This window comes from Thiomicrospira sp. (genome assembly GCF_036568485.1).
Taxonomy (GTDB): Bacteria; Pseudomonadota; Gammaproteobacteria; order Thiomicrospirales; family Thiomicrospiraceae; genus Thiomicrospira.
The window spans coordinates 1-41,802 of record NZ_DATCSL010000059.1 but is presented as its reverse complement, the minus strand read 5'-3'; the positions used below and the strand labels follow the sequence as shown (position 1 = coordinate 41,802).

Annotated in this window: 38 protein-coding genes; 22 read left to right on the top strand and 16 right to left on the bottom strand. The window is 41.5% G+C overall.

What is annotated here, in order from left to right; genetic code table 11:
* The first annotated feature begins 162 nt into the window (after positions 1 to 162).
* From VIM91_RS06415 to VIM91_RS06375, 9 genes are all read left to right on the top strand, one after another.
* Positions 163 to 1,122 carry a MoxR family ATPase gene (locus VIM91_RS06415; RefSeq protein ID WP_331863989.1) on the top strand — a complete coding sequence of 320 codons (960 nt, stop codon included), beginning with the start codon at positions 163 to 165 and terminating at the stop codon, positions 1,120 to 1,122.
* Complete coding sequence (locus VIM91_RS06410) at positions 1,119 to 2,036, top strand: DUF58 domain-containing protein (protein WP_331863988.1); 918 nt, start codon at positions 1,119 to 1,121, stop codon at positions 2,034 to 2,036. The genes VIM91_RS06415 and VIM91_RS06410 overlap by 4 nt, the downstream gene beginning before the upstream one ends.
* Positions 2,033 to 2,497 carry a DUF4381 domain-containing protein gene (locus tag VIM91_RS06405; RefSeq protein WP_331863987.1) on the top strand — a complete coding sequence of 155 codons (465 nt, stop codon included), beginning with the start codon at positions 2,033 to 2,035 and terminating at the stop codon, positions 2,495 to 2,497. The genes VIM91_RS06410 and VIM91_RS06405 overlap by 4 nt, the downstream gene beginning before the upstream one ends.
* On the top strand, positions 2,494 to 3,513 hold the full coding sequence (locus VIM91_RS06400; RefSeq protein ID WP_331863986.1) for a VWA domain-containing protein: 1,020 nt from the start codon (positions 2,494 to 2,496) through the stop codon (positions 3,511 to 3,513). Before VIM91_RS06405 ends, VIM91_RS06400 begins: the two co-directional genes overlap by 4 nt.
* Positions 3,510 to 5,453: a VWA domain-containing protein gene (locus VIM91_RS06395; protein ID WP_331863985.1), complete on the top strand. Its 1,944-nt coding sequence runs from the start codon at positions 3,510 to 3,512 to the stop codon at positions 5,451 to 5,453. Before VIM91_RS06400 ends, VIM91_RS06395 begins: the two co-directional genes overlap by 4 nt.
* Entirely contained in the window at positions 5,447 to 7,099 is a 1,653-nt protein-coding gene (locus VIM91_RS06390; RefSeq protein WP_331863984.1) for a BatD family protein, read from the top strand. Before VIM91_RS06395 ends, VIM91_RS06390 begins: the two co-directional genes overlap by 7 nt.
* Positions 7,100 to 7,208: 109 nt before the next feature.
* On the top strand, positions 7,209 to 7,886 hold the full coding sequence (locus VIM91_RS06385; RefSeq protein WP_331863983.1) for an ABC transporter ATP-binding protein: 678 nt from the start codon (positions 7,209 to 7,211) through the stop codon (positions 7,884 to 7,886).
* Positions 7,887 to 7,980: 94 nt separating this feature from the next.
* Complete coding sequence (locus tag VIM91_RS06380; protein ID WP_331863982.1) at positions 7,981 to 9,009, top strand: extracellular solute-binding protein; 1,029 nt, start codon at positions 7,981 to 7,983, stop codon at positions 9,007 to 9,009.
* Positions 9,010 to 9,061: 52 nt separating this feature from the next.
* Entirely contained in the window at positions 9,062 to 10,657 is a 1,596-nt protein-coding gene (locus VIM91_RS06375) for an iron ABC transporter permease (protein ID WP_331863981.1), read from the top strand.
* Between the two features lie 18 nt (positions 10,658 to 10,675).
* Here VIM91_RS06375 and VIM91_RS06370 read toward each other — a convergent pair whose 3' ends face one another.
* The 3 genes from VIM91_RS06370 to VIM91_RS06360 all read right to left on the bottom strand — a co-directional run bounded on the left by VIM91_RS06370 (position 10,676) and on the right by VIM91_RS06360 (position 13,823).
* Positions 10,676 to 11,239: a Sua5/YciO/YrdC/YwlC family protein gene (locus tag VIM91_RS06370; protein WP_331863980.1), complete on the bottom strand. Its 564-nt coding sequence runs from the start codon at positions 11,237 to 11,239 to the stop codon at positions 10,676 to 10,678.
* Positions 11,240 to 11,256: 17 nt separating this feature from the next.
* Entirely contained in the window at positions 11,257 to 11,640 is a 384-nt protein-coding gene (locus VIM91_RS06365; RefSeq protein ID WP_331863979.1) for a YkgJ family cysteine cluster protein, read from the bottom strand.
* A gap of 110 nt (positions 11,641 to 11,750) precedes the next feature.
* Positions 11,751 to 13,823, bottom strand: a complete 2,073-nt coding sequence (locus VIM91_RS06360) for a BCCT family transporter (RefSeq protein ID WP_331863978.1) — start codon at positions 13,821 to 13,823, stop codon at positions 11,751 to 11,753.
* A gap of 170 nt (positions 13,824 to 13,993) precedes the next feature.
* Between VIM91_RS06360 and VIM91_RS06355 the strand changes: the two genes are divergently transcribed.
* Positions 13,994 to 14,794 (top strand): HAD family hydrolase, encoded by an 801-nt coding sequence (locus tag VIM91_RS06355; protein WP_331863977.1) that lies wholly within the window; start codon positions 13,994 to 13,996, stop codon positions 14,792 to 14,794.
* Positions 14,795 to 14,809: 15 nt separating this feature from the next.
* Here the strand turns inward: VIM91_RS06355 and mnmE are convergent, their stop codons facing one another.
* Genes mnmE through VIM91_RS06340 form a run of 3 tightly spaced genes read right to left on the bottom strand, consistent with a single transcriptional unit; the run spans position 14,810 to position 17,825 of the window.
* Positions 14,810 to 16,165, bottom strand: coding sequence for a tRNA uridine-5-carboxymethylaminomethyl(34) synthesis GTPase MnmE (gene mnmE / locus VIM91_RS06350; RefSeq protein ID WP_331863976.1), 1,356 nt, complete (start codon positions 16,163 to 16,165; stop codon positions 14,810 to 14,812).
* A gap of 3 nt (positions 16,166 to 16,168) precedes the next feature.
* Positions 16,169 to 16,891, bottom strand: coding sequence for a VacJ family lipoprotein (locus VIM91_RS06345; RefSeq protein ID WP_331863975.1), 723 nt, complete (start codon positions 16,889 to 16,891; stop codon positions 16,169 to 16,171).
* Between the two features lie 13 nt (positions 16,892 to 16,904).
* Entirely contained in the window at positions 16,905 to 17,825 is a 921-nt protein-coding gene (locus tag VIM91_RS06340) for a hydrogen peroxide-inducible genes activator (protein WP_331863974.1), read from the bottom strand.
* Positions 17,826 to 18,126: 301 nt separating this feature from the next.
* Here VIM91_RS06340 and VIM91_RS06335 point away from each other — a divergent pair, with 301 nt between their 5' ends.
* A complete protein-coding gene (locus tag VIM91_RS06335) occupies positions 18,127 to 18,690 on the top strand; it encodes a nitroreductase (RefSeq protein ID WP_331863973.1) in 564 nt (187 codons plus the stop codon).
* Here the strand turns inward: VIM91_RS06335 and VIM91_RS06330 are convergent.
* The 4 genes from VIM91_RS06330 to VIM91_RS06315 form a co-directional block, all read right to left on the bottom strand.
* Complete coding sequence (locus tag VIM91_RS06330) at positions 18,687 to 20,330, bottom strand: acetolactate synthase large subunit (protein WP_331863972.1); 1,644 nt, start codon at positions 20,328 to 20,330, stop codon at positions 18,687 to 18,689. The genes VIM91_RS06335 and VIM91_RS06330 overlap by 4 nt on opposite strands.
* Before the next feature lie 69 nt (positions 20,331 to 20,399).
* Positions 20,400 to 21,020: a thiol:disulfide interchange protein DsbA/DsbL gene (locus VIM91_RS06325; protein ID WP_331863971.1), complete on the bottom strand. Its 621-nt coding sequence runs from the start codon at positions 21,018 to 21,020 to the stop codon at positions 20,400 to 20,402.
* A gap of 14 nt (positions 21,021 to 21,034) precedes the next feature.
* On the bottom strand, positions 21,035 to 22,198 hold the full coding sequence (gene ccsB / locus VIM91_RS06320; protein WP_331863970.1) for a c-type cytochrome biogenesis protein CcsB: 1,164 nt from the start codon (positions 22,196 to 22,198) through the stop codon (positions 21,035 to 21,037).
* An 11-nt stretch (positions 22,199 to 22,209) separates the two neighbouring features.
* Positions 22,210 to 24,204, bottom strand: a complete 1,995-nt coding sequence (locus tag VIM91_RS06315) for a cytochrome c biogenesis protein ResB (RefSeq protein WP_331863969.1) — start codon at positions 24,202 to 24,204, stop codon at positions 22,210 to 22,212.
* 92 nt (positions 24,205 to 24,296) lie between these two features.
* Between VIM91_RS06315 and yihA the strand changes: the two genes are divergently transcribed.
* From yihA to VIM91_RS06300, 3 genes are read left to right on the top strand one after another with little or no spacing between them, the layout of a single operon-like run.
* Positions 24,297 to 24,926, top strand: coding sequence for a ribosome biogenesis GTP-binding protein YihA/YsxC (yihA, locus tag VIM91_RS06310; RefSeq protein ID WP_331863990.1), 630 nt, complete (start codon positions 24,297 to 24,299; stop codon positions 24,924 to 24,926).
* A 36-nt stretch (positions 24,927 to 24,962) separates the two neighbouring features.
* Positions 24,963 to 25,901 (top strand): oxygen-dependent coproporphyrinogen oxidase, encoded by a 939-nt coding sequence (hemF, locus tag VIM91_RS06305; RefSeq protein ID WP_331863968.1) that lies wholly within the window; start codon positions 24,963 to 24,965, stop codon positions 25,899 to 25,901.
* A gap of 33 nt (positions 25,902 to 25,934) precedes the next feature.
* Positions 25,935 to 26,318, top strand: a complete 384-nt coding sequence (locus tag VIM91_RS06300) for an RNA-binding S4 domain-containing protein (RefSeq protein WP_331863967.1) — start codon at positions 25,935 to 25,937, stop codon at positions 26,316 to 26,318.
* Positions 26,319 to 26,328: 10 nt separating this feature from the next.
* On the opposite strand, the gene VIM91_RS06295 is transcribed toward VIM91_RS06300, so the two are convergent.
* From VIM91_RS06295 to recF, 6 genes are all read right to left on the bottom strand, one after another.
* Positions 26,329 to 26,706: a response regulator gene (locus VIM91_RS06295; protein WP_331863966.1), complete on the bottom strand. Its 378-nt coding sequence runs from the start codon at positions 26,704 to 26,706 to the stop codon at positions 26,329 to 26,331.
* Positions 26,703 to 28,391, bottom strand: coding sequence for a PAS domain-containing sensor histidine kinase (locus VIM91_RS06290; protein WP_331863965.1), 1,689 nt, complete (start codon positions 28,389 to 28,391; stop codon positions 26,703 to 26,705). Before VIM91_RS06290 ends, VIM91_RS06295 begins: the two co-directional genes overlap by 4 nt.
* A complete protein-coding gene (locus VIM91_RS06285; RefSeq protein ID WP_331863964.1) occupies positions 28,384 to 28,863 on the bottom strand; it encodes a YfiR/HmsC family protein in 480 nt (159 codons plus the stop codon). The genes VIM91_RS06290 and VIM91_RS06285 overlap by 8 nt, the downstream gene beginning before the upstream one ends.
* 177 nt (positions 28,864 to 29,040) lie before the next feature.
* Entirely contained in the window at positions 29,041 to 29,979 is a 939-nt protein-coding gene (locus VIM91_RS06280; protein WP_331863963.1) for a phosphoribulokinase, read from the bottom strand.
* Between the two features lie 105 nt (positions 29,980 to 30,084).
* Positions 30,085 to 32,508 (bottom strand): DNA topoisomerase (ATP-hydrolyzing) subunit B, encoded by a 2,424-nt coding sequence (gene gyrB, locus VIM91_RS06275; RefSeq protein ID WP_331863962.1) that lies wholly within the window; start codon positions 32,506 to 32,508, stop codon positions 30,085 to 30,087.
* An 86-nt stretch (positions 32,509 to 32,594) separates the two neighbouring features.
* Entirely contained in the window at positions 32,595 to 33,680 is a 1,086-nt protein-coding gene (recF, locus tag VIM91_RS06270) for a DNA replication/repair protein RecF (protein WP_331863961.1), read from the bottom strand.
* Positions 33,681 to 33,853: 173 nt separating this feature from the next.
* Here recF and rpmH point away from each other — a divergent pair, with 173 nt between their 5' ends.
* The 8 genes from rpmH to VIM91_RS06230 all read left to right on the top strand — a co-directional run bounded on the left by rpmH (position 33,854) and on the right by VIM91_RS06230 (position 41,563).
* Positions 33,854 to 33,988, top strand: coding sequence for a 50S ribosomal protein L34 (gene rpmH / locus VIM91_RS06265; RefSeq protein WP_029933481.1), 135 nt, complete (start codon positions 33,854 to 33,856; stop codon positions 33,986 to 33,988).
* A 6-nt stretch (positions 33,989 to 33,994) separates the two neighbouring features.
* The gene (rnpA, locus tag VIM91_RS06260; protein ID WP_331863960.1) at positions 33,995 to 34,420 is read left to right on the top strand and encodes a ribonuclease P protein component; all 426 of its coding nucleotides are present in this window, start codon (positions 33,995 to 33,997) and stop codon (positions 34,418 to 34,420) included.
* Between the two features lie 9 nt (positions 34,421 to 34,429).
* Positions 34,430 to 36,118, top strand: a complete 1,689-nt coding sequence (gene yidC / locus VIM91_RS06255; protein WP_331863959.1) for a membrane protein insertase YidC — start codon at positions 34,430 to 34,432, stop codon at positions 36,116 to 36,118.
* A gap of 55 nt (positions 36,119 to 36,173) precedes the next feature.
* Positions 36,174 to 36,968 carry a sulfite exporter TauE/SafE family protein gene (locus VIM91_RS06250; RefSeq protein ID WP_331863958.1) on the top strand — a complete coding sequence of 265 codons (795 nt, stop codon included), beginning with the start codon at positions 36,174 to 36,176 and terminating at the stop codon, positions 36,966 to 36,968.
* 232 nt (positions 36,969 to 37,200) lie between these two features.
* A complete protein-coding gene (gene dnaA / locus VIM91_RS06245) occupies positions 37,201 to 38,565 on the top strand; it encodes a chromosomal replication initiator protein DnaA (RefSeq protein WP_331863957.1) in 1,365 nt (454 codons plus the stop codon).
* Between the two features lie 10 nt (positions 38,566 to 38,575).
* On the top strand, positions 38,576 to 39,685 hold the full coding sequence (dnaN, locus tag VIM91_RS06240) for a DNA polymerase III subunit beta (RefSeq protein WP_331863956.1): 1,110 nt from the start codon (positions 38,576 to 38,578) through the stop codon (positions 39,683 to 39,685).
* 263 nt (positions 39,686 to 39,948) lie between these two features.
* Entirely contained in the window at positions 39,949 to 40,251 is a 303-nt protein-coding gene (locus tag VIM91_RS06235) for a c-type cytochrome (RefSeq protein ID WP_331863955.1), read from the top strand.
* Positions 40,252 to 40,261: 10 nt separating this feature from the next.
* Complete coding sequence (locus VIM91_RS06230; RefSeq protein WP_331863954.1) at positions 40,262 to 41,563, top strand: FCSD flavin-binding domain-containing protein; 1,302 nt, start codon at positions 40,262 to 40,264, stop codon at positions 41,561 to 41,563.
* Positions 41,564 to 41,802 lie beyond the last annotated feature (239 nt).

Genomic DNA, 41,802 nt, shown 5'->3' with positions numbered 1-41,802 from the left:
ATGATTGTAGCGGATGCTTTATTGAGCCCGTTCAATGCCTATCGCACCGCCTTACGTAACTTTGATGTACCAAGCTAAAGCTTTACTAACTCAAACTCAAACGGATTGCATTTACGCTTGAGTTTGCCATAATGATGGGCTCATTATGTTGAGAGGATCACAATGAGCCTAGTCACCGAATTTCAAGCCTTACAGCAAGCGTTAAATCAAACCATTGTGGGGCAACCTCACTTAATTGAACGCATGCTAATTGCCCTGTTATCAGATGGTCATTTATTAGTTGAAGGCCCACCAGGCCTGGCGAAAACCAAAGCCATCAAAACTTTGGCACAACAACTTGAAGGTCGTTTTCATCGCATTCAATTTACCCCCGATTTGCTCCCCGCTGACATTACAGGAACTGAGATTTATCGCCCTGAAACCGCCAGTTTTGAATTTCAGGCTGGGCCTATTTTTCATAACTTGATTTTGGCTGATGAAATTAACCGTGCGCCCGCTAAAGTGCAGTCGGCTTTATTGGAAGCCATGGGGGAAGGTCAGGTCAGTGTTGGCAAACAATCGATTTCGATGGAAAAGTTGTTTATGGTGATGGCGACCCAAAACCCAATTGAACAGGAAGGCACTTATCCATTACCCGAAGCCCAGCTTGACCGATTTATGTTGCATGTCAATATTGATTATCCAGATCGTGACAGCGAGCGCTTAATTTTAGACCTGGTAGAAAATGAAGCACGTGATATTCAACAAGCACCGCTTAATAAAATTGATCAACTTACCTTGTTTAGCGCTCGTGATGAGATTCTCAATATTCACATGGCGGATGCGGTTAAAACCTATATTGTCGAATTGGTGATGATTACTCGCCAACCACAAAACTATAGTGCCGAACTAGCTCAACAAATTGCTTATGGAGTGAGTCCGCGTGCAACCTTAGCCTTGTCACGCGGGGCTCGTGCGCATGCATGGTTACATGGGCAAGATTTTGTAAGTCCGGACAACGTGCAAGCCGTGATTCATGATGTATTTAGACATCGCCTTTTGCTGAGTTTTGAAGCCGAGGCCATGGGTAAGACCGTTGACAATCTTGTGGATGAGATTCTAAATTGGGTCACTTTGGTATGAATGAAACGCCCGCCGTTTACAGTGATTTAACACGCTTAAACGCTTGGCGGTTTCACGTGAAACATTTAAAACTCGGGCACCAACAAAAAATTATGGCGCAAACCGGCGGCGCAAATCATACCCTACGAAAAGGGCGTGGCATGGAATTTAACGAAGTGCGGCCTTATCAAGCCGGCGATGATGTGCGTCATATTGATTGGCGTGTCACCGCACGCACACAAACACCGCATACTAAACTCTTTAGTGAAGAACATGAACGCCCAATTGTGTTTTTGGTGGAACAAACTCCAAGCTTGTTTTTTGGCAGCCAGCGTTGTTTTAAATCCGTGTTAGCTTTAGATTGTTTGGCCATTTTAGGCTGGGCGAGTTTAAATCAAGCCGACCGAGTCGGTGGATTGATTATGGGATTAACGGCCAGTAGTTGGATCGAGCCCAAACGGCAACAAAAAACCTTACAGCAATTGTTTCAAGAGGCGATAGATCAAAATAATCAACTGACTCAGCCGGGGTTGGCTCACCACCAGGCCTGGTCGCAAACATTAAAAAAAGTCCAACCATTGATTCATCCAGCAAGTCGATTAATTTTAATTGGCGATGGCTTTAACTTAGACGAAGAAGCATTCAAAATCTTAAAAACGCTGGCGCGCCATAACAGCATCGATTTTTTACAGATCGAAGATAAGCTGGATAAGGCCATACCCGCGCTTAGTCAATTGTCGGTAACGGATGGGGAACAACGTATTAAGTTAGACACTCGCCAACCTGAAGTTCAGCAAGCCTATGCAAACCAATACCACCAGGCCTGGTACTCGCTAAAGCAACGTTTGCAAGCGATTAAAATACCCTTAATAGCGATTAACTCAACGCAACCTACAATTGATAGCTTAATCAGACATAAATTATTGCGCCCATGAACCCAGAAGCCTTGCAACAATTAGAAGATATTATTATTCCACCGGCGATTGGTTGGTGGCCACTGGCAAGCAGCGTTTGGATCAGTTTGATTTCATTATTAGGTTTGGTGGTTGCTTTGGTTTGGTATTTTCGTCAACGCCACAAACAACGTTTGTACCGCCGTTTAGCCAAGCAAGAATTGCAGCAAATTAATCAATTCGATGATCAAACCTTTTTAATCCAAATCAACCAGTTGCTTAAACAAGTGGCCATCACCACTTATGGCCGACAAACATGCGCACATTTAGACCAGCAGGCCTGGTTAGACTTTTTGCAATCCAAAGCCCAATTTATAAAAATGCCCAAGGCGTTTGAACTCATAAACCAACGCTATCAAATGCAAAGACCCGCTTTATCTAAACAAGATAAAGCCCAGATTCAACGCTACGCGCAACGTTGGATTTCGGGGCATCATTTATGACTAGTTTATTCGCACAGTTAGAAAACTTCGATTTTATTTGGCCTTGGCTCGCCTTGTTAGCGCTCATTCCTTGGTTTGTTATGCGTTTATTAAAACCCGCCAGCCAACCACAAAAACCTTTATTAGCCCCGCAATTAATGGCGCGCCTAAACCAAATTAAGCCCAGTAAAATCAATGTCACACTCAACGTGGGATCAACTCGGCTTCCTTTTTTATGGTTGGTTATGTGGTTATTGATCGTGTTAGCTGCAATGCGCCCAGTTTGGTTTTTAACCCCAACACCATTTGAATCCAGCGGACGCGACATGATGTTATCGGTCGATTTGTCCGGCAGTATGGAAAAACCAGATATGTTGGTAGAGGGTCGTGAAGTCGATCGGCTGACCGCACTAAAAAGTGTGGTGGATGAATTTATTGGCCAACGCCAAGGCGACCGAATGGGTTTGATTGTATTTGGCACACAAGCTTTTATAGTGAGCCCTTTAACCTATGATTTAAATGCGATCCGGCGCTTATTAAGCGAAACCGCGATCAGCATGGCCGGCAACAATACCGCGTTAGGCGATTCCATTGGCTTAGCGATCAAACATCTAAAACAAGCCAACAATCAAAAAGCCGTATTAGTGTTATTAACCGACGGTTCTAACAACGCTGGCGCCGTTGACCCGATTGAAGCGGCTAAAAAAGCCGCCGAAGCAGGCCTGGTGATTCATACCATTGCATTTGGTCAGGTTAACAACCAAGTGAGCCAACGAGATATTGATACTGATACACTCCAAACCATCGCTGAGTTAACTGGAGGCGAAGCCTTTATGGCGAGTCAAACCGACCAACTTGCACGCATTTATCAACGGATTAATGAAATTGAATCCAGCGAATTTACGCTTAATCAATACCGTGCACGATCTGAACTCTATATTTGGCCGTTGTCTGGTGCGTTATTGCTCAGTTTCTATTTAGCTTGGCGGCATACACGCAACAGCTCTAAACCTCAGCAGAGCGGAGAGCTGGTATGACCGAACTGGTGTTTTTAAGACCCTATTGGTTATTGGCTTTAATTCCAGCGACTTATTTTTGGTGGCGAATTAAACGCTATCAAGCTCAGCAGTCTGACTGGAAAAACTGGATTGAACCGGCCTTTCAACCTTATTTATTGGCGCAAAGAACCAGCCAATCCAGTGGATCAAATTGGGCATTGACCGGCTTAGCCGCAGTTTGGTTAGCCGCCATTTTAGCCTTAAGCGGGCCAAGTTGGCAGACTGTGCAATTGCCCGCTCAAAAAACCAACAGCGCAAGTGTCATTGTTTTAGACTTATCGCTCTCAATGTACGCCGATGATTTAGAACCAAATCGATTAACTCGGGTGCAATTTAAGTTAAACGATTTACTCGAAAAAAACCCAGACTTACGCACTGGGTTGGTCGCTTATTCGGGTTCCGCTCATATCATTACCCCTATATCGGATGACAACACCACTTTATTAAACCTGTTGCCCTACCTCAATCCATTAATTATGCCGTCTTATGGTTCAGATGCCGCCGCCGGATTTGAGTTAGCCAATGATTTACTCAAAAGCGCACAGATTAATCAGGGACATATTATTTGGATCACCGATGACATTGAACCCAACCAACATGACAGGATTAAAAAACTAATTAAACAAAATAATCTGAGTTTGAGCATCCTAGCCGTTGGCGAACAAAATGGCGGGGCGGTGAAAATACCTGAATACGGGTTATTAAAAGACCCGCAAGACCGCCTGGTACAAGCGCCCTTGCCTTTGGCTGAATTACAAAAATTTAGCCAACAAGTTGATGCAAAACTGGTGCGTTTACAACTGAATAACCGAGACTTAGAACAACTTAAACCCGCCTATTTAGCTGAACAAACCAAGCCTGAGAATTCAAAACCCATCAGCCAACCACTCGATTATGGCGTGTATTTACTGGGATTCATTTTAATTTTGGCCGCCTTTTCAGCAAGACGCGGCTGGTTATTGTCTATCGGCTTTATTGCTTTACTACCAGGCCTGGTCATGTCACCACCCAGTTTTGCTGAAACACAACACATCCATCAAGAACCAGAACACTCAACACAAAAACCCGAAATTAAACTCTCCGATCGCTGGCGCGAGGTATATTTAAATGGTAATCAACGTGGTTACCAGGCCTGGTTAAACCACAACTATGTGGCCGCGGAACGCGAGTTTGATGATCCGGCTTGGCAAGGCAGTGCGTTATACCGCCAAGCAAAATACGCTGAAGCCGCCGAAGCCTTTAAAAAAGTGAATACCGCCGAAGGACACTATAACCTAGGCAATGCCTTGGCCAAGTCCGGAGATTTGGAAGCGGCAAAACAAGCCTATCAACAAGCATTAGAAAAACAGCCTGACTTAAAACAAGCCCAGCACAATTTAGAACTGGTTAAAAACCTACTCAAACAACAAACACAACAGAACCAAACGAACAAAAGTGATTCGGATCAAAATAAATCAGAATCCAATCAAGCCGAATCGAACCAAACCGATTCTGCTCAACCCCAACCTGATCCATCAAAAAATAACGAGGAATCAGACCAAGCCAATCCTAACTCAGATCAGGTACAGTCCAATCAGGCCGAATCACAAACGTCGCAAAAAAACGCGGCCGCTAGCCAACAAGCGTCTGAGGCTAACACTCCGCAACCAACAAACGACGCCCGTGACACCTCAGAATCAAAGCCAACCGAAGCTGAGCAAGCATCAGAAAATTCTGCAGGTCAGCAACCGAGTTTAGAAACACCTGATGATAATGAAACCACACAACAGGCCAACCAACGTGAACAAAAACAAGCCAACCAGGCCTGGTTGAATCAAATTCCAGATCAGCCCGGTTTGTTTTTAAAACGTAAATTTGACTATCAATACCAACAAAATCCACCGGATGATCCCCAGCAAAACGAGCGCAAAATATGGTAAATCACAAAAAAATTCGCCCTTTGATGTTTCTGCTGTTGGTTTTAAGCCTAATACCAGGCCTGGTATGGGCCGAAAAAACCCTGCAAGCCAGCGTAGATCGAAACTTAGTCGAACAAGGCGATATTATTCAACTCAATATAAGCGCTAACTTTCAAACCACCAGCCGTGGCCCAGACTTAGAACCCCTTAAAAAAGATTTTGAAATATTAGGTTCACAAGCTTCAAACCAATTACAAATGGTGAACGGGCAGTTCAGCGCGGTCACCAATTGGGATGTGCAAATTTTAGCCAAACGCATTGGTGAACTTGAAATTCCACCTTTTGAAGTCGAGGGGCTTAAAACCCAACCTATTCAAATTAGCGTGTCAGCCGCTTCAAAAAAACGAGCCGACTATCGTGTAAGTTTTTTAGAGGCTCAGGTGGATAACGCCAATCCTTATGTGCAAAGCGAAGTGCTTTTCACCCTGCGTTATTATCATTTAGGTTCTTTAGTGCGCGGCAATATTGATGCGCCCGAGTTTGATGGTTTCATGGTTGAGCGTTTACAAAACCAGCGCAGTTTTGAGCGCCAAATAAACGGTCGTACCTACCGGGTTTATGAATGGGTATATGCACTTTATCCGCAAGCCAGTGGCAAGATCAGAATTCCAGCGCAGCACTTTGACGGCACCTTATTGCATCAACGCCAATTGCGCCAAGTAGAAGAGGTCTCACAAAGCATCGAACTAAATGTCAAACCGATTCCAGCTCAGTTTCCGGCTGATGCCAACTGGTTACCAGCAAAATCGTTACAACTTTCCGATGAGTGGACTCAGCCTGAAACATTAAAAGCCGGCGAAACCCTAGGACGACGCATCAGCCTGCAAGCGCGCGGCTTAAAAGCCAGTCAATTACCTAACTTTAAATGGCAAGAAAACGAAGACTATCGGCGTTATCATGATCCAGCCAGCCAAAATGATCATATTCAATCCGGCGGTTTAAGCAGTCATAAAACTCAGGACTTTATGATGGTACTACTTAAGCCTGGTGATCTTATTTTTGAAGCTATTGAAATTCCTTGGTGGAATACCCAAACTGACCAATTAGAAATCGCACGACTGGAGGCAAAAACATTTAAGGTCGAAGCCAATCCAGCCCTAGAACAAAGTGTGGATATCGCCGAAACCACGATTGAAACGGCTATGAACCAACCACAATCAACTTCCATTTTGTGGCCAGTTATAAGCTTGGTATTAGCGATATTGTGGTTAATCACCTTAGTGCTGTTACTGAAACGTCGTGGTAATAATCAAACACCTAACCCATCCGAAAAACCAGAACTAACGCAACTCCAACTCGACGACGCCAGTATTGCACAATTAAGCCAATTGTCAGATACACAACTGGATTTTGCGCTCAAACAGTGGTTAAAAACCCATTATCAAATCAAACATTGGAGCGAATTAGAGCATAAACACCCAACATTATTTGCACTCATGCAAGCATTACAAACTCAGCTTTATCATCCTCAGGCTGCAAAAAATGCGTTTGATCGACAAGCCTTATTACATGAATTAAATGGCCTAACAACACAAGAACATCGCCAATCCAATTCTCCCTTGGCAGAGCTGTACCCAGATCAAAAATCTACCCCAAATAACCTCTAGTCACAGAAATTTTGAATTCTAAAAGAGTTTTAATTCTAATTGCTATTGCAAATTAATATCATTTAGCTTACATTTGCACTTAACAAATGACTTATCAAATGGCAGCATCATGTTAAAGATCAGCGACATACAAGTGGTTTACAATCAAACGCCGGTACTTGACCAGTTTAATCTGGACATTGCGGCGGGTGAAATTGTCGGCATCCTTGGCCCAAGTGGCTGTGGGAAAAGCACGTTATTGCGTGCAATCGCAGGTTTTGTTGAAATTGCCAAAGGTGAAATTTGCCTAAACAACGATTGTTTAGCCAGCTGCCAATGCACGATACCGCCCGAAAAACGCGGTGTAGGCATGGTGTTTCAAGACAATGCGTTATTTCCACATTTGACGGTGGAAGAAAACATTGCCTTTGGTCTAAACAAAATGTCTAAAGCTGAACGTAAAGCACGCGTAATTGAACTGATTGAGTTAATTCAATTACAAGGTTTAGAACAGCGTTATCCGCATGAGTTATCGGGTGGCCAACAGCAGCGTGTTGCTTTAGCCCGTGCATTAGCACCACGCCCAAGTTTAATCTTGTTTGATGAACCCTTCTCAAACCTAGACACCACTTTGAGCGAGCATTTGGCAATTGAAATTCGCCAGCTTCTTAAACAGCAAAATACGTCTGCCATACTCGTCACACACACCTTTCGTGAAGCCGAATTAATGTGTGATCGCTATGGGACACTTGAAAGTTGCTTATTGGGCCCATGCCGAATGGCAACATACCAATGCCGCTTAATCTAAGCTAAAACACAAAACGCCCTATTAGGCGTTTTTTTTGAAATCTAAATATTAATAATTCTCTTTTACAAAAACGTTAATTTAACATGGGGGTCTCATGAAAAAAATACTCGCCGCATTCTTCGCTTTAAGTACTTTATTGATTGTAGGTTGTTCACAAGATACCGATTCCGAACAAACTCAAGCCCAGTCAAATAGCGTGGTGGTTTACAGCGCTCGTGCCGAACATTTGATTAAGCCTTTATTTGATGAATTTACCAAACAAACCGGCATTGAGGTGCAGTTTCAAACCGGTAAAGCGAACGCTTTAGTCGAACGTTTAAAAGCAGAAGGCAGCAACACACCCGCCGACGTTTTAATGACCACCGATGTGGGTAATCTTTGGTATGCAGCCGATCAAGGTTTATTTCAACCCATGGAAAGCGAAGTAATTGAACGTAATATTCCAGCACATTTACAAGACCCTGAACAACTTTGGACAGGTTTGTCAGTGAGAGCTCGAACTTTGGTTTACCATTCAGATCGGTTATCGGCGGATCAATTAATCGGTTATGAAGATTTGGCTGATCCGAAATGGAAAGGCCGTTTATGTTTACGTACTTCAAATTCAGTCTATAACAAATCGTTAGTCGCGTCTTTAATCGAGCATCACGGTGAAGAACAAACACAGCAAATTTTAACTGGCTGGGTCAATAATTTAGCCGCCAAACCTCAAGCCAAAGATTCGCATGTGATGGACGCGATTTTGGCTGGTCAGTGTGATGTTGGTTTAGTGAATACTTATTACTATGGTCGTTTGCAAGCCGAAAATCCAGACACACCATTACGTTTAAGTTGGGCAAACCAATCTAGCACTGGAACACACATCAATGTTTCAGGCGCCGGTTTATTAAAGCACGCAAAGCATACCGATAATGCTCTAAAACTGATTGAATGGTTGTCTGAAAAACCTGCTCAACAAATATTTGGCGCATTAAACCGTGAATATCCCGCCAATCCAAATGTAACGGTTGACCCACAAGTTGAGTCTTGGGGTGTGTTTAAACAAGACGAAATCAATCTAAAACGCCTAGGGGAATTACAGCAAACTGCCACTATGCTGATTAATCGCGCAAATTATGAGTAAAAAAGTCAACGACAGACACAATGTCTGCTGGGTTTCGCACTAAAATAAGCGCATGAATTCTAAAACCCTATGGCATATCGCTTTGTGGGGGTTGATCATTTTGATCAGCCTACCACTACTTCGCATATTAAGCGCTTGGCTTGAACCCAGTTCGGCCATTTGGCAGCATCTATCCGACACCCTATTATGGGACATGATCGGCAATACCTTATGGTTATTGCTGGGTGTGGGAATCGGTGTGACTCTGCTCGGCGTCAGTTTGGCTTGGTTTGTAACTATGTGCGAGTTTCCAGGGCGAAAATTATTAGAATGGATGTTGTTTTTACCCTTTGCTATCCCAGCTTATGTGCTGGGTTTTGTCTATTTAGGTTTATTTGATTTCCCGGGGCCGGTTCAAACTTTTTTACGTGAATCATTCGGCTGGAGTGGATTGGATATTCGAGATGGCAAGCTCAGCATCATGATTGTGATGTCCTTAGTGCTTTATCCCTATGTTTACATGTTGGCGCGTAATGCCTTCTATAGTCAAAATAACACCCTAGTCGAAAGTGCCCGCCTATTAGGTATGTCAGGCTTTGGTATCTTTTGGCGAATCTCAGTGCCTATGGCGCGTCCGGCGATTGCAGCGGGTGTGATGTTGGCTTTAATGGAAACATTGGCCGATTTTGGTACGGTCGCTATCTTTAATTATTCCACTCTCACCAGCGGCATATTTAGTGTTTGGGAAAACTTCCGCTCATTACAAGCGGCTGCTCAACTTTCTACCTTATTACTTGGTATCGCCATATTGCTGATATTTATCGAACGCTGGAGTCGCGGGCGTGCCAGATACGATTCAAATAAACGCATGACCTTGCGGCCTTATAAACTTAAAGGCCACCAGGCCTGGTTGGTAACAACTTTAGTCTCTTCGGTGGTTGTATTCGCCTTTATTTTGCCGGTATTACAATTGCTATTCTGGTCACTTGCTAGCCTAAACCTAGAATGGGATACGCGTTATTTAGACTGGATAAGCAATAGCTTTGTACTAGCAGTTGGTTCAGCATTATTAACGGTTGGACTTGCTGTGATTGTAAACAGTGTGCGTCAACAAACAAACTTATCTTGGCCGTTAAAAACTGGGATTCGGTTTGCTAACTTAGGTTATGCCTTACCCGGCTCAGTGTTAGCCGTTGGTATTATGTTATTGATTATTGATATAGGTGAGTTTGTTTCACCCGGCCAAGGTATTTGGCTAAGCAGCGGCATTTTTGCCTTATTATTAGCTTATATGGTGCGGTTTTTAGCCGTGGCTTATGGCCCAGTCGAAAGCAGTTTTGATAGTATTACACCCTCTATGACCGAAGCGGCTCGCAGTTTAGGTGCTAATACACCGCGTTTGGTCTCACAAGTTTATTTTCCATTATTAAAACCAGGCCTGGTGGTCGCGGGTTTTATGGTGGCAGTAGATGTAATGAAAGAATTACCCGCCACTTATTTATTGCGGCCATACGGTTGGGATACCTTAGCAATAAGAGTCTACGAGTTGAGTTCGGAAGGCTTATATGAACGCGCAGCCATTCCATCTTTAATGCTACTGGGATTGGGTTTGTTAGGACTTTATATGGTACATCGAATCAATAAACGCTATAAAATTCGCGCCAAATAACATGAAGGCTTGAATTAATTAACGCAGACGTTGATCGGTTTGCGCATCCCAAATTTGAGAAGGATTAGCTAAACCACCTAAAGCGGCCTCCAAACACCAAACTTGCTGATTAAAATATTCCGCTACTTGTTGGCAGTTTTTTGCCGGTGATAAACTCGCTGGGTTGGCAGAAGTTGACACCAACACACCGTCTCCACATAAAGCTTGCACAATCGGGTGATGACTCAATCGAACGGCCACGCTGTCATGTTCACCACTAATCCAATTTGGGCAAATATCAGTTTTAGGTATTAACCAAGTAATGGCTTGATCTGTTTTTTTCCATGAGTCTAAAACTTTGTCTGACCAGGCCTGGTTGTGTAATTTGCAAAATCGGTTTAAAGCATTCACTTCGGCCGCAATTAAAATCAAACCTTTTGATTGCGGACGTTGTTTCAAACCTAACAAATGCTCAACCGCCTGTTGATTTAACGGATCACACCCCAAACCAAAAACCGCTTCTGTAGGATAGGCAATCACTTCACCTTGCTTAACTTTTAAACGAGCTTCACTGATTTGTTCTAGTAAGCGTTTATCAAACATATTTGACCTCTTGTCAATCAAGCCACCTGAGGGAAGTTAGGTGGAATATGAGTGGGATTATGCGGCGGATCAACTGGGCCTAAACCATGCAAAGCACGAATACGTTGACACTCTGGATTGATTGAACCATCTTCTAACCACAAAGGAAAATCGCGACAAGGTGTGGGTCGTTTATCATAAATAGAACACGACACCTCAACCCCAACTTCACCTTTTAAAGCTACGCAACGTGGGGTTTTACAATTTGTACCTTGCATACAAATATAATGCGGGTTGATATTTTCCGTCAACTCAATCGGCACCTGACCGCCTAAGAAAGGATCCGCTTCTGCCCAGTAAAACGATACGCGGAAATGACTGCAACACACGCCACAAGACAAGCATGGATTAAACGTATCCATACATAAGACTCCAAAGAAATATGAGTTAATCGAACAGCCTAGCAAAATCCGATTAAATTCGGATGGCTTATTCTACTCAGAGTCGGCCAAAAAAATAGTCGGTTACTAAACTATTTTTGTTGGTCTTGCGCGCTATCACTTAACATTTGAGGTGGTAATTCATCTTCCTCTAAATGTTGGTTATTCCAAGGCAAAATACCGGGTGAAGTATGTAAAAATTGCAAATAACGTTCAAAATGATCAAGAATGTCCGAAATTAAATCAGCTTGTTCATAACCATAGACATCGTATGACTGACTGCCGCGACGCAGAAACACTTCGGCTCGATAATAATGCGTTTCCTCGGCCTCATCCGCGCGGTTAATTTCTGGGTAAGCATAGCCTGGCAAGGTGTAATTACGCAGCCGAACTTCATATATAAACTCTATTTGATCTGCTTTAAAGACTTCGATACGAACCCTATGTTGCTCCTCATCAACAAATACCTGAGCAGGCCAATCTTGTGACTGTAATTCTTTTTCGACCTGCTTCATGCTGGGCAAAACCGTGGCCATAATAAATTTTTCAACTTGATCACGACTTGGGAAATCCACCAAATTGGCTAAACGCTGTTTCCAAACTTTGGTTGATTGATGAGCTCGGCCCCCTTGCATGGCATTTTGTAAACTCATATCACGATGGGTTTCAATATTTAAGGCACGCCACATCCCAAAAGCCGCAATTAACATAATCACCGCAAAGGGTAAGGCACTTACAATCGAAGCCGTTTGTAAAGCACTTAAACCACCTGCAATTAAAAGCACAGAAGCCACCACACCTAATAAAGCCGCCCAGAAAACCCGCTGCCAAACAGGTGTATTAAGAGCACCACCAGAAGCTAATGAATCAATCACTAACGCGCCGGAATCGGCTGAGGTGATAAAGAAGGTAATAATTAGAAATACCGCTAAAAATGAAACAATACTACTAAATGGCAATAGCTCAAATAATTGGAACAAAGCAATCGCATGATCAGCTTGAACTTGATCAATTAAATTTGTGTAACCTTCTACCATAATTAAATGCAATGCCGTATCACCAAACACCGAGAACCATAAAAAGGTAAAAATAGTTGGTACCAACATGACACCTAATACAAACTGGCGAATCGTGCGACCACGGCTAATTTTGGCAATAAATAAACCCACAAACGGTGCCCAGGCAATCGTCCAACCGAAGATAAATAACGTCCAATTTCCGATCCAATCACTTGAGGTATAAGCCTGTAAACTAAAAGTTCGTTCAACTATGCCACTTAAGTAGCTGCCGGTGTTTTCAAGGAAGGTTTCTAGAATAAAAATGGTCGGACCCACAATAAACACAAACGCCATAATCGAAATCGCTAATGCAATATTAATTAAAGATAAACGTTTGATGCCTTTATCCATACCGGCCACCACCGACATAATCGCTAAAGCCGTAATCACCGCAATCGTGATAACTTGCGTGCTTGTGCTCACTGGAATACTTGGCCACAAATAATTCATACCGGCATTAATTTGTGAAACAGATAAACCTAAAGTCGTTGCAATCCCAAAAGTCGTGCCTAATATGGCAAAAGTATCGACGGTATGGCCCATTGGACCATGAATTTTTTCACCTATTAATGGGTAAAGGGTTGAGCGCATTGAAAGTGGTAAACCATGACGAAATGCAAAATAGGCAAGTGTTAAACCGACCAAACCGTAAATTGCCCAGATATGAAAACCCCAGTGGAAAAATGCAATTTGCATGGCTTGTTTGGCCGCATCCACTGTTTCAGCGGCACCTTCTGGTGGGGAGGCATAATGCAATACCGGTTCAGCAACGCCAAAAAACAATAACGCAATCCCATAACCGGCTGAAAATAACATCGCAAACCAAGCCGGAAAACTGTATTCCGGTACGGCATGATCCGGCCCAAGTTTAATATTTCCCCAACTGGTAAAGGCGATCGAAACAATAAAGACTAAAAAAATCGCCACCGACAGCATATAAAACCAACCAAAACTGACGGTGATATAGGATAAGGTTTGTGAAAAAACTTGACCCGCTAATTCAGGATTACTGAGTGTGCCAACGATCATTAAAAAAATAACCACCACAGCAGGAATAAATACTGGGACTAAGACGGTGGACGGCCAAGTAATTTTTAATGAACGCATAACGGCTTCTCCAAAATTTTTGATGTTAATAACCTTAACAAAAACCCCTTATAAATGAAATCAACAATCTAAGTATTTGTTGGTTTAAGTACATATATTTAAAGGCTTAAGGATAGGAAATAACACGAATTTTTGATAAAGTGGCGGCCACTGTAATTTGAGTCTTCAATATGATAAAACTGGTTGTAATTGATTTAGACGGTACCTTATTAAACCAAGATCACTCTATTTCTGAAGTTTCCAAACACACCTTACAACAGTTATATCAGCAAGGAATTGAAGTGATGTTGGCTACAGGTCGACATTATCAAGATGTGTATTTACTGGCAAAACAATTAGACATCCCAACTCGTTTAATTACTTCAAATGGCGCTCGTGTTCATAACGAAAAAGCCGAACTCATCTATGAAAATCATATTCCTGAAAATTTAGTTCAACAAATTCTAAATTTATCTGCGGGTTACGAAGTGCATCGAAATCTCTACCAGCAAGATTTATGGTTGGTAGAAGAACCTAATAAAGCCTTGTTGGATATACATCACAGCTCAGGATTTCAATACCAAATTACCGATTTTAATAGCATTAACTATCAGAAAATTGATAAATTTTACTTTAACGCGCCTCATCAAAAACTAGTACCACTTCAACATCAACTCATCAACAAGCTAGGGGATCAGCTTTATATTACTTTTACCACTGAAACTTATTTAGAGGTCATGAATAAAGGCGTGTCAAAGGGTAAAGCCCTAGAAAAAGTATTGATGCAAAAAAATATTAAGGCATCAGAAGTGATGGCATTTGGTGATGGTTTAAACGATGTAGATTTATTGAAGTTAGTCGGTTATCCAGTGGTTATGCAAAATGCCCATCCGGATTTGAAAGCTCAATTACCGCAGGCGGCACAAACTAGATCAAATGCTGATGATGGCGTTGCTCATTATTTACAAACCCAACTCATCAAAGCACTTTAATAAATGCCGTTTTGGTTATTTACCGATACAAAACGAGCTAAATATACGCCCTAATAAATCATCTGAACTAAACCGACCAGTGATTTCAGATAATGCATCTTGCGCCAACCTTAAATCCTCAGCAACTAATTCACCTGCTGCAAAATGTTCAAGTTGGTGTTGTGCATTATGTACTGAATCTAACGCTTGTTGGATCGCATCTAAATGGCGCTTTCGTGCCATAAAAACCCCTTCGGATGTTTGTTGAAAACCCATCACATTTTTTAAATGCGAAGTTAGCAGATCTAAACCTATTTTATGTTTAGCGGACAACCATATTTCAGTGTGATCGTTAGTTTCTACCAGGCCTGGTTGTGCATCTACCAAATCAATTTTATTGCGAATTAAACTAACTGGTAAATTCGCTGGGAGTTTATTTAAAATAGCTTGATCTTCAGGGTGAATTGCTTCACCGGCTTGTAATACAACTAACACTCGATCTGCATTTTCAAGTGCTTTCCATGCGCGTTCAATGCCAATTTTTTCAACTTGATCAGTCGAATCCCTTAAGCCCGCCGTATCTAAGATATGTAAGGGCATACCATCAATATGGATTTCTTCTTTTAATACATCACGCGTTGTACCGGCAATATCAGTCACAATCGCACTTTCTCGACCTGATAATGCATTCAGCAAACTGGATTTTCCAGCATTGGGTCGACCCAAAATCACCACCGACATGCCTTCGCGTAATAAAACCCCTTGCTGTGCCGATTTTTGAATCGCAATTAAACGCTGTAATAAATGTTCAATTTGTCCAGCGACATGACCATCTGACAAGAAATCAATTTCTTCTTCTGGAAAATCTATAGCGGCTTCTACATATAACCGAAGTTGAATTAAGGCTTCGACCATCTCATCAATTTGATGGGAAAAATCACCTTGCAAAGATTTTAAAGCACTACGAGCGGCTTGATCCGATGAAGCTTCAATAATATCGGCAATGGCTTCGGCTTGGGCTAAATCTAATTTGTCATTTAAAAAAGCTTGTTTAGAAAACTCACCCGGCTGGGCTAAACGAGCTCCTAATTCAATTACACGATTAAGTATCCATTGCAAAATAATGGGTCCACCATGTGCTTGCAGTTCTAAAACATCTTCGCCAGTAAATGAATTGGGAGCTTGAAAATATAACGCTATGCCTTGATCTAGAACTTGCTTATCTGAGCCATAGAAAGCACCGTAATGCGCTTTTCTAATTGATGGTAGTGAACCTAACATGTTTTTTGTTATATCACTGACAAGTGGACCTGATACACGCACAATACCAACCCCACCACGGCCAGGTGGAGTCGCAATTGAAGCTATGGTATCGGTTTGGTTAAATTTCATAGATTAATTGAAATCAAAATCATCTAGATCGGGTTTGGGTGGATTGCCGTCATAAATTAAGTTATTTCGATATTGTAAATAACTTTCACGATAAAAAATATACGGATCATAGGAATCCTTAACCGTTTCAATCAAGTCCATTACCTGCACATAATTATCAAACTGATCTGCTATTAAGATTTTAGTGCGGCCTTGCATATCGGTTTGAATAATATAGTTATAAGTAGGGTTATAGCTACCATCAACTCCCGCTCCTATCAACTCCCGGAAAGTGTACCCACCTACCACGGGTAAAACGACAAAAGAGGATTCTTTCCATAATCCCCATTTATACAGGGTTTGACCAAAATCTTCTTTTTGATAGGGCAAACCGGCAGGTGTTGCAATATCTAATAAGCCACCTAAACCAAAAACGGTGTTAATTGTAAAACGCATAAAATCGCCTAAGGCTTGTTCAACTTCGCCTTGAAGCAAATTGTTGGTCATGTTTAATGGCATTTTTAGGTTAATAAAAAAGTTGTGGACACCTGTTCTAGCTGGTTGTGGCACATATTTTTTATAAGACTTACCTATCGGTTCACCCACTAAATCATGAAACGCGATGTTGAACTCAAACATAGAACGATTAAAAGATTCGTAAGGATCTTCGGCATTCATTTGTGTAAATGCCGGCGTAGAGAATAAAAAGCATAAAAGTGCTATTAATTGATATTTAAGATTTTTCATAAAATTCGTACAATTAGTGTTGCTGTATTGTACAAGGAATTTGCACCTGTTTTAGCGCCTTTTTTAAGGTATTTAAGACTTGTTTTCTTGGAAAGCTTTTTCGCCAAGCCAATGCAACCGCACGAGATAAGTTTGCTGAATCTATTTTTTTTACGGTAAATAAATCGGCATCATGTGTATTGAGTGAACTGCAAGGTAAGATGGTTATACCCGCTCCTGAGGCAACCATAAATCGTATGGTTTCTAAAGAACTGCCTTCTAAGGTACGTTGTAATTGAGTATGTTGCAGGTTTAATTGATTTAAGTTAGGAAATGCATCTACCACCTGCTCTCTAAAGCAATGTCCTGAGCCAAGTAGTAATAATGTTTCTTTTTCTATATCGTTCAAAGTAAGTGAATCTTTGCTGGTTAATGGATGATCATTTGGTAAGGCCACTACAAAAGGTTCTTGGTAAAGTTCAAGGGTTTCAATATGTGGGTCACTAAAGGGTAAAGACAGAATAACCACATCTAAGTCACCATTCTTAAGTTTCTCTATTAAGTTAACGGTATAGTTTTCTTGCAAAATAAAGGGGATTTTTGGTTCGAGATTGTGGAACTCAGGTATGAGTTTAGGCAGTAAATAAGGCGCAATAGTATAAATAGCACCTACTTTTAATTCTCCACTATGATCACCTTGTTCTTCTTGCGCTATTTGCTTGATCAAATGGCTTTTATGCAAAATTTCTTCTGCTAATTTAATAATTTCTCCACCAACTGGGGTGATGATAATTTCGGATTTATGGCGTTCAAATAAGGTTACACCTAATTCTTCTTCAAATTTCTTGATTGCAATACTTAAGGTAGGCTGACTTACAAAGCAAATTTCAGAAGCCTTGCGAAAATGGCGTTCTTTTCCTACTGCGACTATGTATTTGAGCTCATTAAGCGTCATGAAGTTATCCCTATAAAGTATTTAGTTTTTCTTTTTTTTCTTTTCTTTGTTTCTATTGTCTAGCTGTTAAATTGGTATAACTCAAATTTATTATAATAAATCAATAAGTTAGATTGTTATCAACCTGTCTAAGAACTGGGGTTGTTTTGTTTGTATGGAGTGTGAGTGAATTGTGGATAACATTTGAGTTTTACAATAAACTTAATTTTATCCCCATTTATACACACCTTGTTAGTCGAGTTGTTGGCTTGCGCTTTAAATCTATCTGTTAGACAATCTTTAGCAAATTAATGAGGTTGTTATGTTTTTAAAACTTGCGCAGCAAAGACGGACGGTTTATCAGTTTATTGATCAAAAGGTCGAATCTAACAAGCTTAATCAGTGTTTAGAAGCGGCTATTTGGGCACCAAATCATGGTTTAACTCAACCCTGGCGATTTTATCTGATAGGTGATCAGACCCAACAAGCCTTAACTCAATTGTATGCGAAGCTTCGAGCGGATAAACGAGCTATTGCAGGTTCGGAAGAACACAATGCAATTTATCTAAAAGCTTGTGAACGTTTTATGGCGAATCCTCAAATCGTTATTGTAGGTCAAGTTTGTAGTTTGGATTCGGTAAAATCTAAGGAAGATTATGCAGCCTGTGCATGCGCAATTCAGAATTTTCAATTGGCGGCATGGGAACAAGGTCTTGGTGTTCAATGGAGTACAGGACCCATTATTAATCATGAAAAAACCTATCAAATACTAGGTTTAGATCCGGCAGAAATTGAATTGATTGGGATTTTATATATGGGTTATCCGCAATGCGTTCCAGAATCTCAACGTTTACCTGTATCTCAGGTGCTATCCATTTATCCTTAAGATTGCATTTCTGAGATGACATTGCCTAATAATTCAGTTAAACGATCATTTTCTGAATAATTTACCGGACAATCAATTACTGTTACGGTAGGCGTTTTTAAAGCCTGTTCCAAGGTGGGTAATAGTTGATCGGCTTGCTCAATTCGGTGAGCTTTAGCACCAAAAGATTGAGCATACTGTACAAAGTCTGGGTTTTTAAAATCTATAAATGCCGAACGACCGTATTTTCTTTTTTGTTTCCATTCAATTAAGCCGTACTGACTGTCATTCCAAATTAAGATAACGATCGGTGCATTACAACGCATAGCGGTTTCAATTTCTTGCGAATTCATCATAAATCCAGCATCACCTGTTACGGCGACGACCGCACGTTCAGGGAAAGCTAATTTTGCAGCAATCGCGCCAGGCACAGCGATACCCATACCGGCAAAACCATTTGAAATAATACAGGTATTAGGTTTTTCGGCTCGGAACATTCGCGCCATCCACATTTTGTGTGCGCCTACATCACATATTGCAATATCATCTGATTTCATGGCAGTACGAAGATCCCAAATGATTTTTTGCGGTAATAATGGCCAGTCTTGACTTTGGGCACAGCGATTCATTTCCTGCATAGTGGCATCACGTAATGGATGATCTATGGGTTGGGGTTGGCTTAAGTTTATTAAACTGCGTAAATTTTGCAGGTTGTGAGCAATGTCGCCAACTAATTCAATTTCTGGCATATAACTGGAATCAACTTCAGCCGCCAAGGTATCAATATGAATAATTTTGTGATTTCGATTTGGATTCCACAAATGTGGATGGTATTCCACCATATCAAACCCAATACAAATGACGATATCGGCTTTTGAAAAACCGCCATTTTCATAATCGCCTTTTTGCAAGCCAGCAGTACCCATGGCCATTTTATTTTTGAAAAACGGCACCACACCCTTAGCCATAAACGTATTAACGACGGGGATATTAAGTTGTTTACTAAATGCGTAAACTTCGCCACCCGCTTTGGCGCGAACCGCGCCATTACCCACCAAGATTAAAGGATTTTTAGCTTGTTGAATTGCAATAGCAGCTTGTTTGATTAGGGCTTCGGAAGCGCTAGTTAATCGATTTTGAAAAACCGTTAATGGACGTTCATTTGTGTCCATTTCAGCAATGTTTTCAGGGAAATCAATAAAGCTCGCCCCCGGCTTTTCGCTTTGAGCTAATTTGAATGCTTTCCGAATGACTTCTGGAATCGTACCGGGTTCTAAAATTTGTGTCGCATATTTGGTGATAGGTTTAAACATGCTAACTAAATCCACTACCTGATGAGATTCTTTGTGCATGCGAGTGGTAGCGGCTTGTCCTGCGATTGCGACTAGGGGTGCATTGTCCATATTCGCATCTGCAACCCCAGTAACAAGGTTGGTAGCGCCTGGCCCTAAGGTGGAGACACATACGCCGGCTTTACCGGTTAAGCGGCCATAAACATCGGCCATAAATGCGGCACCTTGTTCGTGGCGAGTGGTAATAAATTGAATATTTGAATCCAATAAAGCGTCCATCATGTCGAGGTTTTCCTCACCTGGAATACCGAAAATATATTCCACGCCTTCGTTTTCTAAACACTCAACAAATAATTTAGCCGCTTGCATATGCATTCTTCCAATGTAAAAAACCACCAGGCCTGGTGGTTTCATGTTGAAGGTTAATTCAATACCATATTATTGGGTTAATAATTGGTTTACCGTTAACCAGAGTGGTTCATGTCCACCGCTCATGGTTAAGTCAGTGAGATATTGACCATTTACAATTAAACTTGGTACACCTTCAATGCCATAGGCTTGCGTTAGGCGCTGTGCTCGACGCATCGCTTGATCGATTTTAAACGATTCAAACATCGCGATAAAATCTTGTTTAGATGTACCAAACTGACTGTGAAACTGGGCAATATCTTCCAGATTAAAAAGTGGTAATTTGTCACGGTGTAAAGCGTGAAAAAATGGCACATGTGATTTTTCAACAATACCCAATTCTTGGGCAGTTAAAAACACCTTGGCCATAAACACCCAGTTTGGGTTGTTTAATACAGCTGGAACGCGTTCGAAATGAACCTCGTTTGGCTTTGTTTTTAACCAATCATGCAAACTAGGTTCTAAGTTATAGCAGTGTGAACAGCCGTAATAAAAGATCTCCACCACTTGTTTTTTATATGGTTCAATCGATTGAGGTTTGGGTACTTTTTTATAATCTTTCCCCAAACTTAAGGTATTAGCCAAACTGAATGAACTAAATCCTGTTAATAAACCTAAACCGGTAAGTTGTAATAATCGACGTCTAAACATAACGGACTCCTATTTTATAACTCACCGTAAGAATGAAGGCCGGATAGGAAGATATTTACACCTAAGAATGCAAAGGTTGTAATAAATAAACCGATTACCGCCCACCATGCCATAGGTGCACCATGCCAACCTTTGGTCATTCGAATATGTAACCAAGCGGCGTAGTTAAGCCAAACAATTAATGCCCATGTTTCTTTTGGATCCCAAGACCAATAACCGCCCCAAGCTTCGGCCGCCCACATAGCGCCTAAGACTGTTGCGACCGTAAAGAAAGCAAAACCTATCGCAATTGAGCGGTACATAATATCGTCCATAATGCGTTGAGTCGGAAGTCCGCTCAATAAACGGCTTTGAGGGTTATGTTTTTCCAATCGCAAACGAATTAACATCGCAACCCCAACCATAGCGGCAATCGAAAAACCGCCGTAACCAACAAAGTTAGCTGGTACGTGTATTTTCATCCACCAACTTTGCAGGGCAGGAATAAGCGGTTGAATTTCATGTGATTGGCGATCAAATACATACCATAGAACGAATAAAACCGATGCACTCATTACTAACATTACAAAACCACCCATAGCACGGGTTTTGAATTTTTGTTCGTAATAGAGGTACATAAGAATCGTCATAACGATAAATAAAATAAATACTTCATATAGGCTACTAACAGGGATGTGACCGTAATCAGAGCTGATTAGATAAGATTCATACCAACGCACCATGATACCTACAAAACCTAAAGTAGCGGCTGTCCAGGTAATAAAAGTAGAAACTTTATAAATAAAGTCGGATTGTCTAAATAGGCCAAAGAAGTAGGTGACCGTGCCTAATAACACCAAGAAACTCATCCACATAATGGCGGCTTGGCTTGAAATCAGATATTTGAGAAAAAATACGGTTTCATTGGCTTGATAGAGATTTCCATTCATTTGGTAAAACCAAATGGAGACCAAACTTATCGAGGCTACAAAATAAGCATGGGTTTGGAAACTTTTCCAATACCAACCAAGCCATATTGTGGCTAATGAGACGCCAAATAATATGGCGACTTCATAACGATCCATATTGTCAGCATAAATTTGCCAAGCAACAAGACTTCCAATTAAAACCACTAACGGCCAAATCCAGTCACGCAGTGAAAAGCTTTGCCAAATTGTATTTTTATTTGTGTTTTCCATAAGAGCCCGACCTATGATTTAAGTTGTGTAACAAATTTTTGAAATTCTTCTTCTGTTTCCGGTAGTTTTTTGTTGTCTTTTCCGGCAATCGTTACTTCTGTTTTATCGCCCGCCGATTTTAAATGTATCCAAACACGACGTTGGCGAACATAAAACATAAAGAAGACCCCCATTATAAGCATGGCGCTACCAAAATAAACCACATCTTTACCAGGAGATTTAGTGATCTGTAATCCAGTGGATTGGATCTGCTCAAAACTGGTTAGTTCAAAAAATAACGGTGGACCATATCGATGTAGGCTGGCAATCGCGGTTAACGCGTCTTCAAACCACAGTTGATGCTCTTGGTTAATATTATCTGCGTCATCTCTAATAATGCCTTCTTCATCCAGGATATGCAGATAAAGTGTTTGTAATGAGCTGGCTAATTGATCGTAATAAAAGGCCATAACCTGCTCTTGTTGATCTTGCGGCACATTGGTTTCTACAAAACGAGCGATACCATCAAAACCGGTTTGGCGGAACAGGTTAATGAGTTGACCAAATAAACGAAGTTGAGTTTGATAGGTCGATTCTTCCATGTTCTCAGGTTTTGGCACCATGTTACTGAGCACGGTTTCTCGTGCTTGTGGGTTATTTAACAAAGCTAAAAACTTAAAGAAACGATCTTTACTACGATTGGCATCGGCTGGAATAAATAAATAACGGAAAGGTTCGGCCACCGAAGTTCTAACTCCGCTCATGAAAAACCAACGGTCTTCTTGTTTATTTGGAATCATGAAGTTTTCATATTCCCAAGCTTTACCTTGTTCATTGCGGACTTTAAATAATACACTTGGGCCATTATTCTGCATTTTTCGGCCGGTTAGTTCGGCTTCTTCTTTGTCTCTAGGCACGATGTTATAAAGTTTGAAATCTGTAAATTCAATGCGGAATTGGCCAACCGGTGTAGTTAAAGATTCATTCTTATTTATGGCTGATTCAACAACCGAGTTGCTGATGTTGGGTGAGGCTAAAGCATGCACGTTAAAGTTAACTTTTGATCCACCGTCGCCATAGGATGACTGATAAATCGCGTAATCTTTGTAATAAAGCGGGTGATTTACTTCAATTGTTTTAGCTAAGGGTTCTTCTAAATCATCGGCATAAAGCAGTATGTCACTTTCATATGATTTAGGCATGCCGTTGTCGTAATAATCTAACCGGAAATCGGTTACTTCAATTCTAAAAGGTAATTGTTGAACCAAATAACCATCACCATAGGGCAAAAACAATACATCAGCATCCCGTCCTTCAGTGATATTTACATTACCGCGATAGGAGTAGTTATCAGCTGACAACCAAGCTTTTGGATCAACATCATTTAAGGAAACGTTACGTGTTTCTGGAGCTAAATTTCCTGTCCACTCACTAAATTTTAAGTATAAGTTGCCATCCATTAAGGCTCCGATACAAATAATGATGATTGAGATATGACTGAAAAAATAGCCTAATCGGTTCCAATGACCTTTTAAACCCGCAAGGGTAATGCTGCCATCCTCTTTTTGATGTGTACGGTATCGAAAACCATGGCTTTTAAGTGTTTTAATTGCGTGTTGTTGAAGGTTTTCAGTTGTTTGATCTAGGGTAAAACTAACGTGATTTGGTTGGTGCTTTAAAGCATTTAATGAAAGTTTTTCACTAAATTGTTTCATGTCCTTAATAAATACTGGTGTATTGCGACTTACACAGACGCCAGTAGAAACTAGTAAAAACAATAAAACCAGCATAAACCATGAAGCGCCATAGACACTATAAAGATCTAATTGACTGTAAACCTCATGCCAGAAAGGGCCAAATTTAATAATATAATCCTGAATAACCTGATTCTGTTGTAAAACCGTACCAATTACTGAAGCAATCGAAAGCATTACCAATAAAGTAATGGCTAAATTCATGGAACCTAAAAACTCTAACCAGATGGGGGTTTTGCGATTAGGCTTGGACATATTTTTGTTTTCAGACATAAGAGTTTTCTTCAATTTTGCGGATTTAAAAGAATCGGTTGGCGTATGAGTATATACTTCTCACTGTTAATGTTAAAGGTAAAAAAACCGTGATTACTCAACACCCTCTGTACCAAAAGGCGGCTTATTTAAAAAGCGCGCCTAACTTATCACACTGTCCACAAGATGAAGGTTACGAAGTCGCATTTGCAGGTCGTTCGAATGCTGGAAAGTCGAGTGCGCTTAATGTTATCACGTCACAAAAGAGTTTAGCGCGCACCAGTAAAACGCCTGGCCGAACCCAAATGATTAACTTTTTTACCTTAGATGAAACACGCTACTTGGTAGATTTACCCGGTTACGGTTTTGCGAAGGTAAATGTAAATGTGAAAAAATTATGGGAAGCCGGTTTGGCTGAGTATGTTGAAAAGCGTCAAGCCTTAAAAGGTTTGATTTTAATGATGGATGTGCGCCATCCATTACAACCCTTAGACCTAATGATGTTGGACTGGACAAAAGAACTGAATTTGCCGGTTCATATTTTGTTGACCAAATCAGATAAGTTTAAACGCGGCCCAGCTAACAGTGCGTTACTTGGAGTAAAAAAGGTTTTAAATGATGACTATCCGCATGCATCCGCTCAGCTTTTTTCATCGTTAAACCGAGATGGTTTGCACCAGGCCTGGTCGAAACTGGATGAGTGGTTTGAGTATCAAGCTCAACAAGATAAACCCGACGCATAGTCAATAACGCTTAAGAACAAGATTTAAGGAAACCTCATGACACAATTTGACGATAAAATCCTAGCCGTAAAAAATTACCTAATTGGCTTACAAGACGACATTTGCGCACAGTTAGCCTCAGAAGACGGCACCAAAGACTTTATCGTAGATAATTGGGAGCGTGAGGGTGAAGAAGGCGCGATGGGGTTAACCGGTGGCGGACGGTCGCGTGTATTAGAGGCCGGTGGCGTGATTGAAAAAGGTGGCGTTAATTTCTCACATGTGCGAGGTAAAACCTTGCCAGCCTCGGCCACAGCACATCGTCCTGAGTTGGCGGGTCGTTCGTTTCAAGCTTTAGGGGTATCTTTGGTAATTCACCCAAAAAATCCTTATATTCCAACCTCTCATGCCAATGTACGTTTGTTTATCGCCGAAAAACCAGGTGAAGAGCCAGTTTGGTGGTTTGGTGGCGGTTTTGATTTAACTCCCTATTATCCGTTTGATGAAGATGTGAAGCATTGGCATCAAATGTCAAAACAGGCTTGTGATCCATTTGGTGAGGCGATTTATCCAAAATATAAGCAGTGGTGTGATGAGTATTTTTATCTAAAACATCGTAATGAAACCCGCGGTGTAGGCGGCTTATTTTATGATGACCTTAATGAATGGGATTTCGATACCTGTTTTGCATTTATGCGTTCGGTGGGTGATCACTTTATTCAAGCCTATCGCCCGATTGTTGCCAAGCGTAAAACCATGCAATATGGTGAGCGTGAACGTGATTTTCAGCTTTATCGTCGTGGGCGTTATGCCGAATTTAATTTGGTATTTGATCGCGGCACTTTGTTTGGACTGCAAACGGGTGGGCGCACTGAATCTATTTTGATGTCAATGCCGCCGCTTGCGAGCTGGAAATACGATTATCACCCAGAGCCAGGCACAGCTGAAGCTAAATTATATGACTATTTAAAGCCTAGAGAATGGCTAAGCGAATAACAGCAGGCCTGGTGATTGTTTGTAGGAAAAAATATGCCAATAGACGAACTAAAAATTCGCATTGATAAATGGCTATGGGCCGCGCGTTTTTTCAAAACGCGCGCGTTGGCGTCTGAGGCTGTCAAAGGTGGCAAAGTTGAAATTAATGGCCAAAAACCCAAACCCAGTAAAACCGTTCAATTAGGCGATAAATTACGCGTTACTCAACCACATCGTAAAGTTGAAATCAAAGTGCTTGTCTTGTCTGATCGGCGTGGCTCGGCTGATCAAGCCGCTAGTTTATATGAACTCATTTTGGAAGAAAGACTTCAACGAAAACCGACCGCTGATATGGCCTTAGTAGGTTATCGTGAAAAAGGCGCAGGTCGTCCCACTAAACGCGATAGGCGTAAAATCGATTCATTCGATTATTCTTAACCGCTTAACTTTAAGCTGGTGAAGTCGATTCATGATCGAGATTTTGATTGATGAGAGTTTCGAGCTCGTCGAACTTAATTGGTTTATGAATATAGCCGCAAGCGCCCACTTGTTGGGCTTGGTTATTCATGTCTATATCACCATGTCCACTCATGATTAAACAGGGAATGTTCGACAAGATGGCTTTTATTTTGGTAATTAAAGTAAAGCCATCCATACTCGGCATGCGCACATCTGTAATCACAAAGTCGACCGGCGTTTGTTGGATGACTTTTAATGCTTCTAAGCCAGAGATTGCACTGATCACCTTGTAGCCAGTTGTTTCTAAACGCCACTTTAGCATTTTGATAATCGCTGGTTCGTCATCCACTAGTAATATTGTGCTCATGATGGAATCTCAGATAGTTTATGGGGAATTTGCATTATAAAACGCGTACCTTTTCCTAGTTCTGATTGTATCATGAGATTAATATTAAATTCTTGCAGAATATTATGTACGATGGATAACCCAAGTCCTGTGCCTTCTCCGGCCTCTTTGGTTGTAAAAAAGGGGTCAAGGCAATGCTGGCGTGTCATTTCATCCATCCCGATGCCATTATCTTCAATCACCAGCGTGACGAATTGATGATCGCAGTGGAGTTTGATTTCAATTTTTTTAGCTCGAGTATCTTTAAGCGCACCTAAAGCGTGACGTGCATTGGTAATTAAATTGACGATTACTTGTTCAAATTTTTGGGTTTCGATCAATATTTGAGGACAGCTGGTATCAATATATTCAACCAGTTCGATTGAATTAATACGAAGCTGTTCTTTAAAAAACGATAAGGCCGAGTTAAGCGGATGTTGAGGTTCCACCCAACGTTTTGGTGAGGGTTGTAAGCGTGCAAACGAACGCATGTTATTGATGATTTGAGTGGCACGATCTACCTGATCAATTACATCTTGTGCTATTTCGACTTCAAAGGCTTGCGGGTTTTGATCTTGTAATGAATGTTTAATGCCTTCTGCACCTAAACGTATGACGGCCAAAGGTTGGTTAATTTCATGTGCTATACCTGTCGCCATTTCACCTAATGACTTCAAACGACTGGCGTGCGCCATTTGAGCTTGATAGGCTAATTTAGCTTCAGCCGTTTTTAATGCATCAATATCTTTAATGACTAATAAATAGCGCGCGGTATCTTCTGAACCTTCTATTTCAAGATGAGTATCGAACTTTGAGGCAGATAATAAACCGAAATGCTTACCATGGCTGTTGAGTTGAAAATTAACTTCTAAACTTTTTTGGCCTAGGGTTTTGAGCTGGCTTAATAATCTTTGGTTTTTCTGGCTGGTTTGAAAATATTCTTGGATAAAGTGACTTTGCAAGGTTTCCAAACTGACTTCTAGTTGTTGTTGGGCGGATAAGTTGGCATCTAGGATACGCCCTTGGTGGTCAATTAAGAACAGCATATCTTGCATAGTGTTGAGAATTTGTTGGTTGTATCGATTCGAGTTATAGAGTTTTTGTTGGGACTCTACCATGGCTTTCCATAGTTTTTGAGTTGCCGACCAAATCACAAATAGCAGCATGGCTAAAATGCTTAAAATGAAAAAGAACTTACGCGAGATTTCATCTAATAAAGTATCGTAGTTTTCTGGATTTACAAAATAAGTGACGCTGGCTAAAAGCTCTAGCGAATGTTGATCATAAAGGGGTGTAACCACTTTAAAACAATCTTGGCAGTTACTTTTTCCACGCTGCAATGAGCGATTATGATTCGGAAAAAATTCGGGGTTGAATTCAATTTTTATACCTTTTACAAAGGGTTTTTGATGTTGCTCATCGTTATAAAGCAGAATTTTCCCTACTTCACGTTGCAATAAAAACGCATCATCCAATACGGTTTTGTGCATAAGTTCACGGCTTAAGGATTGGGTAAGTAAATTGGCCTGTGATTGTGCTTCTTCATGCAGTCTGGGTTGTAGCACATAATAAAAATAAATAAATACCAAAAGAATGATGCCCATAGATAAGGCGATAAAAATTAAGCCTAAGTTCCCGGTTAAACGGTGAGTGCTTTGGTTATTCATAATGTTCGGCCACTCTGACAAAAAAGGGTTTTAAGACAATATTTTTATGTTTTAGTTGTTTTGTATTAATTTGAGGACGCACTTGTTCTTTTACTGAAATGCCGGTGTCAGCTCCCATTGATACCGCTTGATAAAAGGGCGAAAAACTTAATATTTGATGTTGTGTAGTAAATTCAAACAGTCGAGATGTTTGTAAATCTGGATGGCTAATAAAAAGAATTTGGATATCGTCAGAATTTAGCGTTTTTTCTAGTGTGCGGATGCTGATGGGTTGATTAAGCGTTTTTTTGAGTTGTTGAGCGACTATTTCAGCTTGATGTCGATTTTGTTGATACACAATCACAATCGACTGCTTGGTTTCGTTCGGCGTTGTCACAATGGACTTAACCAGTGTTGGAAAAACCTCAGTTCCCACCCACAAATAAGCCTCATCGCGCTGATTAAGGGCAAGGCTTAGATTGCTGTATAACATAAATATCAGCAAAAATAGGGGGCGCATCATCCGTTTAATAAAGCTAACTCTGTCTGAGGATAAGTAAAATGAATTATAACAAAGCTGAGGATCAACAGGTGACAGGATTTGATGTAAAAAAGCCTTGCTTTAATCGATGGATCAAAGCAAGGCTTTATGAAAAACGCGACGTGAGATTTAAGCGTTAGCTAAAGCGGCGCGTTTTTTCTCAACTAGGTTATGGATAATTGGCGACATAAGTAAATCCATCGCTAAAACCATATGTTCTGAGTTGTATACCAAGGTTTCTGGAGTTTGTAACCAAGCACCTGGAATTTTATCGGCGATCTTCTGTAGATCAATGTCTTGATGGCGAACATGCGTCACCATTAAAGAGTTTTTGGGTTCTGGAACCAAAGCCGCTTCGTCTTCTAGTGTTGAGAAGGGATCAGAAGTATCGACTAATGGCACACGGTGGAAGTTGATATGAGTGCGGTGGAACTGAGGCACCACATATTCAATATAGTCTTCCATGCGCTCTAAAATAATATCGCGTACTTGACCTACGCTATATGGGCGCTCAGATGTATCGCGGTAAATTTTCTGCATCCATTCAATGTTGACGACTGGACATACACCAATGCCAAGATCAACATGTTGTGCCACATCATAAAATTCAGCGTCTTCTTTTTCATTTTTCACGCGACGAACCATGCCGTGAAGACCTTCATAGAACAGGATGTCTGTGCCTTCAGGGATGTCTTCCCAAGGTGTAAATTCGCCAGGACTTAAGTTGGTACCCAAACGCGCATTTAATTCAGCCGCTTCTTCATCACTGTGAATATAGTAACGACGCTTACCACGACCGGTAGAGCGGTATTCACTGAACAACTGTTCTAGTTTTTTAAACTCGTTTGCATACTCAGAAAAATGCGTAAGCACACGGCCGCCACTTTCCTTGCTTGCCGCTACTTTTTGTTTCATAGTCGCACGGTCATACTTGTGAAAACTATCGCCTTCGATAATTGCCGCATTTAGATTTTCACGCTTGAAGATTTCCTCTACCGCACGTTTTACAAATGATGTACCAGCACCAGATGAACCGGTGACAGTAACAATAGGATGAACTACAGACATAAACAGCCTCCATAATAAAAAATGAATGGTTTCATTCATTCGACCAGGCCTGGTCAGGATTTAAATTAAAAACTTTAAATCACACCTGTGAACAGGCGTGATTATTTAAACATCAATATTTTCGGCTTTAAGCGCATTGGATTCGATAAAATCACGACGCGGTTCAACATGCTCACCCATGAGCGTGGTAAAGATCTGATCGGCTTCAATTGCATCTTGGATTCGAACCTGCAATAAACGTCGAGTTTCCGGATTCATGGTGGTTTCCCATAGCTGATCCGGATTCATTTCACCTAGACCTTTATAGCGCTGGATACCTTGACCTCGTTTGGCTTCGTTCAGCAACCAATCTAATGCTTCTTTGAAAGAGTTAATCGGTTGTTGCTTTTCGCCACGTTGTACATAAGCCGTTTCCGTTAATAAGCCATGTAACGTATCACTTAGTTTGCTAAACAAACTGTACTCTGGCGAGAGGAAAAATTCCTCACTGTAGATTTGTGAACTTAAAGTTCCGTGTTCACGTTGTTGCAGGCGAACTTGGAATTTTGATTCGCCTTCTAGCGCAGGCTCAACCTGAAGCTGGTAGGTCACTTTTTGCAACTCACCAATCGCTTGAAGGCGAGGCTCAATTTGTTTAACCCAGTCGGTTAAAGCATCAAAGTCATTTAACATCACCGGTGTAACATTCTTAACGTCTGTGAGTAATTCTAAGAAAGTTTGATTGTAACGGCGTGCTAAACGACGAATGGTACGGTTAACTTGTAAGAACTGCTTTGCTAATTGCTCAAGCGCCACTTCTTTAATGCTAGGACCTTGTTCAGAAACCCATAAGGCAGCTTCATCTAATGCGCTATTCAGTAAATAACTTTCAAGCTCGGTATCGTCTTTTAAGTAAGCTTCTTGCTTGCCTTTCTTAACCTTATAGAGCGGAGGTTGAGCAATGTAAATATAGCCGTTCTCAATCAATTCAGGTGTTTGACGGTAAAAGAAGGTCAAAAGTAGGGTACGAATATGTGAGCCATCGACGTCCGCATCTGTCATGATAATAATGCGGTGATAGCGTAGTTTCTCTATATTGTATTCTTCTGGACCAATGCCACAACCCAAAGCGGTAATCAGTGTGCCGACTTCAGCCGAAGCAATCATCTTGTCAAAACGAGCACGTTCAACGTTTAAGATCTTACCTTTTAATGGCAAAATCGCTTGAGTACGACGATCTCGGCCTTGTTTGGCTGAACCACCAGCTGAGTCACCCTCCACCAAGTAAAGTTCGCTTAGAGCGGGGTCTTTTTCTTGACAGTCGGCTAATTTGCCAGGCAGCCCGGCGATGTCGAGTGCCCCCTTGCGGCGTGTCATTTCACGTGCTTTACGGGCGGCTTCTCTGGCACGTGCCGCATCGACAATTTTAGCGAACACAGCTTTGGCTTCATTTGGGTTTTCGAGTAAAAACTCGGCCAATTTTTCGTTCATCGCGGTTTCAACCGCGGTTTTAACTTCAGATGAAACCAGTTTATCTTTAGTTTGTGATGAGAATTTTGGGTCCGGTACTTTTACCGATATAACCGCAGCCAAACCTTCTCGCGCATCATCACCAGAAATATTGATTTTGAATTTCTTGTTCAGACCTTCTTTTTCAATATAGCTATTCAGGGTACGAGTCAGCGCGGCTCGGAAACCTGATAAATGGGTACCGCCATCACGCTGTGGAATGTTATTGGTGAAACAAAAAATCGATTCTTGATAAGACTCCGACCACTGGAGAGCAACCTCAACCGTAATATCATCACGCATAGTGCTGAAGTGAAATATTTTTGAGTTAATGGGAGTCTTATTGGTATTGATAAAATCAACAAAGGCATGAATCCCGCCTTCATATTGGAATACTTGTGAGCGGTTATCACGTTTGTCGATGAGCTCAATGTGCACGCCAGAGTTTAGGAAAGAAAGCTCACGCAGACGTTTTAAGAGGTATTCAAAGTTAAATTCGGTAATGGCAAAAATATCAGGGCTTGGTTTAAAGCGAATTTCCGTGCCGGTTTTATCCGAGTCACCTACGGCAGTCATGGGGGTTTGTGGTACACCTAAATGATAGGTTTGTTTCCATACCTTACCGCTACGATGAATGGTTAATTGAAGCTCTTCCGATAAAGCATTCACCACGGAAACACCCACACCATGTAAGCCACCCGATACCTTATAAGAGTTATCGTCAAACTTACCACCCGCATGCAATACCGTCATAATGACTTCGGCGGCAGACACGCCTTCTTCTTTATGGATATCGACTGGAATACCGCGGCCATTATCGGACACCGAAACCGAATTATCGGTGTGAATAATCACTTTGATCGTGTCGCAATGGCCTGCCAGCGCTTCATCTATCGCGTTGTCGACCACCTCAAACACCATGTGGTGTAAACCGGAACCATCATCAGTGTCACCAATATACATACCCGGTCTTTTACGAACCGCATCTAGTCCTTTAAGGACTTTTATCGAAGAAGAATCGTATTGCGTTTGTTCAGTCATAGTTAGCTACTTTTTACAGGCCATTAAGTCATCGGATTCTACCACAAAATTTCCCTATTTGTTGAGTTGGCAAAGTTTGCACAGGCTTAGATGGATTGGATTTTGCCCTGCTGAATTTGAAAGCGAGCGGTATTATCTGGGTTCAGGATCGGAATTAAGTCGGCCGCCGTAGTGGTAACGAGATGTTGAATATTTAGGCTTTGTAATAATGACATTAAAGTACAGCGGTGTGGGCTGTCGAGTTCAGCTGGCAAGTCGTCAATTAACATGATGACAGAGTTTTGAGTTTGGGTTTGCAAATATTGAGCTTGTGCCAGTAATAGAGCGCAAACAAATAACTTTTGCTGTCCACGCGACAAACTGACCAAGGGCTCTTGTTGCTGAATGCGAAATTTTATATCGGCTCGGTGGCAACCGTACTGGGTGTGCCCGAGTTGAACATCACGCATATAGTGTTCATCCAAACAAGTCGCATAACTGGCTTGATTCGCGGGCCATCCAGGATAAAACCGCACATCAATTTGGCTATCTAGTTCCGGCATCAGATGCTGAATAAAATCTGTTAAATAGGGAGTTAAAGCGGTTAAATAGTCTGCTCTTAAATGGTTAATTTGCTCTGATGTTTCAATTAGCTGCGCATCCCACAAGCGAGTTTGGACACTAGGTAACTGTTTTTTTAAACTATGGTTACGCTGTTTTAGGGCACGCTGGTAGTTTCGCCAAGCCTGAATAAAATTGGGGTGGTGATAAAAACAGCCCCAGTCTAAAAATTGACGGCGGGCTTTCGGGCCTTCTTCTAAAAGACGGTGGCTTTCAGGTGTTAAAAGCTGAATGGGTAAATGGCGCGCGAGTTCTGACTGGTTTTTTAAATTTTGGCCGTCAAGACGTAGCTCGAGTCCCTGTGCGCTGCGTTGTAAGCCGAGTTTATGAACGTGATCACCCTGTTCAACTTCACAATAAAGCGTCATATCGGTGTGATTCAATTCAATCAATTGTTGGGGTTTGGTGGTGCGAAATGATCGACCGGAAGCCATCACCCATAATGCCTCGATTATCGAAGTTTTGCCGGCCGCATTATCGCCTATAATGATATTTAAACCGGGTGAAAAAGATAACCAGGCCTGGTGTAAGTTGCGAAATTGGGTGAGTTGCAGTGTTTTAAGGCGAGCCATGCATTTTCAATCAATAAAAAAACTCATTCTACCATGATCTCGATACACTAAGATTTGCAAGGCTAGGTGATTGATTTGAGTGTTTGTCGTTAATTTACTTGCAATTTTTGCTGGGCTTCTTTAAAATTCGCTGTTCTCTTTTTTCGATCGAAATTTTGTAATAGGTAACTGACATGAAACGTACATTTCAACCAAGCGTAATCAAGCGCAAGCGCAATCATGGTTTCCGTGCTCGTATGGCAACTAAAAATGGCCGTAAAATTCTTGCGGCGCGTCGTGCAAAAGGTCGTGCACGTTTAACTGTATAGAGTTAAATGAGCACCCCTTGCGTAAGCATGGATGCCTTATCTGGTGAGCAACAAGTCGACTTGTTGCGTCACCAAGATTTCCCAAAATCCCTCCGCCTACTTTCCCCAGCCCAGTTTCAATTTGTTTTTGCTGATGCGCAAAAATTCGCTAATCGACATTGGACACTCATTGTCCGCCCAAATAATTTGCCCATTCCGCGTTTAGGTTTAGCCGTCTCTAAGAAACAATTACCGCGTGCTGTGTGGCGCAACCGTGTCAAAAGAATCGCGCGTGAAGCATTTCGTCAACATAAGCTTGAGCTATGCGGGTATGATATTGTGGTGTTGGGGCGCAAGGGTATGCAGGATATGGATCGTTTGACGCTGGCCAACAGTTTTCAGCATTTAATTCAAAAGATTCAGGCAAGTAATCTAAAAAATAAACAGAGTTAAGGAATAAGCATGAATATGAGAGCATTTTGGTGGATCGCACTCGCCTTCACCGCCATGTGGATTTGGTTTGAGTGGATGAAGTTTAGTGCGCCAGAGCCGGTAAATTCAACAGCAGCAGAGATTCACGCTGAACGTCCATCTGACGTACCGGCTGCTAATATGCCTTCAACCAATACCGCGCCAAGTGCTCAGTCTGGAGATCAGTCGGTGCCACAGGCCACGACCCAAATAGAACAAGGCCAGCGTATTCGTGTGACGACTGACACCTTAGCTTTGGAAATTGATACGCTTGGTGGTGACATTCGCGATGCCAAAATGCTGCAACATGGTATGCCAAATGATCACGATACCCCTTTTCACCTAATGGCCGATCAAGGTCCGCTTATTTACTTTGCACAAAATGGTATTGCGGTACCACGAAGTGCCAATTTGCCTGCGCCTACGCATCGTGCTGTTTACCAAGTTGAACAGCGTGATTATCAGTTAAACGGCGATCAATTACGGGTACCAATGGTGTGGAGTGAAGGCGGCATTGAGGTCACAAAAACTTATGTGTTTACCAAGGGTTCGTATTTAATTGATGTTGAATATGATGTGCGCAACACCTCCGACCAGGCCTGGTCAGGAAGTTTGTACTCGCAGTTCGTGCGTACCGCGCATGACCCTTATTCGTCTCGTATGATGTATACCTATACTGGGCCAGTTTATTACGATGATCATAGTGAAGATAATAAATATAATAAAATCTCATTTAGTGACATCACTGAACAGCCGCTAGAAAACCGTCAGATTCAAGGTGGTTGGGCCGCGATGATTCAGCATTATTTCTTAACCGCCGCGGTACCAAATCAAGAAGCAACCAATACTTATTACGCCAAAACTCTGGATCAAGGTCGTTATGCGATTGGTGTGGTTGAGCCCAGTGTGAAAATTGAAGCGGGCCAGTCTGATGTGCTGCGCAGCCAGATTTATATTGGCCCAACTGAGCAAAACGTGCTTAAAAAGATAGCACCAGGCCTGGAAAAAACCATTGATTACGGTATGTTCACTATTTTAGCGGAACCGTTATTTTGGTTGCTTAATCATATTAACAACCTAATCGGTAACTGGGGTTGGTCAATTATTGCGCTGACCATTTTAATTAAGTTGGCCTTCTACAAGCTTTCGGAAACCAGTTACCGTTCTATGGCACGTTTGCGTAAATTTCAGCCCAAGTTAAAGCAGCTGAAAGAAAACTATGGCGACGACAAAGCTTTATTCCAACAAAAAATGATGAAGCTTTATAAAGAAGAAAAAATCAATCCGCTGGGTGGTTGTTTGCCAATTTTGGTGCAAATGCCAGTATTTATCGCGCTCTATTGGGTGTTGATTTATTCGGTTGAAATGCGTCAAGCAGAGTGGATGTTGTGGATTACTGACTTATCCGCCAAAGATCCTTACTTCATTTTGCCGGTATTGATGGGTCTAACCATGTGGATTCAGCAAAAACTAAACCCAACCGCGATGATGGACGAAATGCAACAAAAGGTAATGAAGTTGTTACCCTTTATCTTTACCTTCTTCTTTATGTGGTTCCCGGCCGGTCTCGTACTATATTGGTTGATGAACAACATTCTATCGGTTTCTCAACAATGGTATATCACGCGTAAAATTGAAGCGGGTGAAGCCAACGAATCCAATGAAGTTAAAAAGCGCTAATTCGCGATTGTAAAAAGCCACGGTAAAACGTGGCTTTTTTTTAAACGATAAATAAATGATGATTATTGAAATTTTAATTTATGCATTAAGTGGCGTGGTGACCGGGTTATTAGCTGGTTTGTTGGGAATTGGTGGTGGCTTAATTCTTGTACCCGTTCTCAGCTCAGTATTTTTAATATTTCTGCAGACCGAATACATTGTGCATCTCGCGATTGCTACCTCGTTAGCGACGATATTAGTTACTGGCCTGTCTTCTGTTATTAGCCACCATTATGAACGCGCAGTTCAGTGGCAAGTATTTCGTGCGATGTTAATTGGAATACTAGTGGGAGGGTTTGTTGGCGCTTGGAGCTCACAATTCTTTTCAACCTTTTGGTTATCTAAGCTCTTTGGTGTGATGGAAATCATGGCCGGACTTTACATGATTCGGGGTAAACCACCTCATGCAGATCGTTGCTTACCAGGCTTTTTACCTTTAAATACGGTTGGTTTGGGTATAGGTAGTTTATCTGCCTTACTGGGTATCGGCGGTGGATCGATTTCAACGCCCTATTTGCAGTGGCATAACCTTGTCATGCAAAAAGCGATTGCGACTTCCGCCGCGATAGGTTTGCCCATCGCATTGGCTGGTACCTTGGGCTATATGCTAGGGGGTCTACAAGTTGAAAACCTACCCGCCTATACCACCGGTTTTGTGTATTGGCCCGCGTTTATTGCGATAGTGAGTATGAGTGTTTTTACAGCTTATTTGGGTGCTAAGTTGGCTCATCGACTGCCTATCAAAGCCTTAAAGCGCATGTTTGGTTTATTGCTTATTGCTCTAGGCATTAAAATGTTGTTTTTCTCTTAACCTGTTACATTAGTGAAAAACAGCAGAAAATAATTTTTAAAATAAAAGTCTAATAAAAACAATAAAATAATAAGTTTAAAACCAGGTTGTCCACAGGGTTTATGCAACACTTATCCACAGGAAGGCTCTATTTTTAAAAGTTATTCACAGGTATAATCAGCCAAAATAATATTTAGCCTAATTGACTGGTATTTTGGGCTAATGCATAAAGCTAATGTGAGGAGTGTCAGTTTTGAGTCATTTATGGTCGCAAAGTTTAAAGTTCTTAGAGAATGATCTAAATGAACAACAGTTCCACAGCTGGATACGCCCTTTAAAAGTTATCGAAGAAGAATCTGTTATTCGCTTGCTAGCTCCAACGCCTTTTATACTGGATTGGGTTAACCGTAAGCTGATGAGTAATATCCGTGAAGCAGTGCACAAAGTGGTACCTCACAATCCCCCGCAGGTAAGATTGGAAATCGGTGAGTATGATACACACGCACCAGAGCCAGAAGCACGCGTACCTCAACCATTACAGCAACCCACTCAATCTCAAGCTCCAGGTGCAAAAGTTGACACAAATAAAAAAACGATCAAGCATAAATTAAACCCCAACTATACCTTTGATAACTTTGTCGAAGGTAAAGCCAATCAGTTAGCCGCGGCGGCGGCTCGACAAGTAGCAGATAACCCAGGTGGCAGTTATAACCCTTTCTTTATCTATGGTGGCGTTGGTTTAGGTAAAACCCACTTAATGCATGCCATCGGTAATGCCTTAATTGAAAAGAATCCACAAGCTCGAGTTGCTTATTTACACTCAGAAAGCTTTGTTGCCGATATGGTGAATGCATTACGACATAATAAAATAGAAGATTTTAAGCGCTTTTATAGATCATTGGATGCCTTATTAATCGATGATATTCAGTTCTTTGCAAACAAAGAACAATCCCAAGAAGAATTTTTCCATACGTTTAATACCTTGCTAGAAGGTAATAAGCAGGTTATCCTCACTTCTGATCGTTTTCCAAAGGAAGTAGATGGTTTAGAAGACCGTCTCAAGTCCCGATTTGGTTGGGGCTTAACCATTGCTGTTGAGCCGCCAGAGTTTGAAATGCGTGTTGCGATTTTAATGAAAAAAGCCAGCGAAGCCGGTTTTTCATTACCTGAAGATGTGGCCTTTTTTATAGCTAAGCGTTTGCGCGGTAATGTACGTGAACTCGAAGGTGCACTAAAGCGTGTGGTAGCTTTTGCCCAGTTCACTCAGCGAACATTAAGTGTTGAAATGGTGAAAGAGGCGCTTAAAGACTTGTTGGCTTTGCAACAAAAGATGGTCACGTTGGAAAATATTCAAAAAACGGTCGCTGATTATTTTAAGTTACGTGTCGCCGATATGCTTTCTAAACGTCGTACTCGCAATGTTGCCAGACCAAGACAAGTCGCGATGGCTTTGGCTAAAGAATTGACGCACCATAGTTTGCCAGAAATTGGAGATGCTTTTGGTGGTCGAGATCATACCACTGTATTGCACGCGGTGCGTAAAGTTAAAGAGTTGCGCGAAACCGACCATAGAATGGATGAAGACTTTAATAAACTAATTCGAATTATAACTTCTTGAGGCTGTTAAGATGAAATTGACCTTGAAACGTGAAAACCTCCTAAAAGCCCTACAAACCGTGGCAGGTGTGGTTGAGAAACGTCAAACCATGCCCATTTTAGGGAATTTTTTATTTCAAGTATCGCAATCATTTTTGATTGTGACAGGATCGGATTTAGAGATTGAAACTCGATCACAGACTGAACTCGATCAGGTTGAAGGTGATGTTTTAGATATTACCTTGCCCGCTCAGAAGTTATTAACGATTGTGCGCTCTTTACCTGATGGCGTTTTAGTGACACTTGAGTTTGATGAGGTGCGTTGTACTGTAAAAGCTGGGCGTTCTTCTTTCAAACTTTCCACCTTGCCGGGTGCCGATTATCCCCATATCGACTTGACCCAAGCTCAACTAGGATTTCGATTGATGCAAGGTCAGTTCAAACAACTGATTCAGCACTGTAGTTTTTCGATGGCGAGTCAGGATGTGCGATTCTATTTAAACGGGATGTTGTTTGATATCACTTCAAGTTCTTTGCGTCTGGTTGCAACAGATGGTCACCGTTTATCAACCTGTGCGTTAGAGGCAGACTTTGGCGAACTTACGCCGACTCAAGCGATTGTGCCGCGTAAAGCGATTATGGAATTAAGTAAGCTATTGGTAGATCAAGATGAAGAGATTCAGATCTCTTTAGCCAAAAACTACCTAACCGTTCAGTTTTTAGATACGGTGTTTACTTGTAAGTTAATTGATGGTCGCTACCCAGATTATCGCCGAGTTATTCCACAGAATAACGATGTTTTTGTGCAAACAGATCGTGAATTGTTAAAGGCCATATTGCAACGTTCTGCTATTTTGTCGAATGAACGTTTTAAAGGGGTTCGTATGGTTTTAGACCAAAACTTACTTACAGTTCATGCACAAAATAGTGAGCAAGATGAATCGCATGAAGATATGGCGATTGATTATCAAGGCGAAAAAATTGAAATTGGTTTTAATGTAAGTTATTTACTTGATGTAATTAACTCGGTAAAAGATGATTGCATTACCTTAAGCTTAAAAGATAGCAGCAGCAGTTGTTTGGTTGCGGCTGATCTTGACAGCATGTCATGTCAGCATGTCATTATGCCGATGCGTTTGTAATTCAAGGAATACTAAATTTCTTGATCTGTCTCAACATTCATTATTTCTCCATTTTTTCAAACAATCACTAAACCCCTATTTTATAGGGGTTTTTTGGTTTTTATTCCTTTAAAAAACAACAAGATAGTTCTTTAGTTAATTTATATTACAGTTTGATTATATAAAATAACACTATCATTAGTTCTAAAGTTTTATTGGTAGGCGGTACGTAACTCTTCTATATTGATTGAGCTCGTTCAAACAAATTAAATGAGGTTGAATTCATGAAGAAGTTAATTTTACCCGCCGTCGGTTTATTGCTGACCTTTTCCGTTCCCTTTGCTCATGCGGTAGACCGTGGCGAGTTGTTAGCGAATAGCTGTTTCTCTTGCCATGGTTATGATGGACAGGTTTCAGACGCTAAGATTCCACCGCTTGCTAACTATCCAGCTTCTATGATTGTGTCGCAAATGAAAGCTTTTCGTGATGGAACTCGTACCGCTACCGTTATGGATCGCCATGCAAAAGGCTATACCGATGAAGAAATCGAGTTAATGGCTCAGTACATCGGTAAACAAGGATCATAGGAGAAGTATTATGAAAAACATTATTCAATCACTTTCACGTCGTCAATTAATCCAATTAGCCGCAGCTGGTATTGCCGCACCAACCGCTGGTTTAGCATTAAGTGGCTGTTCACAAAATGGCCGCAAAGGCGCAGGATCCGTTATTGTTATCGGTGGTGGATTTGGTGGGTCGGCGGCGGCTAAATATTTAAAACGTTATAACGGCGATTTGAATGTCACCTTAATTGAACCTAATACAACCTATGTTACTTGCCCAGGTTCAAACTGGGTGATTGGCGGCATCGCTGAAATGACTCAAATTACGCACAACTATGATGCGGCTAAAAAGAATGGCATTAACGTCATTCATGAAATGGTGACTTCAGTTGATCCAGAAAAACAAAGCGTTAAGTTATCAAGCGGAAAGACTTTAAATTATGACAAGTTGGTTATGTCGCCAGGTATTGACTTTAAGTTGGACGCGCATGAAGGCGTAGATACAGACACAGAAAATCATTTACCTCATGCCTATAAGGCAGGCGATCAGACCTTATTATTGCGTGATCAACTTCGCGCCATGAAAGATGGCGGTACGTTTGTGATGGTGGCGCCACCTAACCCATTCCGCTGCCCTCCTGGGCCCTATGAGCGGGCGGGCATGATTGCGCATTATTTAAAAAATAACAAACCTAAATCTAAGATTTTGATTTTAGATCAAAAAAATGCCTTTTCAAAACAAGGTCTATTCCAAGAAGGTTGGCGTAATAACTACGGTCAAATGATTGAGTGGGTCGCCATGCAAGATGGTGGCGAAGTGAAAGGATTTGATGTGGCCAACAAAACAATTGACGCAGGTTATGGTCAAGTAAAAGGTGATGTCATTAACTACATCCCACCACAAAAAGCAGGCAAATTGGCGTTCAGCGTAGGTTTGACTAACGAAAGCGGATTCTGCCCAGTTAATCAGCAAACGTTTGAGTCAACGATTCATAAAAATATTCACGTGATTGGTGATGCTTCAATTGCTAGCCCAATGCCTAAGTCAGGGCACTCGGCTACTAGCCAAGCGAAAACGACGGCGGCTAATATTGTGTTGGAATTAGCCGGCCAAGAACCGATTTCGGCGAAAAATGTGAATACTTGTTATTCATTGGTCACACCGGATTACGCGATTTCGGTTGCGGCTGTTTATGACTTTAAAGATGGCAAAATTGCTGCAGTACAAGGCGCAGGTGGTGTGTCACCGATGGGTGCTTCGCCAGAATTCCGTAAACAAGAGGCGGAATACACTCGTGGATGGTATCGCAGCATCACTAACGAAGTTTGGGGTTAAACTTGAGCTAAATCCTGATTAAACCCGCCTATGGCGGGTTTTTTATTTCTAGTAATTTTTAATAAGAAAGGATTTTTATGCGTATTATTTGGCTATTGTTATTAAGTTTCTCACTGATTCCAAGCTGGGCTGAAAAGCCGCAGTTAATGGCTTTGGAAAACTATGAAGACCAAGCGATTGAAGGCTGGTTGGTGAGTGAGAAGTTAGATGGGATAAGAGCCTACTGGGATGGTCGAAAC

What these genes read in the sequence shown, in the direction of transcription:
- VIM91_RS06400 (WP_331863986.1), top strand. Translation starts at nt 2,494, where the DNA reads ATGACTAGTTTATTCGCACAGTTAGAAAACTTCGATTTTATTTGGCCT.
- mnmE (WP_331863976.1), bottom strand. Translation starts at nt 16,165, where the DNA reads ATGAAATTTAACCAAACCGATACCATAGCTTCAATTGCGACTCCACCT.
- VIM91_RS06330 (WP_331863972.1), bottom strand. Translation starts at nt 20,330, where the DNA reads ATGCAAGCGGCTAAATTATTTGTTGAGTGTTTAGAAAACGAAGGCGTG.
- VIM91_RS06290 (WP_331863965.1), bottom strand. Translation starts at nt 28,391, where the DNA reads ATGAATAACCAAAGCACTCACCGTTTAACCGGGAACTTAGGCTTAATT.
- VIM91_RS06295 (WP_331863966.1), bottom strand. Translation starts at nt 26,706, where the DNA reads ATGAGCACAATATTACTAGTGGATGACGAACCAGCGATTATCAAAATG.
- VIM91_RS06395 (WP_331863985.1), top strand. Translation starts at nt 3,510, where the DNA reads ATGACCGAACTGGTGTTTTTAAGACCCTATTGGTTATTGGCTTTAATT.
- VIM91_RS06375 (WP_331863981.1), top strand. Translation starts at nt 9,062, where the DNA reads ATGAATTCTAAAACCCTATGGCATATCGCTTTGTGGGGGTTGATCATT.
- VIM91_RS06410 (WP_331863988.1), top strand. Translation starts at nt 1,119, where the DNA reads ATGAATGAAACGCCCGCCGTTTACAGTGATTTAACACGCTTAAACGCT.
- VIM91_RS06345 (WP_331863975.1), bottom strand. Translation starts at nt 16,891, where the DNA reads ATGAAAAATCTTAAATATCAATTAATAGCACTTTTATGCTTTTTATTC.
- hemF (WP_331863968.1), top strand. Translation starts at nt 24,963, where the DNA reads ATGACACAATTTGACGATAAAATCCTAGCCGTAAAAAATTACCTAATT.
- rpmH (WP_029933481.1), top strand. Translation starts at nt 33,854, where the DNA reads ATGAAACGTACATTTCAACCAAGCGTAATCAAGCGCAAGCGCAATCAT.
- gyrB (WP_331863962.1), bottom strand. Translation starts at nt 32,508, where the DNA reads ATGACTGAACAAACGCAATACGATTCTTCTTCGATAAAAGTCCTTAAA.
- VIM91_RS06280 (WP_331863963.1), bottom strand. Translation starts at nt 29,979, where the DNA reads ATGTCTGTAGTTCATCCTATTGTTACTGTCACCGGTTCATCTGGTGCT.
- VIM91_RS06390 (WP_331863984.1), top strand. Translation starts at nt 5,447, where the DNA reads ATGGTAAATCACAAAAAAATTCGCCCTTTGATGTTTCTGCTGTTGGTT.
- VIM91_RS06235 (WP_331863955.1), top strand. Translation starts at nt 39,949, where the DNA reads ATGAAGAAGTTAATTTTACCCGCCGTCGGTTTATTGCTGACCTTTTCC.
- VIM91_RS06325 (WP_331863971.1), bottom strand. Translation starts at nt 21,020, where the DNA reads ATGTTTAGACGTCGATTATTACAACTTACCGGTTTAGGTTTATTAACA.
- VIM91_RS06315 (WP_331863969.1), bottom strand. Translation starts at nt 24,204, where the DNA reads ATGTCTGAAAACAAAAATATGTCCAAGCCTAATCGCAAAACCCCCATC.
- VIM91_RS06285 (WP_331863964.1), bottom strand. Translation starts at nt 28,863, where the DNA reads ATGTTATACAGCAATCTAAGCCTTGCCCTTAATCAGCGCGATGAGGCT.
- VIM91_RS06360 (WP_331863978.1), bottom strand. Translation starts at nt 13,823, where the DNA reads ATGCGTTCATTAAAAATTACTTGGCCGTCCACCGTCTTAGTCCCAGTA.
- VIM91_RS06370 (WP_331863980.1), bottom strand. Translation starts at nt 11,239, where the DNA reads ATGTTTGATAAACGCTTACTAGAACAAATCAGTGAAGCTCGTTTAAAA.
- recF (WP_331863961.1), bottom strand. Translation starts at nt 33,680, where the DNA reads ATGGCTCGCCTTAAAACACTGCAACTCACCCAATTTCGCAACTTACAC.
- VIM91_RS06405 (WP_331863987.1), top strand. Translation starts at nt 2,033, where the DNA reads ATGAACCCAGAAGCCTTGCAACAATTAGAAGATATTATTATTCCACCG.
- VIM91_RS06380 (WP_331863982.1), top strand. Translation starts at nt 7,981, where the DNA reads ATGAAAAAAATACTCGCCGCATTCTTCGCTTTAAGTACTTTATTGATT.
- VIM91_RS06365 (WP_331863979.1), bottom strand. Translation starts at nt 11,640, where the DNA reads ATGGATACGTTTAATCCATGCTTGTCTTGTGGCGTGTGTTGCAGTCAT.
- ccsB (WP_331863970.1), bottom strand. Translation starts at nt 22,198, where the DNA reads ATGGAAAACACAAATAAAAATACAATTTGGCAAAGCTTTTCACTGCGT.
- VIM91_RS06340 (WP_331863974.1), bottom strand. Translation starts at nt 17,825, where the DNA reads ATGACGCTTAATGAGCTCAAATACATAGTCGCAGTAGGAAAAGAACGC.
- dnaN (WP_331863956.1), top strand. Translation starts at nt 38,576, where the DNA reads ATGAAATTGACCTTGAAACGTGAAAACCTCCTAAAAGCCCTACAAACC.
- VIM91_RS06300 (WP_331863967.1), top strand. Translation starts at nt 25,935, where the DNA reads ATGCCAATAGACGAACTAAAAATTCGCATTGATAAATGGCTATGGGCC.
- VIM91_RS06250 (WP_331863958.1), top strand. Translation starts at nt 36,174, where the DNA reads ATGATGATTATTGAAATTTTAATTTATGCATTAAGTGGCGTGGTGACC.
- VIM91_RS06385 (WP_331863983.1), top strand. Translation starts at nt 7,209, where the DNA reads ATGTTAAAGATCAGCGACATACAAGTGGTTTACAATCAAACGCCGGTA.
- VIM91_RS06335 (WP_331863973.1), top strand. Translation starts at nt 18,127, where the DNA reads ATGTTTTTAAAACTTGCGCAGCAAAGACGGACGGTTTATCAGTTTATT.
- rnpA (WP_331863960.1), top strand. Translation starts at nt 33,995, where the DNA reads ATGAGCACCCCTTGCGTAAGCATGGATGCCTTATCTGGTGAGCAACAA.
- yidC (WP_331863959.1), top strand. Translation starts at nt 34,430, where the DNA reads ATGAATATGAGAGCATTTTGGTGGATCGCACTCGCCTTCACCGCCATG.
- VIM91_RS06230 (WP_331863954.1), top strand. Translation starts at nt 40,262, where the DNA reads ATGAAAAACATTATTCAATCACTTTCACGTCGTCAATTAATCCAATTA.
- VIM91_RS06355 (WP_331863977.1), top strand. Translation starts at nt 13,994, where the DNA reads ATGATAAAACTGGTTGTAATTGATTTAGACGGTACCTTATTAAACCAA.
- VIM91_RS06415 (WP_331863989.1), top strand. Translation starts at nt 163, where the DNA reads ATGAGCCTAGTCACCGAATTTCAAGCCTTACAGCAAGCGTTAAATCAA.